50 protein-coding genes and 1 tRNA gene (1 of these 51 cut by a window edge) are annotated in these 56032 nt (G+C 70.0%); 24 read left to right on the plus strand and 27 right to left on the minus strand.

All coding sequences use genetic code 11. The features are described 5' to 3' along the window. Positions 1-265 precede the first annotated feature (265 nt). The gene (locus tag GA0111570_RS14525) at positions 266-952 is read left to right on the plus strand and encodes a TetR/AcrR family transcriptional regulator (protein ID WP_217634198.1); all 687 of its coding nucleotides are present in this window, start codon (positions 266-268) and stop codon (positions 950-952) included. A 163-nt stretch (positions 953-1115) separates the two neighbouring features. Here GA0111570_RS14525 and GA0111570_RS14530 read toward each other — a convergent pair whose 3' ends face one another. The 3 genes from GA0111570_RS14530 to GA0111570_RS14540 are packed head-to-tail and all read right to left on the minus strand — an operon-like array spanning position 1116 to position 4011. Next, positions 1116-2018 carry a branched-chain amino acid ABC transporter permease gene (locus GA0111570_RS14530; protein ID WP_092612905.1) on the minus strand — a complete coding sequence of 301 codons (903 nt, stop codon included), beginning with the start codon at positions 2016-2018 and terminating at the stop codon, positions 1116-1118. Then, positions 2015-2821: an ABC transporter ATP-binding protein gene (locus GA0111570_RS14535; RefSeq protein ID WP_092613204.1), complete on the minus strand. Its 807-nt coding sequence runs from the start codon at positions 2819-2821 to the stop codon at positions 2015-2017. Before GA0111570_RS14535 ends, GA0111570_RS14530 begins: the two co-directional genes overlap by 4 nt. Beyond that, a complete protein-coding gene (locus GA0111570_RS14540) occupies positions 2818-4011 on the minus strand; it encodes a serine hydrolase domain-containing protein (protein WP_092612907.1) in 1194 nt (397 codons plus the stop codon). The genes GA0111570_RS14535 and GA0111570_RS14540 overlap by 4 nt, the downstream gene beginning before the upstream one ends. Positions 4012-4281: 270 nt before the next feature. Between GA0111570_RS14540 and GA0111570_RS17440 the strand changes: the two genes are divergently transcribed. The 3 genes from GA0111570_RS17440 (at position 4282) to GA0111570_RS14555 (ending at position 7581) form a co-directional block, all read left to right on the plus strand. Beyond that, a complete protein-coding gene (locus GA0111570_RS17440) occupies positions 4282-5466 on the plus strand; it encodes a branched-chain amino acid ABC transporter permease (RefSeq protein WP_139283271.1) in 1185 nt (394 codons plus the stop codon). Positions 5467-5554: 88 nt separating this feature from the next. Beyond that, the gene (locus GA0111570_RS14550) at positions 5555-6814 is read left to right on the plus strand and encodes an ABC transporter substrate-binding protein (protein ID WP_092612913.1); all 1260 of its coding nucleotides are present in this window, start codon (positions 5555-5557) and stop codon (positions 6812-6814) included. After that, complete coding sequence (locus GA0111570_RS14555) at positions 6814-7581, plus strand: ABC transporter ATP-binding protein (RefSeq protein WP_092612916.1); 768 nt, start codon at positions 6814-6816, stop codon at positions 7579-7581. Before GA0111570_RS14550 ends, GA0111570_RS14555 begins: the two co-directional genes overlap by 1 nt. A 208-nt stretch (positions 7582-7789) precedes the next feature. Here GA0111570_RS14555 and GA0111570_RS14560 read toward each other — a convergent pair whose 3' ends face one another. From GA0111570_RS14560 to GA0111570_RS18295, 3 genes are read right to left on the minus strand one after another with little or no spacing between them, the layout of a single operon-like run. Beyond that, a complete protein-coding gene (locus tag GA0111570_RS14560) occupies positions 7790-8575 on the minus strand; it encodes an SDR family NAD(P)-dependent oxidoreductase (RefSeq protein ID WP_217634199.1) in 786 nt (261 codons plus the stop codon). A 2-nt stretch (positions 8576-8577) separates the two neighbouring features. Next, a complete protein-coding gene (locus GA0111570_RS14565; RefSeq protein WP_092612921.1) occupies positions 8578-9762 on the minus strand; it encodes a cytochrome P450 in 1185 nt (394 codons plus the stop codon). A 53-nt stretch (positions 9763-9815) separates the two neighbouring features. Continuing rightward, the gene (locus tag GA0111570_RS18295) at positions 9816-12188 is read right to left on the minus strand and encodes a cytochrome P450 (RefSeq protein WP_092612924.1); all 2373 of its coding nucleotides are present in this window, start codon (positions 12186-12188) and stop codon (positions 9816-9818) included. A 267-nt stretch (positions 12189-12455) separates the two neighbouring features. Here GA0111570_RS18295 and tcuA point away from each other — a divergent pair, with 267 nt between their 5' ends. Continuing rightward, positions 12456-13889, plus strand: a complete 1434-nt coding sequence (gene tcuA / locus GA0111570_RS14575) for an FAD-dependent tricarballylate dehydrogenase TcuA (protein WP_092612927.1) — start codon at positions 12456-12458, stop codon at positions 13887-13889. Further along, entirely contained in the window at positions 13876-15084 is a 1209-nt protein-coding gene (gene tcuB / locus GA0111570_RS14580) for a tricarballylate utilization 4Fe-4S protein TcuB (protein WP_092612930.1), read from the plus strand. The genes tcuA and tcuB overlap by 14 nt, the downstream gene beginning before the upstream one ends. A 79-nt stretch (positions 15085-15163) precedes the next feature. On the opposite strand, the gene GA0111570_RS14585 is transcribed toward tcuB, so the two are convergent. The 5 genes from GA0111570_RS14585 to galE all read right to left on the minus strand — a co-directional run bounded on the left by GA0111570_RS14585 (position 15164) and on the right by galE (position 20515). After that, on the minus strand, positions 15164-15979 hold the full coding sequence (locus GA0111570_RS14585) for an N-acyl homoserine lactonase family protein (RefSeq protein ID WP_092612932.1): 816 nt from the start codon (positions 15977-15979) through the stop codon (positions 15164-15166). Further along, entirely contained in the window at positions 15976-16899 is a 924-nt protein-coding gene (locus GA0111570_RS14590; protein WP_092612935.1) for an NAD(P)-dependent oxidoreductase, read from the minus strand. Before GA0111570_RS14590 ends, GA0111570_RS14585 begins: the two co-directional genes overlap by 4 nt. A 1-nt stretch (position 16900) precedes the next feature. Further along, positions 16901-18364: an aldehyde dehydrogenase gene (locus GA0111570_RS14595; protein WP_217634200.1), complete on the minus strand. Its 1464-nt coding sequence runs from the start codon at positions 18362-18364 to the stop codon at positions 16901-16903. A 149-nt stretch (positions 18365-18513) separates the two neighbouring features. Further along, positions 18514-19230: a GntR family transcriptional regulator gene (locus tag GA0111570_RS14600; protein WP_217634201.1), complete on the minus strand. Its 717-nt coding sequence runs from the start codon at positions 19228-19230 to the stop codon at positions 18514-18516. 154 nt (positions 19231-19384) lie between these two features. Beyond that, complete coding sequence (galE, locus tag GA0111570_RS14605; protein ID WP_245703231.1) at positions 19385-20515, minus strand: UDP-glucose 4-epimerase GalE; 1131 nt, start codon at positions 20513-20515, stop codon at positions 19385-19387. A gap of 200 nt (positions 20516-20715) precedes the next feature. On the opposite strand from galE, the gene GA0111570_RS14610 reads away from it, so the two are divergent. The 3 genes from GA0111570_RS14610 to GA0111570_RS14620 all read left to right on the plus strand — a co-directional run bounded on the left by GA0111570_RS14610 (position 20716) and on the right by GA0111570_RS14620 (position 21984). Further along, positions 20716-20961, plus strand: a complete 246-nt coding sequence (locus GA0111570_RS14610; protein ID WP_092612943.1) for a type II toxin-antitoxin system Phd/YefM family antitoxin — start codon at positions 20716-20718, stop codon at positions 20959-20961. Further along, positions 20958-21215 (plus strand): Txe/YoeB family addiction module toxin, encoded by a 258-nt coding sequence (locus GA0111570_RS14615; protein WP_092612946.1) that lies wholly within the window; start codon positions 20958-20960, stop codon positions 21213-21215. Before GA0111570_RS14610 ends, GA0111570_RS14615 begins: the two co-directional genes overlap by 4 nt. Positions 21216-21309: 94 nt before the next feature. After that, complete coding sequence (locus tag GA0111570_RS14620) at positions 21310-21984, plus strand: alpha-ketoglutarate-dependent dioxygenase AlkB family protein (protein WP_092612949.1); 675 nt, start codon at positions 21310-21312, stop codon at positions 21982-21984. A 90-nt stretch (positions 21985-22074) separates the two neighbouring features. Here the strand turns inward: GA0111570_RS14620 and GA0111570_RS14625 are convergent, their stop codons facing one another. The 6 genes from GA0111570_RS14625 to GA0111570_RS14650 all read right to left on the minus strand — a co-directional run bounded on the left by GA0111570_RS14625 (position 22075) and on the right by GA0111570_RS14650 (position 29390). Further along, on the minus strand, positions 22075-23559 hold the full coding sequence (locus GA0111570_RS14625) for an FGGY-family carbohydrate kinase (protein ID WP_092612952.1): 1485 nt from the start codon (positions 23557-23559) through the stop codon (positions 22075-22077). A gap of 70 nt (positions 23560-23629) precedes the next feature. Further along, positions 23630-24841 (minus strand): ROK family transcriptional regulator, encoded by a 1212-nt coding sequence (locus GA0111570_RS14630; RefSeq protein WP_092612955.1) that lies wholly within the window; start codon positions 24839-24841, stop codon positions 23630-23632. 61 nt (positions 24842-24902) lie between these two features. Beyond that, a complete protein-coding gene (locus GA0111570_RS14635) occupies positions 24903-25865 on the minus strand; it encodes an ABC transporter permease (RefSeq protein ID WP_092612958.1) in 963 nt (320 codons plus the stop codon). A 5-nt stretch (positions 25866-25870) separates the two neighbouring features. Next, a complete protein-coding gene (locus GA0111570_RS14640) occupies positions 25871-27379 on the minus strand; it encodes a sugar ABC transporter ATP-binding protein (protein WP_092612961.1) in 1509 nt (502 codons plus the stop codon). A gap of 59 nt (positions 27380-27438) precedes the next feature. Further along, on the minus strand, positions 27439-28506 hold the full coding sequence (locus GA0111570_RS14645) for a sugar ABC transporter substrate-binding protein (protein WP_092612964.1): 1068 nt from the start codon (positions 28504-28506) through the stop codon (positions 27439-27441). A 119-nt stretch (positions 28507-28625) separates the two neighbouring features. After that, complete coding sequence (locus GA0111570_RS14650; protein ID WP_092612967.1) at positions 28626-29390, minus strand: SDR family oxidoreductase; 765 nt, start codon at positions 29388-29390, stop codon at positions 28626-28628. A 308-nt stretch (positions 29391-29698) separates the two neighbouring features. On the opposite strand from GA0111570_RS14650, the gene GA0111570_RS14655 reads away from it, so the two are divergent. After that, positions 29699-30019: an FAD-dependent monooxygenase gene (locus tag GA0111570_RS14655; protein ID WP_217634202.1), complete on the plus strand. Its 321-nt coding sequence runs from the start codon at positions 29699-29701 to the stop codon at positions 30017-30019. 28 nt (positions 30020-30047) lie between these two features. On the opposite strand, the gene GA0111570_RS14660 is transcribed toward GA0111570_RS14655, so the two are convergent. Next, a complete protein-coding gene (locus tag GA0111570_RS14660) occupies positions 30048-31358 on the minus strand; it encodes a DNA polymerase IV (protein ID WP_092612971.1) in 1311 nt (436 codons plus the stop codon). A 64-nt stretch (positions 31359-31422) separates the two neighbouring features. On the opposite strand from GA0111570_RS14660, the gene GA0111570_RS14665 reads away from it, so the two are divergent. Together GA0111570_RS14665 and GA0111570_RS14670 are read left to right on the plus strand one after the other, a co-directional pair. After that, positions 31423-32073: an MOSC domain-containing protein gene (locus GA0111570_RS14665; protein ID WP_175557523.1), complete on the plus strand. Its 651-nt coding sequence runs from the start codon at positions 31423-31425 to the stop codon at positions 32071-32073. Between the two features lie 123 nt (positions 32074-32196). Then, a complete protein-coding gene (locus tag GA0111570_RS14670) occupies positions 32197-33066 on the plus strand; it encodes a Cof-type HAD-IIB family hydrolase (RefSeq protein ID WP_139283272.1) in 870 nt (289 codons plus the stop codon). Positions 33067-33105: 39 nt separating this feature from the next. Here the strand turns inward: GA0111570_RS14670 and GA0111570_RS14675 are convergent, their stop codons facing one another. Next, on the minus strand, positions 33106-34191 hold the full coding sequence (locus tag GA0111570_RS14675; protein WP_092613216.1) for a mannosyltransferase family protein: 1086 nt from the start codon (positions 34189-34191) through the stop codon (positions 33106-33108). Positions 34192-34222: 31 nt separating this feature from the next. After that, positions 34223-36532, minus strand: coding sequence for a transglycosylase domain-containing protein (locus GA0111570_RS14680; protein ID WP_092612977.1), 2310 nt, complete (start codon positions 36530-36532; stop codon positions 34223-34225). A gap of 319 nt (positions 36533-36851) precedes the next feature. Here GA0111570_RS14680 and GA0111570_RS14685 point away from each other — a divergent pair. The 3 genes from GA0111570_RS14685 to GA0111570_RS14695 all read left to right on the plus strand — a co-directional run bounded on the left by GA0111570_RS14685 (position 36852) and on the right by GA0111570_RS14695 (position 39466). Continuing rightward, positions 36852-36924 (plus strand) — tRNA-Ala (locus GA0111570_RS14685). Between the two features lie 409 nt (positions 36925-37333). Then, positions 37334-38224, plus strand: coding sequence for a glycoside hydrolase family 25 domain-containing protein (locus GA0111570_RS14690; protein WP_092612980.1), 891 nt, complete (start codon positions 37334-37336; stop codon positions 38222-38224). 102 nt (positions 38225-38326) lie between these two features. Continuing rightward, positions 38327-39466 carry a site-2 protease family protein gene (locus GA0111570_RS14695; RefSeq protein WP_139283273.1) on the plus strand — a complete coding sequence of 380 codons (1140 nt, stop codon included), beginning with the start codon at positions 38327-38329 and terminating at the stop codon, positions 39464-39466. 3 nt (positions 39467-39469) lie between these two features. On the opposite strand, the gene GA0111570_RS14700 is transcribed toward GA0111570_RS14695, so the two are convergent. Next, positions 39470-40135 carry a M23 family metallopeptidase gene (locus tag GA0111570_RS14700; RefSeq protein ID WP_092612986.1) on the minus strand — a complete coding sequence of 222 codons (666 nt, stop codon included), beginning with the start codon at positions 40133-40135 and terminating at the stop codon, positions 39470-39472. 319 nt (positions 40136-40454) lie between these two features. Here GA0111570_RS14700 and GA0111570_RS14705 point away from each other — a divergent pair, with 319 nt between their 5' ends. Then, a complete protein-coding gene (locus GA0111570_RS14705) occupies positions 40455-41324 on the plus strand; it encodes an SGNH/GDSL hydrolase family protein (RefSeq protein ID WP_092612989.1) in 870 nt (289 codons plus the stop codon). A gap of 149 nt (positions 41325-41473) precedes the next feature. Here the strand turns inward: GA0111570_RS14705 and GA0111570_RS14710 are convergent, their stop codons facing one another. Genes GA0111570_RS14710 through GA0111570_RS14720 form a run of 3 tightly spaced genes read right to left on the minus strand, consistent with a single transcriptional unit; the run spans position 41474 to position 45459 of the window. Then, positions 41474-43153, minus strand: coding sequence for a fumarate hydratase (locus tag GA0111570_RS14710; protein ID WP_092612992.1), 1680 nt, complete (start codon positions 43151-43153; stop codon positions 41474-41476). Between the two features lie 35 nt (positions 43154-43188). Beyond that, entirely contained in the window at positions 43189-44466 is a 1278-nt protein-coding gene (locus GA0111570_RS14715; RefSeq protein WP_092612995.1) for an AI-2E family transporter, read from the minus strand. Between the two features lie 42 nt (positions 44467-44508). Then, on the minus strand, positions 44509-45459 hold the full coding sequence (locus tag GA0111570_RS14720; RefSeq protein ID WP_092612998.1) for a LysR family transcriptional regulator: 951 nt from the start codon (positions 45457-45459) through the stop codon (positions 44509-44511). Positions 45460-45547: 88 nt separating this feature from the next. Between GA0111570_RS14720 and GA0111570_RS14725 the strand changes: the two genes are divergently transcribed. The 4 genes from GA0111570_RS14725 (at position 45548) to GA0111570_RS14740 (ending at position 48604) form a co-directional block, all read left to right on the plus strand. Next, positions 45548-46132, plus strand: coding sequence for a hypothetical protein (locus GA0111570_RS14725; RefSeq protein ID WP_139283274.1), 585 nt, complete (start codon positions 45548-45550; stop codon positions 46130-46132). Positions 46133-46207: 75 nt separating this feature from the next. Then, positions 46208-47200, plus strand: a complete 993-nt coding sequence (locus tag GA0111570_RS14730) for an LCP family protein (RefSeq protein WP_092613004.1) — start codon at positions 46208-46210, stop codon at positions 47198-47200. Between the two features lie 47 nt (positions 47201-47247). Continuing rightward, positions 47248-48252, plus strand: coding sequence for a thioredoxin-disulfide reductase (trxB, locus tag GA0111570_RS14735; protein WP_425438629.1), 1005 nt, complete (start codon positions 47248-47250; stop codon positions 48250-48252). A gap of 4 nt (positions 48253-48256) precedes the next feature. After that, positions 48257-48604, plus strand: coding sequence for a thioredoxin family protein (locus tag GA0111570_RS14740; RefSeq protein ID WP_175557524.1), 348 nt, complete (start codon positions 48257-48259; stop codon positions 48602-48604). A 13-nt stretch (positions 48605-48617) separates the two neighbouring features. Here the strand turns inward: GA0111570_RS14740 and cysE are convergent, their stop codons facing one another. Then, positions 48618-49439: a serine O-acetyltransferase gene (gene cysE, locus GA0111570_RS14745; protein WP_092613013.1), complete on the minus strand. Its 822-nt coding sequence runs from the start codon at positions 49437-49439 to the stop codon at positions 48618-48620. A 128-nt stretch (positions 49440-49567) separates the two neighbouring features. Between cysE and GA0111570_RS14750 the strand changes: the two genes are divergently transcribed. The 4 genes from GA0111570_RS14750 (at position 49568) to GA0111570_RS14765 (ending at position 53635) form a co-directional block, all read left to right on the plus strand. Beyond that, positions 49568-50503: an NADP-dependent oxidoreductase gene (locus GA0111570_RS14750; RefSeq protein ID WP_217634203.1), complete on the plus strand. Its 936-nt coding sequence runs from the start codon at positions 49568-49570 to the stop codon at positions 50501-50503. 34 nt (positions 50504-50537) lie between these two features. Continuing rightward, on the plus strand, positions 50538-51332 hold the full coding sequence (locus GA0111570_RS14755; protein WP_092613016.1) for a universal stress protein: 795 nt from the start codon (positions 50538-50540) through the stop codon (positions 51330-51332). 141 nt (positions 51333-51473) lie between these two features. Further along, the gene (locus tag GA0111570_RS14760) at positions 51474-52715 is read left to right on the plus strand and encodes a hypothetical protein (RefSeq protein ID WP_092613019.1); all 1242 of its coding nucleotides are present in this window, start codon (positions 51474-51476) and stop codon (positions 52713-52715) included. Between the two features lie 143 nt (positions 52716-52858). Next, positions 52859-53635: a DUF5134 domain-containing protein gene (locus tag GA0111570_RS14765; RefSeq protein WP_175557525.1), complete on the plus strand. Its 777-nt coding sequence runs from the start codon at positions 52859-52861 to the stop codon at positions 53633-53635. A 59-nt stretch (positions 53636-53694) separates the two neighbouring features. Here the strand turns inward: GA0111570_RS14765 and GA0111570_RS14770 are convergent, their stop codons facing one another. Together GA0111570_RS14770 and GA0111570_RS14775 are read right to left on the minus strand one after the other, a co-directional pair. Next, entirely contained in the window at positions 53695-54609 is a 915-nt protein-coding gene (locus GA0111570_RS14770; protein WP_175557526.1) for a 2-dehydropantoate 2-reductase, read from the minus strand. A 9-nt stretch (positions 54610-54618) separates the two neighbouring features. Next, on the minus strand, positions 54619-56032 hold the 3' portion of the coding sequence (locus GA0111570_RS14775) for a solute carrier family 23 protein (protein WP_092613222.1). Its footprint extends 515 nt past the window's final position; only the last 1414 of its 1929 coding nucleotides appear in the window; its start codon lies off the right edge, out of view — the gene reads right to left on this strand; the stop codon is at positions 54619-54621.

Here is a 56032-nt window from a genome sequence, read left to right on the forward strand (position 1 = left end):
AAGGTGGACATCTGGTGCCTCCTGGTGACGCCGCGCCGCACAGGACACAAGGAAAACACACCTGTATCCGGGGTGAGCCTACCCGACCACCGGCAACACCCAAGCTCCGCCTTCCCCGGCCGGCCGACGGTGGCAGCGCCCGGTGGGAGGCCCACGGTGGCTGCGCCCGATGGGCCGCCGTGGCCGACGGTGACCTCAGGGATAACACGGGTTGATACGTAGTATTCTCCCGTGCGATAGCCGCCATTTCCCGTTGAGGAGCCCGATGACCGACATGTCCATCACCCCCCGCCGCGCGGAGACGCGCCAGCGGCTCATGGACGGCGCCATGGAGGTCTTTGCCGAGCGCGGTGTCCTGGCGGCCAGCGTGGAGGAGATCTGCGACAGGGCGGGTTTCACCCGTGGCGCGTTCTACTCCAACTTCGGCTCCAAGAACGACCTGGTGCTGGCCATGCTCGAGCATGACCGGGACCTGTCCAGGGCGGCGGTCGGCCAAGTGGCCGGCTCCACCCTGGTCCAGGACGTCACCGCCCACCCGGAGAACCTCGCCACCTACATCGGCCAGGCCGTCCGCGGCATCCTGCCGCACAGCCGGACCGGCCGGGAGTGGATCATGTCGGTCACCGAGGTCCGGCTCTACGCCGCCCGCGAGCCGGAGATCCGCGCGGCCTACCTGGCCTACCGCCGGGCGTCGCTGGCCGACCTGCTGGCGGGCCTGGTCGCGATCGTGGAGTCGGGTGGCTGGGAGTTCGCCATGCCGCTGGACTCGGTGGCCGAGGTCGTCGACACGATGTACGGCAGCTCCATCCTGCAGGCCCTGCTCCTGGATCCGGACGGCACCGACGAGGAGCGTACGCACGAGGCGCTCCGTCCCTTCGTCGACCTGCTGGCCGCGATCGTCCGGCCGGCGGCTGCGCCCCAGCCCAAGGAGCTGGAAGCCGACGTAGCCTGAGCCCGACGTGGCCTGAGCCCGACGTGGCCTGAGCCCTTGGGTCAATAACCGAACCGGCTGGGGCATGGCGGCCATGGCGATTCAGTGCGGCGCCTCGAACCTCAGCCGGACGGTCGCCACTTCGAGGGCCAGGCGGTCCTGTTCGCATTACTCCGAGGGGGCTTCAGAAGCGGGCGACGGCCTTCTGGCCGAAGAGTCCCTGCGGGCGCAGCAGCAGCACGATCACGAGCACCAGGAACGGCGTCACGGTCGCGAACCGGATCCCGAGTTCCGGCAGCATGGCGGGCTGCAGCAGCGCCGTGAACTGCTGGACCAGCCCGATCAGGAACCCGCCCACGATGGCTCCGGACGGTGAGGCCATCCCGCCCAGCACGATCGCCGGCAGCGTGGCGAACACGATCGAGGTCAGGCCGAGGGTCACGCCCGAGGCCCCGGTCGCCATCAGGGTGCCGGCGACGGCCCCCAGTCCTCCCGCCACGGCCCACACGCCGTACGTCACGCGCCGGGGGTTGATCCCGACCGAGACAGCCGCCTCCGGGTCGGCGGCTGAGGCGCGCATGGCCAGGCCGCCGGTGGAGAACCGCAGATAGGCGAAGCAGGCCGCGATCAGGACCAGGCTGATGCCCAGGGCCCACACGTCCCCCAGCCCCATCACGACCGGGCCGAGCCGGACGGTGCGTACGCCCCACGGGTCTCCCATGTTCTGGGCGTTCACGCCCCAGACCGCGCCAACGAGGGCCTCGATCACGTACAGGATGCCGATCGTGACCATCAGCATCGCGAAGCTGTCCCGCCCCACGAAGCGGCGCACCACGGTGCGGAAGAGCAGCACGGACAGCCCGGCGCACAGCACGATCGAGACGAGCGCGGACAGCAGGAAGGGCAGTCCCAGGCGGGCGGTCAGGTGGTAGGTGAGGTACGCGCCGACCAGCACGAACCCACCCTGGGTGAAGTTCATCATCCTGGACGCGGCGAACACGATCACGAACCCGAGCGCGACCAGGGCATAGGTACTGCCCAGGGCCAGGCCGGACACGGCTGTCTGGGCGACGTCGATGGCGGTCATGCGGCCTCCCTCCCGAGGTAGGCCTCGATCACCCGCGGGTCCGTACGGACCTCGTCGGGACTTCCCTGCGTGATCAGCTCGCCGAAGTTGAGCATGGCGATCCGGTCGGCCAGGGCGAGGACGAACGGGATGTCGTGCTCGACCACGAGGACGGTGATCCCGGTGTCGCGGTGCAGGTCCTTGATGTACCTGCCGAACGCCTCGGTCTCCTCGCTGTTCATCCCGGCGGCGGGCTCGTCCATCAGCAGCACCTTCGGATCCATCGCGACGGCCCGCGCCAGCTCCACCCGCTTGCAGATGCCCAGGGGCAGCTCGCCGACCGGACGGTCCGCGACGCCCTCCAGCCCCAGCGAGGCGAGGATGGTGTCGGCCTTCTCCCGGTAGCGGGCCTCCTCACGACGGGTCCGCCACGGCAGCAGCCCCGCGCCGAGCATGGTGGTGCGCATCGCCCGGTGGTAGCCGAGCAGCAGGTTGTCCCGCACGCTGAGCGAGTCGAAGAGCGCGAGGTTCTGGTACGTCCGCGCCACCCCCATCGCCACGATCCGGGACGGCACGTGGCCGGTCAGGACGCGGCCGTGGCTGCTGATCCGGCCACCGGTCAGGGGCTGCTGGCCGGTGATGCAGTTGAACAGGGTCGTCTTGCCGGCACCGTTGGGGCCGATCACCGCCAGCACCTCGCCGGTCCGTACGGACAGGGAGACGTCCTTGAGGATCTGCAGGCCGCCGATCCGTACGCTGACCCCGTCGATGTGCAGCGCCGGTTCGGCCTCGGGTCCTGCCTCGGTCCCGGCACGGACCGTCATGCCATCACCGGGACCCGCTCGCGCCGGACCACGGAGCTCACCGCCAGGTCGGAGAGGCGCTGGAAGCGCTCGATGTTCTGGCTCTCCTCCATGATGCCGGCGGTGAGGCAGACCAGGGTGAGCTCCCGCTCCGGGTCGACCCAGTACAGCGACGAGCCCGCGCCGTAGTTGCCGAACGTCCCCGGCGACGTCAGGGTGCCGAGGATCGAGGGGTGCAGGCCCTCGCCGCGGAGGAAGAACCCGAGGCCGAGGTTCGCCGGCATGGGCTTCCAGCCCCGTCGCTGGGTCATCGGGATCCACCAGTTGTTGAGCTGGTCGCCGGTGTGGTTGCGCAGGGCCCGGTCCAGGACCGCCGTCGACACGATGCGGGTGCCGTCCAGGGCGCCGCCGCAGCGCAGCATCTCGGCGAACCGTGCGACGTCGTGGGCGGTGGTGACGGATCCGACCCAGGGGAGCTCGGCGTCCTCGTCGACGACGCCGTTGAGCGACTCGATGTCGGCACCGGTGAGCCAGCCGGCCTGGCTGAACTTCGCGCGCAGCGGCACGATCCGGTCCGCCCAGGCCCGCGGCGCACCGATCGCCGAGTCCTGCATGCCGAGGGGTCCGAAGACCTGCTCCCGAACGAGGTCGCGGTAGTGGGCGGCCCCCCGCACCCGGCGGACCATCTCGCCCAGCAGGGCGTGGTTGGCGGCCGGCGAGTAGTCGATCGTCTCGCCCGGTTCGGCGATGGGCCCGGCCGCGCAGATGGCTGCGACCACCGAGCGGAGGTCGCCGAGCCGGTCCTGCCCGACCGGCTCGGGCGTGGCGGGCAGTCCGGAACGATGGGTGAGGAGGTCCATCACCGAGAGCTTGGTGCGGTACTTGTCCAAGAACTTGTCGGTCCCCCGGAACTCCGGGATCACGTCGACGACGGGCGTGGTGAAGGCCAGCAGGCCCTCCTCCACGGCCTTGAGGACCAGTACCACCGTGAACGCCTTCGTCAGGGACAGCACCCGGAAGACGTCGTCGGTCCGGGCGACCCTGCCCCGGTCCCGCTCCGTCCAGCCGAGTGCCTCCTCCAGCACCACCTCCCCGCGATGCACCAGCGAGACGACCGCACCGTCGTAGCGGTCGGCCTCGATGTCCCTGCGCATGCTCCCGAGCAGGCGTCCGATCGCGTCGCGATCGATCGTGTTGTCGCCGTGGCCCATCCCAGCTCCTCACATCAGCTCTGTCGGATCATCATTGAATCCAATCTGGCACCGACCGTAGGCGGTCACCCGCCGGCACCGCTCGGACCTGGTTCCATCCATTGGAACGCATCGCTCGCGAGATTTCCTGGCCCGCTGGAAGCTGGCGGCATCGTACGGGGACCTGTCCCCGGACGACCCTCAGCACATTGCATTTCCATTGCATGCGATCAGCCGCCCGTGGGCCACTACGGGGCAGGACGGACAGTTGGGCCCGAAGGGGAGACCGAGATGACCCTGACCAGGACTGCGGAGCGGGACGGTACGACCGGCCCCACGCCCGGGACGGACGGTTCGACGGGGCAGGCAGCCGCGTCGACGACGACCGCGCCACCGGCGCCGTCCCGTACGCCACGCCGCTGGGCGGCCGTCGCCCTCGTGGTGGTCGCGCTGGTCGCCGTGGCGGTCACGCCGCTGCTGGTGCCCGACGAGAAGCTCCGGATCTACTCCATGGCCGGCGTGTACGCCATCGTGGCCATCGGCCTGACGCTCCAGACCGGCCGGACCGGCCAGTTCACCATGGCGATGCCGGCTCTGATGGGCTTCGGCGCGTACGCCACCGCCTGGTTCGGCGGGACACTCGGCCTGCCCCTGCCCGTCTACGTCCTACTGGCCCTGATCGCCGGACTCGCCCTGGGCGCTGTCTCCGGCCTGCTGTCCCTGCGCCTGGGCGGCGATGCGCTGGCCATCACCACGCTGGGCCTGCTGATGCTGGGCCAGTACATCTTCTACGAGGCGAAGGGCTTCACCGGCGGCGAGAACGGCGTCAGTGCCCGTGGCGTCTCCACGGCCATCGGTCCTGTCGACCTCGCCGACCTGGGCGGCCTGACCCGACCGCAGTCGATGTTCTGGCTGGTCTGGGGCACCGTCCTGGTGGTTGCCTGGCTCGGTGTCTGGGCGGAGAAGCATCGTCCCGGGCGCGCCATGCAGGCGATCCACGACTCGGAGCACGCCGCCGAGGCGGTCGGGATCGACGTGCGCAGCCACAAGGTCCAGGTCGGCGCGCTCGGCGGCGCCGCGGCCGCGCTCGGCGGGGTCCTGTACGCGCTGCTGCAGCAGTTCGTCGCCCCGACCGCCTGGGACATCCCGCTCGCCATGCTGCTCTTCTCGATGATCGTGATCGGCGGCCTGGGGCGCGTCTCCGGAGCCGTGCTGGGTGCGTTCGTGATCTGGATGCTCCAGCAGTTCATCGTGGACCAGGCCCAGTCCCCCCTGCTCAGCGCCATCATCAAGTCCACCGACTCCGGGCCGGGCCTGATCAGCGTGGGTGCCTTCAACCTGCTGATGAGCGGGCTGACGATCATCGTGGTCCTGCTGGTGCTGCCCAAGGGCCTGATGAGCCTGGTCGACCGCCTCGTCGCCGTCGCCTCCTCCCGTCTCCGCCGCCGCCCCCCGCGGCAGGCGGCGGATTCCTGACCACTTCCCCTGTCATCACTCGTGCACAGCCACCAATCGTGTCTCGCCACCAATCGTGCCTCGTCGCACCCCACCACCAGGAGATCCCATGAACGTACGCCACCGATCACTGCGGGCCGCCCTCGGCGCCGGAGTCATCGCCGCCACCCTGCTCACCGCGGCCTGCGGACGGGGTGACACGTCCTCGGCGGCGGCCTCCGGCAGCATCCCGAACGGGCCCGGCTTCGACGGGCAGACCATCACGCTGGGGGTCCTCGGCGTCACGTCGGGAGCCCTCGCCGAGCCGGCCGGCACGATCCTCGAGGGCCAGCAGGCCTACTACAACGCCCTGAACGACCGCGGCGGCATCGACGGCAAGTACAAGGTCAAGTTGGTCATCCGCGACACCGCGTACGACCCCGCCAAGGTCATCCAGGAGTACAACTCCACCAAGGACCAGGTCGCGGCGTACACCCAGGTCTTCGGTACGGCGATGGAGTACGCGATCCTGCCGGACCTGAAGTCCGACCAGGTGCTGACGGCCCCGTCCAGCGCGGAGGGTCCCTTCCTCAAGGAGAAGGGGATCGTGCTCACCACCGCCCCCGCGGAGGTCGACACGATCAACGGCCTGGAGTGGGCCCTGAAGCAGAAGGGCAAGGACAGCACGGTCTGCTACGCCGCCATGGAGGGGGCGCTGGGCAAGTCCACCGGCAAGGCCCTCGACTGGGCGATCGACAAGCTCGGGGCCACCAAGGGCGTCTCCGTCACCCTGCCGGTGACCGGTGACTACACCCCCCAGGTCCAGCAGCTCAGCGGCGCCAAGTGCGACATCGTGATGACCAAGGGCTCCGGTGTCGTGCTGACCAACCTGCTCGGGAAGGCCTCGCAGATCGGTTTCACCCCGCAGTGGATGGCACCGGCCAGCGACTGGATCCCGTCCATGAAGGACTCCCCGCTCAAGGACTACCTCGCCAAGCACCTCGTCCTGGTCAAGGACTCGACGGTCTACGGGGACCAGGCCGCGGCTGGAATGAAGGACCTGGTGGCCGCCCACGACAAGTACAGCCCGAAGGTCACGCCCGTCTGGCTCTACACCAACGGGTACTCCACCGCGATGGCGATGGACCAGGTGCTCACCCAGGCGGTGAAGAACGAGGACCTGAGCCATGCCGGCATCGTGGACGCCAGCAACCAGCTGTCCCAGCTGGACTTCCAGGGCATCCAGGGCAGCATGCCGTGGGGTACGCCCGACAAGCGCAAGCCGTCGAGCACCTACTACATCATCGGCATCGATCCCGCCTCCACCACCGGCATGGCCGTCAAGGAGTCCGGCCTCAAGGCCGACATCGCGATGGAGTACCCGCTCTGATGTCCGCCGGGACCGCTACGACCCCGAACCCGGCGATCCTCGAGGTCTTCGGCCTGTCCGCGAGGTACGGCGACCACGCCCCGGTGGTCCGCGACATCGACCTGGAGGTCCGCCACGGTGAGGTGGTCACGATCCTGGGCGCCAACGGTGCCGGGAAGACCACCGTCGTCCGTGCCATCACCGGGCTGCTCGACGAGCACCGGGGCCGGATCGTGGCCGGCGGGATCCTCTTCCGCGGCCAGGCGATCACGAACGCGACGGCGGCGACGAGGGTGCGGATGGGCCTGGCCCAGGCGATGGAGGGCAGGCGTGTCTTCGCACCGCTGACCGTCGAGGAGAACCTCCACGCCGGCGCCATCACCCGCAGGAGCCGCGCCGAGGTCCGCGAGGGGGTCCACCAGGTGATGGACATGTTCCCCGAGCTGCAGCGCCGACGCCGGGCCAAGGCCGGCTACCTCTCCGGTGGCGAACAGCAGATGCTGGCGATCGGTCGGGCGATGATGGCCCGGCCCGCACTGCTGGTACTCGACGAACCCTCCCTCGGACTGGCGCCGAAGCTGGTCGAACGGGTGATGGACGTGATCGCCCGGATCCGCGACGAGGGCAACACCGTCCTGCTGATCGAGCAGAACGTCGCCAAGGCCCTCGACGTCTCGGACCGGGCGTACGTGCTGGAGGTCGGCTCGCTGGCCGTGACCGGTGCGTCCGCCGACCTCCGGGACGACGCCCGGGTCCAGGCCGCCTATCTGGGAGCCTCGGCGGCCTAGCCGGGGACCGGGAGGACCGGCCGGACGGCGGTCGACAACAGCGGTGGGTGGGACCTCAGGTCCCACCCACCGCTTCGTGGTGCCCGTACCGGCCGACGCCGACGCGAAAGACCCCCGGGGTGGCAGGAGGTGCGAGAACTCCTGCCGCCCCGGGGGCGGCTCGTCGATCGGGCCGGGCGGGCCTGGTGGGCACGCCCGGCCACGGTCGTCAGACCTTCATCGCGTCCAGCGCGTCGAAGATCGGCTTGTTCCCGTTGTGCGAGGTGAACCCGCCGTCGACGGGGATCTCCACCCCGGTGACGTACGCGGACGCCGGCGACAGCAGGAACATCGCCACCGAGGCGATCTCGTCGGTGGTCCCGGCACGCCCCTGCGGGGTCTGGGAGAGGTGCGCATTGAGGAAGGTCGGATCGGCATCGGCGTTGATCGGCGTACGGATGTAGCCGGGGTGGATCATGTTCACCCTGATCCCACGGGGGGCCAGTTCCACGGCCGCCGACTTGCTGAGGCCGCGCAGGGCCCACTTGGCCGCGCCGTACGCGACGTTGTGGTGGGCGATCATCGAGGCCACCGAGCCGACGTTGATGATCGAGGCGTCGTCGGACATGTGGTCCATCACGGCCTGGATGCCGAGCATCGCGCCGGTCACGTTGACCGCGAAGCTGCGGTCCCAGGTCTCGACGTCGAGCTGGCCGAGACGACCCGGGACGGCGATGCCCGCGTTGTTGACCAGCCCGTCGATCACCCGGCCGCCCTCGGTGGCCAGCGCCACGGTGGCGGCCCAGGACTCGGGGGAGGTGACGTCGAGATGCGTGGCGAGCGCCTGCCCGGCCGCACCGGCCAGCGAGTCGGCCACGGCCTGCGCGGCCGCCACGTTGATGTCGGCGATGATGACCCGGGCACCGGCCCCGACCAGGTGGCGCACCTCGGTCTCGCCCTGTCCCCGGGCGCCGCCGGTGACGATGAACGTACGTCCCGTGAACCAGTCGATCATGGTCATTCTCCTGTCAGTGAGACGCGAAGCCGGGTGGCCTCGCGAACGAAGGGACCCGCGTGCTCCTGGAAGGGCTCGATCAGGCGGGCGTGCGGGTAGCGGTCGAGGATCGCGTTGAGCAGTTCGCTCATCTCCAGGCGGGCGAGGTGCTGGCCGAGGCAGGAGTACTGCCCCTGGCCGTAGACCAGCGGGCCCGGGTGCACCGGCCGCGCGACGTCGAAGGTGAGCGGGTCCTCGAACACCCGCTCGTCGTGGTGGGCGGCCTCGACGTTGACGAAGACGATGTCGTCGTACGAGAGGTCCTCCCCGAAGAGCTCGATGTCCTCCGCGGCGTACCGCATGTGCGTACGGAACCGCGGCCACATCCGGGTGACCTCCTCGATCGCGTTCCTCACCAGGTCCCGGTCGGCCAGCACGCGGCGCCAGTCGTCGGGGCGTTCGAGCAGGCGGCCGATCACCTCGGCGCCCTGGTGGACGGTGTTGTCCACGCTCGCCTCGAGGATGTTGACGCCGGTGTCGTAGAGCTCCTGGCGGGTGAAGTAGCCGCTCATCTCCTGCTCGACCAGGAAGGAGGTGAAGTCCTCGCCCAGGTGCCCGCGGCGGTCCTCGATCTGCCGGATGACGAACTCGAAGGCCTCGTGGTGGGCGTCCTCCAGCTCCTGGATCCGGCTGGAGTCCTGGCTGAGGATCGGGCCGAGCAGGCTGTCGGACAGCCGGGCGATGGTGCCGGCGTGCTCCATCGGCGCCCCGAACATCACGCAGTACACCGCCGGCGGGAGCCGCCAGCACACCTCGTTCAGCAGGTCGACGTCGGACGGATCGGCCACCTCGTCGAGCAAGCGGTGGACGATCGTGTGCACCTCCTCGGCGAGCTTGCGGACCACGCGCGGGGCGAGGACCTTGGCCGTCGGCGTCCGCAGGTGCGTACGCTGCTCGCCCTCCTGCGTGTTCAGCATCCGTTCCATGTAGGACCGGGCGAAGCCCGGGCCCAGGCCCAGCTTGTCGGCCCGGGTCAGGAAGAGCTTGGCCCGGAGCAGCTGCGGATGGCGCAGGGCCTCGAGGCTGTCCTCGTAGCCGAGGACCTCCCAGCCGCGGGGGCTGCGGACCATGCGGCCCTCGCCCCGTGCGGCCAGGAGTTCGTCGAGGGTGGCGGTGTCGGCGAAGCGGAGGTCGGCGACTGCGACCATGGTGACTCCTTCGTCAGTGTCTTCAGGACGGTGGGGGACGTGGCGGTACGGGCTCAGAGGGCCAGTCGCAGGCTCGGGCAGCCGGCCTCGGCGCGGGAGACGCAGATCATCATGGCGTCCTGGGCGGCGCGCTCGCGCGGGCTCAGCAGCGAGTCCCGATGGTCGGCGCGTCCCTCCAGGATCGGCGTCTCGCAGGTGCCGCAGGTTCCCTCCCGGCAGGAGGAGAACACGTTGATGCCGAACTCCTCGGCGACCTGGAGGATCGTCCTGTCCGCGGGGACCTCGGCGGTGTGGCCGCTGTCGGCGAACTCCACCGTGAAGGCCTCGTCGGGGCCGGTGCCCTGGTGCTCGACCGGCCGGAACCGCTCCAGGTGCAGGGCCGACTCGGGCCACTCCACCATCGAGCCTTCGATGGCCTGCAGCAGGGGCTCGGGGCCGCAGGCGTACACCAGCACGTCGTCCTGGGGACGGCCGAGCACGCTGGCGAGGTCCAGCAGGCCGGCCTCGTCCTGCGGCGCCACGACCACCCGGTGGCCGTACCGGGCCAGCTCGTCCAGGTAGGCCATCGACGCCCGGTTGCGGCCGCCGTAGAGCAGGTGCCAGTCGGCGCCCCGGCTGTGGGCCGCCCGGATCATCGGCAGCAGAGGGGTGATCCCGATGCCCCCGGCGATGAAGAGGTAGTGCTTCGCCTCCAGGAACGGGAAGTTGTTCCGCGGCCGGCTGATCGGCAGATGGTCCCCCACCCGGAGGGTGTCGTGCAGGTGGGTGGAGCCGCCGCGCGAGTCGGCCTCGCGCAGCACGCCGAGGCGCCAGCGGCGCCGGTCCGCCGGGTCCGAGCACAGGGAGTACTGGCGGCCGATGCCGTCCCCGACGATGTCGCCGATCTCGACGTCGACGTGTGCCCCGGGTGACCAGGCCGGCAGTTCGGCGCCGTCGGGCGCCTCCAGCTCCAGCGAGATGACCCCCTCGGACTCCTCGCGGCGGGCGACGACGACCAGGTCGAGCGGCGTACGCTCCTGGTCCGCCGGCGCCGCGGCGCCCCCGGGCCCGGTCGCCGAGTCAGGCCGCAGCTGCGCCTGGGGGGCCGCCGCGCTGGGGGCCTCGGCGACCGCGGCGCGGGCATCGGTGGTGTCCCAGAGGACCGGCAGCGTACGGCGGATGGGCAGCAGTGCGAGCGGGACGAAGTCGAGCGGGATGTCGGCCGCCGGCCGCAGGGAGGGCAGGCGCTCGTAGAGGACCTTCAGTCCCGTGGTGCCCTGCACCCGGGCCAGCGGCTGGCCCAGGCAGGTGTGGCGTCCCTTGGTGAACGCCAGGTGGTCCCCGAGCGGCTCGCGGTGGATGTCGAAGTCGAAGGGGTGGTCGTAGTAGGTCTCGTCGGTGTTGGCGCTGGACAGTGCCAGCCAGACGGCGTCGCCCTTGCGGATCTCGACGTCGCCGAGCCGGACGTCCTGCCTGGCCCAGCGGGTGGAGGTGCCCGAGGGCCGACGCCGGACGGTCTCGTCGAACACTTGGGCCCACAGCCGGGGATCGGCCTTGGCCTGGGCCAGGGCCTCCGGGTTGGCGTCGAGGAAGAGCACAGCGTTGGCCATCGCCTGGGCCGTCGTGTCCGTGGCGGCGCCGGCGAACTCACCGATGTGGACGGCGATCTGCTCGATGGACAGCAGGGGGGTCCCATCGGCCGCGCAGGCCGAGGCCATCACCGAGATGAGGTCCGTCCCGGGCTCGGCCCGGCGCTCGCGCACGATGTCGCGCAGGTGCAGCTGGGCCGCCACGTACCGGCCCCAGACCTCGGAGCGCTGCGGTTCCTTCATCGGCTCCAGGGCCGAGCCGAGGATCATGAACAGGTCATCGCGCAGCTGGCGCATCATGTCCTCGTCCTCGGCCGGCAGCCGGGTCAGGGCCATGAAGGTCTGGGTGGTCAGCTCGAGGCAGTAGGACTGCATCAGGTTGCTCTCGCCCAGGTGCTCGATCCGGTCGATGATGCGGTGCGCCCGCGCCTCGATCTCCGGCTGCAGGGCATCCATCCGGTCCTTGGTGAAGCCGCGCTGCGCCACACTGCGGGCGAGGGTGTGCCGGGGCGGATCGGAACCGATCAGGATCGATGCGATGAGTTCCTGCGGGAAGACGTCGTGGAATTGGGCGGGGACTTCGATCGACTCCCCCTTGTGCCCGTTGTGGAAGACCTGCCAGTCGCTCAGCACCTCCTCGACGTCGGCCTTGCGGGTGACGACCCACGAGTTGAGGTACGGGTACCAGAAGATCGGGGCCTCGTCCCGGACGGCCTTGAAGGCCAGGGCCGGGTCCCGGAAGTAGTCATCGCCCAGGGCATCGAAGCCATGGGCCACGGGACAGCGCCCGGGCGCCGCCGAACCCTGGCCGACCGCCCCCTCACGAACCACGGTGTCCGTTTCGTACGGTGCGTTCATCACGCTCCCCCTGCCTTGTCTGATCCGGTGCTGACTTTTCTGCATACAACCAGTGGCGACACCACCGCGCCAAGGAGAGCGTTCAGAGATGCGGAACTTCCCGAGTCATGCTCGGCGATCCCCGAAATAGAGCCAATCTCGCGGAGTTCCAGAGACTGGAACAAACACTACAGATTGTTGTCGGCGGGACGCGCCGGCCGTACGCTCCAGACATTGCATACATGTGCGTCCGGCCCTGTCGCCGGATCGCCCGGACGAGGGGAAAGCATGCGCCACTCCAGAGACGGTGCCGCTGCCGCGGTCCTGGACCAGGACTGGGACGTCGTGGTGGTCGGTGGCGGCAACGCCGCGCTGGTCAGCGCGATGAGTGCCCACGACCACGGGGCCCGCGTCCTGGTCCTCGAACGATCGGACGTCACCTTCCGCGGCGGCAACTCGCGCCACACCCGCAACATCCGCTGTGTCCACGAGGCCGGCACGCCGTACAACACCGGCGCCTACACGTTCGACGAGATGTGGAAGGACCTGTGCGGTATCGGCACCGGGCCCTCCGACGAGGAGCTCGCTGACCTGACCCTGCGCGAGTCCATCTCGGTGCCGGCCTGGATGACGGCGCACGGCGCGCAGTTCCAGCCCCCGCTGGCCGGCGTGCTGCACCTGGGACGGACCAACACGTTCTTCCTCGGCGGCGGCAAGGCGCTGGTCAACCACTACTACCGCACGCTGCGCTCGCTGGGCATTCCGGTGCTCTACCAGGCCAAGGTCACCGAGTTCGAGTTCGACGGGGACCGCTGCACCGCGCTGCTCGTCGAGCACGCCGGGGCGACGCACCGGCTGCGGACCAAGGCGGTGGTGACCGCTTCCGGCGGCTTCGAGGCGAACATCCCCTGGCTCGCGAAGTACTGGGGCGACGCGGCGTACAACTACCTGATCCGCGGCCCCGAGCACAACGACGGCCTGGTGCTCGGGAAGTTGTTGGAGGCCGGCGCCCGCAGCGCCGGGGAGGAGAAGGGCTTCCACTCGGTCGCCTGCGACGCCCGTTCGCCGAAGTTCGACGGCGGGATCGCCACCCGCCTGGACTGCATCCCGTTCGGGGTGGTGCTGAACAACCGGCACGAGCGGTTCTACGACGAGGGCGAGGACATCTGGCCCAAGCGCTACGCCATCTGGGGCCGCAACATCGCCTACCAGCCCGACCAGATCGCGTACGCGTACTGGGACTCCAAGGTGCAGGGCATGTTCCTCCCGCCGATGTACGGCGTCTTCTCCGGCGACTCCATCGGCGCGGTGGCCACCCAGCTGGGGCAGGACCCCGAGGCGGCCGAGGCCACCATCGCCGCGTACAACGCCGGCGTGGCGCGCGATGCGTCCGGGCGGTTCGACCCGGCCGGCAAGGACGGGGTGTCGACCTCGGGGCTGGCGATCGACAAGACCAACTGGGCGCAGGCGATCGACACCGGCCCCTTCTACGGCATCCCGATGCGACCCGGCATCACCTTCACCTACATGGGGGTCCAGGTGGACCGGGAGGCCCGCGTCCGCCGCGAGGACGGCTCGCGCTTCGCGAACGTCTTCGCCGCCGGGGAAATCATGTCCGGAAACATCCTGTCGAGCGGCTACATGGCCGGCTTCGGCATGACGATCGGCACCGTCTGGGGACGGATCGCCGGAAGGGAGGCGGCCATCCATGTCCGCGACTGAGACCACCCCGATCATGCTGGGCATCCCCACCCCCGGGGCCCGCCCGGCGTCCGACCTCTTCCAGGAGGCCGAACGCCAGCTCAACGTCTGCAACTCGTGCCGCTACTGCGCGGGGTACTGCCCCGTGTGGCCCTCGCTGGAGAAGACGACGGTGCTGTCCATGGCGCAGATGGCCCACCTGGGCAACCTGTGCCACGACTGCCGCGACTGCTTCACCGCCTGCATGTACACCGCACCCCACGAGTTCGACCTGAACCCGCCGCGGATCTTCGCCGAGATCCGCGAGGACACCTACGACCGCTACATCCCCGGTCGCCGGGCACTGCGCCGGCTGCCGGGCTGGAGCGGGACGATCATCGGCTTCGTGCTGGCGGCGGTGATCATCGTGCTGCTCAGCCTGGGCACCGACGGTGGCGCGCTGTTCGTCTCGGGTCCGCAGTCGGGGTCCCCGTACGAACTGGTCGGCCACACCGCGATGATCGCCCTGGCCATGGTGCCGACGATCGCCAGCATGCTGGTCCTGCTCGTCGCCGCCCTGCGCTACTGGTCCGACACCAACAGCGGCTCGTTCCGCGGCCTGTTCGACCTGGCCGCCTGGGGCCCGACACTGTCCCAGACCGCCCGGATGAAGCACCAGACCGGCGGCGCCGAGGGCTGCTCGTACGAGGAGAACGAGCCGAGCTCGCGCCGACGCTATGCGCACCACTTGGTGATGTACGGCTTCCTGCTCACCTTCGCCGCGACGGTATCGGCCTGGGCGATGGCGACGTTCCTGGGCCTGGAGCCCCCGTACCCGCTGTTCTCGGTGCCCAAGATCACCGGCATCCTGGGCGGCGTGATGGCCTCGATCGGTTGCCTCGGGATGCTGTGGCTCAAGCCGCGCTCGGACCGCAGCCAGACCACCGACACCATGCGCAGGGCCGACTACGGACTGATCTGGGCGACCCTGTTGCTGATGGTCTCGGGCCTGGCGGCCCACCTGACCAACGGCATGATCGCGTACGGTCCCGTGCTGGTGTTCCACCTGGCCACGGTGGTCGCCTGCTTCGCGATCACCCCGTACACCAAGTTCGTGCACTGGATCTTCCGGATGCTCGCGGTGCAGAAGGACAACGTGGAGCGCCACGCCGTCGCCCGGGCGGCGGCGGCCAAGGAGAAGGCCACGGCCAAGGAGAAGGCCACCGCGGTGGTCTGAGGCCCTCTGACCGCTGACCAGACAGACATCGGCCCCACGCTCCGAAGGGAGCGTGGGGCCGATTCGTGGTCGGGATGGTTCAGGCCAGGCGGACCGCGATGCCCTCCAGGCCCTCGACCGCGGGGAACCTCTCCATCACCAGCGGGTCGTGCCCGGGCACGACCAGGTCCTCCGAGGACGCCGCGGCGTTGATCCAGTCGAAGCCGTCGTACATGTCGCGGAGGCAATCGACGATCGAGTACGGCCGGTCGGCGCGGATGTTGTCGTAGAAGTGGCTGGCGTCGGACGTCAGCACCAGCGTGCCGGCCGCGGTGGCGGCCGCCACGACCTGGAGGCCCTGGGTGTGGCCCCCGGTCAGGTGGACCGCCACCCCGGGCCGGATCTCGGCGTCGCCCCGGTGGACCTCGACCCGGCCGCGGTCGGCCAGGGCTGCGACCAGTGCCTGGTCATCGGCCTCGACCAGGTGCGGGTTCTCCCCGCGCCGGCCGTACGGGCCGGACCAGTAGGCGAGTTCGGTGTCCTGCACGTGGACCCGGGCGGCGGGGAAGGCCCCGGTGTAGCCCGTGTGGTCATAGTGCAGGTGGGTGAGGACCAGGTCGCCCACCCGCTCCGGATGCACGCCGAGGGCGCGCAGGGTGTCGGTCGGGGTGGCGATCCAGTCCCGGTTCCCGCGCTTCCGGGCGGTCTCCTCGGTGAAGCCGGCATCCACGACGATGGCGTCGTCGCCGGACTTCAGCAGCCAGAGGTAGTACGCGATCGGGTACGGCTCGCGGGCGACGTCGTGGCCGCGGTAGAAGTGCTCCTCCCGCGACGACTTCTGGCGACGGGCGAACTGGATCGCGTACGCCTCCCAGAGCCGGGTGTCCCCGGCGGCGGGCGTCGAGGGGCTGGTCATGCCAGCTCCCGTCCGGTCCACTGCTCCCACAGGGAGGCGATCGACGCGTAGTCCTGGCGGGCGAGGCCGCCGGCCAGCGCGAGCTCGTACACGGTGTGGGCGCCCTGGATGGCGAACAGCGGGACGCCCGCCTGCTGGGCGAACTCCAGCGCGAGGGTGGAGTCCTTCCGCGCCGCATCGGTGGGCATGCCGCCCTGGTAGTCGCCCTGGGCCACTCGTTCGGCGACGCGGTGGGTGAGCGGGCGGATCAGGCCGGCCTCCGGGTCACCGAGCAGGTCGACGAGCTCCTCCAGCGAGATGCCGGCGCTGGCGCCGAGGGCGGCGACCTCCGAGAGCACGACCATGACGGCATGGGCGACGGCGTTGTTGATCACCTTGGCCGCCATGCCGGCGCCCAGCCGGCCGTACGTCTTGATCGAGGGGGTCATCGCCTCGAGCACCGGGAGCGCGTCGGCCAGGTCGGCCTCGTCGCCGGAGGTGAGCAGCGTGGTGGTGCCCTTCTCCATCCCGGCGACCCCGGACAGGATCGCCGCGTCGATGACCCGGATGCCCCGGGCGTTCAGGATCCGGGCGAGCTGCTCCATGTCGGAGGGGTTGACCGTCGAGGTCTCGATCACCAGCGAGCCGGGCGCCATCGTCTCGGCCAGTTCGGCCGCGACGGCGAGCGAGATCTTCGGGCTCGGCAGCGAGAGCACGACGACCGGGGCCGCCGCCACCTCGGGGAGGCCGGCACAGGCCGTGGCGCCGACCTTGGCGGCGACGGCGGTGCGGCGGGCCTCGTCCCGGTCGTACGCCAGCAGGGTGCCGTACGTCGCGAGCCGGGAGGCGACGGCCGCCCCCATGTTGCCGAGGCCGACCAGGCCGACCGTACGGGTCGTCACGGCGGCGTCGTGGGTGAGGTGGTGCCGGGTGGTGGTCATGTCAGTTCTCCTCCAGGGGGAAGGGGTCCGCCAGCGTCGGGGCCAGGTCGATCATCACGTTCTTGGTGCGCAGGTACTCGTCGAGGGCTTCCTCCCCGCGCTCGCGCCCGTGGCCGGACTTCTTGGTCCCCCCGAAGGGTGCCTGGGCGCCGGAGACCCGGTAGGTGTTCACCCAGGTGGTGCCCGCGTCGAGCCGGGCGGCGACCCGGTGGGCGCGGGAGAGGTCCCGGGTCCAGATCCCGGAGGCGAGGCCGAACTCGGAGTCGTTGGCCAGCGCGACGGCGTCCTCTTCGGTCTCGAAGGGGATGATCGACAGCACGGGACCGAAGATCTCCCGCCGGGCGAGGTCTGCGTGGTTGTCGACGTCGGCGAAGACCGTGGGGCGGACGAACAGGCCGCGCTGCAGGGCCGGGTCATCGCCGACGGGTCCGCCCTGCACCATCCGGGCGCCGGCGTCCACGCCGGCCGCGATGGCGGCCTCGATCCGGGCCTGCTGCGGCTCGTTGGCGACCGGGCCCATCTGGGTGCCGGGGGCGAAGGGATCGCCGAGGCGGATCCTGCCGGCCCGGGCGCCGACCCGCTCGACCATGGTGTCGTAGACCGACCGCTGGACCAGCAGCCGCGATCCGGCGATGCAGGTCTGGCCGCCGGCGCTGAAGATGCCGGCCAGGGCACCGATGACCGCCCGGTCGAGGTCGGCGTCCTCGAAGACGATGTTGGGCGACTTGCCGCCCAGTTCGAGGGTCACCGGCACGAGGGTCTCCGCCGCGGCGCGCATGATGGCCTGGCCGGTGGGGACCGAGCCGGTGAAGCTGATCCGGTCCAGGCCGCGGTGGCCGGTCAGGGCCGCACCGCAGGTGACTCCGCCGGTCACGATGTTGACCACGCCGTCGGGGAACCCCGCCTCCTGGACCATGTCGGCCAGTTCGAGGGTGGTCATCGAGGCGTGCTCGGAGGGCTTGATCACCACCGTGCACCCTGCGGCCAGCGCGGGGGCCAGCTTGTTGGCCAGCAACTGCATCGGGGAGTTCCAGGCGGTGATCAGGGCCGCGACGCCGACCGGTTCGCGCCGGGTGTAGTCGAAGAGGTCCGGGTTGTCCATCGGGATGGTGCGGCCGTACAGCTTGTCGGCGTAGCCGGCGAAGAACCGGAGCTGCCTGGCGGCGAAGCGCGCCTGGTTGCGGGTCTCGGAGACGAGCTTGCCGTTGTCGGTGGACTCCAGGTCGCCGAGGTGCCCGGCCCGGCGCTCGTAGATCGCGGCGAGGCGCAGCATGAGCTCGGCGCGGGCCTGCCCGGGCGTACGGCTCCAGACGGTGTCGAACGCCGTGCGAGCCGCGGCCACCGCGGCATCCACGTCGGTGGCACTGGCATCGGGAAGGGTTCCGACCTGCTCGCCGGTGTACGGGTTCATGATCGGCAGGGTGCGTCCGCCCTCGGCGGGGACGCGCTCCCCTCCGATGAGCATGCAGTAATCGGTCATCCTCGTTCAGGCCTCCAGGCTCACATGCATCAACAGTTCTTTGCATGCAAACAAACAGGCATCGGTGGGCAGCGACAACCGGATCGGACCACATAGCTGAACGTCGCCCGTCACCGCCCCCGCGGGCGCCCGACTCAGCCCCCGAGCATCTGCCTCAGCCGGACCTCGCGGGCGTGGCGCATGTGGTTCATGGCGCGCTCCTCGGCCAGGTCCTCGTTGCCGGTGGCGATGGCCTCGATGATCGCGTAGTGCTCCCCGACCACCTCGGCGGACCGTCCCGGGACGTCGAACGTGGTCTGGCCGAACCGGCGGACGGCGTTCTCGACCTGGACGAGGAACCGCTCGAGGTAGGCGTTGCCGCTCGCCTCGCGGATGGCCCGATGGAACTCGCTGTTGATGGCGGCCGGGTTGTCCCCCGCCTCCACCGCCTGCTTGAAGCGGCCGTGGAGGGCCAGCAACCGGTCGACCAGACCGGCCGGCCGACGCGCCGCGGCGGTCCGGGCCGCGAGACCCTCGAGGCTGGCCCGGACCGAGTAGACGGCGAGCACCTCCTCCAGGCTCATCCCCGCCACCACGGACCCCCGATTGGCCGACCGGTTGGTCAACCCTTCGTCGGACAGGCGCCGGAGCGCCTCGCGTACGGGCGTGCGGCTCACCGACAGCACCTCGGCGATCTCGCCCTCACGCAGCCAGGTGCCGGGAGGCAACAGGCCGGAGAGGACGCCCTCCCGCAGGACGTCGGTCACCGCATCCGTCATGGAGCCGTACTCGGGGGTGACCAGCAGCCGTCGCAGGGCGACCTGGGTACGTCGTTCCTGCAGCAGGTGGACGTTCGGCTCGGGGACGGTCACCGATCTCCTTCCGGCCCGCTCCCCGCCACCTCGGCGAGGCACGGCTCAGGGCAATGCTGACGAAGGGGCCGGCGCGCCGGCCCATTGCACACAATATGCCGCCGGCCCGACGTGGGCGACCGTCACCGCACCACGACTCCACACCAGGGTGGACTCAGTCCTTGGGCGCGCCCGCGTAGCCGTACGGGTTCTGCTCCTGCCAGCGCCAGTGGTCGGCGCACATCTCGTCGATGTCGCGGGTCGCGGCCCAACCGAGGTCGGCGAGCGCCGACGACGGGTCGGCGTACGAGACCGCGACGTCCCCGGGACGACGGGGCACGACCTCGTACGGGATCGGGCGACCGCTGGCACGCTCGAAGGCCGCCCGGACCTCGAGCACCGAGTAGCCACGCCCGGTGCCGAGGTTCCAGCGGTGCAGGCCACCGTGCTGGGCGAGGTACTCGATCGCTGCGACGTGGCCGTCGCTGAGGTCCATCACGTGGATGTAGTCGCGTACGCCAGTCCCGTCAGGGGTCGGGTAGTCGTCGCCGAAGACCATCAGCTTCTCGCGGCGGCCGACGGCGACCTGCGCGACGAACGGCATCAGGTTGTTCGGGATGCCGTTCGGGTCCTCGCCGATCCGGCCGGACGGGTGGGCGCCGACCGGGTTGAAGTAGCGCAGCAGGGCGACGTTCCAGCGCTCGTCGGAGTCGGCCACGTCGGAGAGGATGTCCTCGACCTGCTCCTTGGTGCGCCCGTACGGGTTGACCGCGTCCAGCGGCAGCTTCTCCCCGAGCGGCATCTCGTCGACCTCGCCGTAGACGGTGGCCGAGGAGGAGAACACGATGGTGCGGCAGTCGACCGCCTCCATGGCGCGCAGCAGCGTGATCGTTCCCGCGACGTTGTTCTCGTAGTAGGTCAGCGGGATCTGCGCGGACTCACCGACCGCCTTCATCCCGGCGAAGTGGACGACGCCGTCGGGGCGGACCTCGTCCAGCAGCAGGTCCATCGCGCCGCGGTCGCGGATGTCGGCCCGCACGAACGGCACCTCGCGTCCGCTCAGCTCTGCGACGCGCCGCAGCGCGACCGGGCTGGAGTTGGAGAGGTTGTCGACGACGGTGACGTCGTGACCCGCTTGCTGGAGCAGCAGCACGGTGTGGGAACCGATGAAACCGGCGCCACCGGTGACGAGGATCTTCATGCCCTCACCGTAGCGGGTGGGGATCCCCCAGCCGCTGCTGCTCCGGACGGGCGTCGGCCCCTGCTCCTCCTTGCGTTCCTCCTGGTTCAGACGGGTGCGCGCCATGTCCGGGTTCCTCTCGACGAAGGGTTCGGCTCGGAGTTTCCCGCAGCCGAGTGCCACGTCTGGGCACAGGCGGAGAACACTTGGCAGTGACGCTTCTGGCTCACGCGAGATCGTCGACCACCACTGAGGAGTCGGCAGGGCCAACATCGCCAGCGCGTGGCAGACTTGTACGAAGAGTCGTACCAGTAAAGGGGATAGACATGGCTGTCACCGCGAGCGACGCCCGCAAGAACCTGTTCCCACTGATCAAGCAGGTCAACGAGGACCGAACACCGATCGAGATCACCTCCCGCAACGGCGATGCCGTCCTGATGTCGCGGGCCGACTACGACGCGCTCGAGGAGACCGCGCACCTGTTGCGCGTACCGGCCAACGCACGCCATCTGCTCGAGAGCCTGGAGCAAGCACGGTCCGGCCAGCGCACCGAGCACGAATTGCTTCCATGAGGCTGGTCTTCACTCCCAACGGTTGGGCCGACTACACCTACTGGCTGGCCGCGGACCGCGCCACGCTGAAGCGGATCAATCGCCTCATCGACGACGCGCTTCGCGATCCGGTGAGCGGCATCGGTAGACCCGAGCCGCTGCGCCACATGCTCGCTGGGGCATGGTCCCGCCGCATCAGCGAGGAACACCGGCTCGCCTACCTGGTCGACGGCGACGACCTCGTCATCCTTCAGGCACGCTTCCACTACGACTGATGCACGCCGTCTGCGAGGTCCACACAGAGCCCGTCGAGGAGTGACCGTATGACGATCCCCACCGCCGGGTCGGACCCGCGACCCGCGACCTCCCATGAGTGACGTGCTGTTCGGCGCGGAGCCGATCGACCGGCCGCGGCGCGAACTCGCGCCGGGCGCGGTCTGGGTGCCGGGCTGGCTCACCTTCGAACAGCAGGCCTGGATCGTCGCCCGCTTCCACGATTGGCTCGCCGGCCCGGTCCCGATCCGTGCGGCGAAGGTCCGTGGGCATGAGATGAGCGTGCAGACCGTCTGCCTGGGTTGGCACTGGCGTCCGTACGCCTACAGCCGCGAGGCCGTCGACGTGAACGGGAACCGGGTGCTCCCCTTCCCCGACTGGATGGTCCGGCTCGGCCGTCGGGCGCTGGTCGAGGCGTACGAGGACCCTCGTGCCGCCGACGAGTACACCCCGGACACCGCGCTGGTGAACCTCTACGACGACTCCGCGCGGATGGGGATGCACCAGGACAAGGACGAGGTCTCCCGCGCCCCGGTCGTCTCGTTGTCGATCGGCGACACCTGCACCTTCCGCTTCGGCAACACCGAGGACCGGGGCCGGCCGTACGAGGACATCGCGCTGGCCTCGGGGGACCTGTTCGTCTTCGGCGGCCCGTCCCGCCTCGCCTACCACGGTGTGACCAAGGTCCATTCCGGTACGGCACCGTACGGCTGTGGCGTGGAGGCGGGACGCATCAACATCACCCTGCGCGAGACCGGGTTACGGGGTTGAGCCCGGGGACCAGTGATCCGGAGGCCTCGGAGACCAGGACCGGCGCGACGGGACCCACCAGCGCAGCACCTTCCGGGCCGGCCGCGCCAGTCAGGCTCCCTGCTGCCGCGCCGCCAGGTGGTGCGCGATCGAGGCCGTGGCCGGGTAGAGCTCCCGGTACAGGGCATACAGCTCCTCGTAGCCCTCGGCGTTCTCGGGTCGCGGGGTGAGGACCTTCGCCGGGGGGTTCCACTCGGCGGCCGTGATGGTGGTCCGCAGGCAGGCGGCGAGCCACGCGATCCCGTAGCTGGCACCGATCGTCTCGCGTGGGATCACCTGGGGACGCCCGGCGATGTCACTGACGATCTGGGTCCACACGTCCCCGCGAGTGCCTCCGCCGACCGCCACGATCCGTTCGATCCGGCCACCTGCCGCCTCGATCGCCTCGATGTTGTGCCGGACGGCCAGGCCGGTGGCCTCCAGGGCGGCGCGGTACAGGTCGCCACGGGTGTGGTCGATGGTCAGGCCGGCGATGATGCCGCGCGCGCTCGGGTCCATCAGCGGGGTCCGCTCGCCGGCGAAGTACGGCAGCATCAGCAGCCCGTGGGCGCCCGGGCCGGCCGCATCGGCCTCGGCGACCAGGTCACCGAAGTCGGGTGAGCCGAACAGCTCGCGCAGCCAGCCGGTGATCGCGCCCGAGGTTGCCATGCCCCCGGCGACGTTGCGGGTGCCGGGCAGGGCGCCGATGGTGCCCCACAGGGAGGGACTGCGGACCGGCTCGGTCACCGTGTTCACGAAGAACATCGTGGTGCCGTACATCAGCATGAGGTCACCCGGATTGTGCGCGTCCACCGAGAGTGCCTCCGACCAGGCGTCGATCGTCCCGGTGGTGACCGGGATGCCTGCCGGCAGACCGGTGGCGGTCGATGCGTCCGGGGTGACCGTGCCCGCGACGTCCCCGGCCCACGACAGCGGCGGCAGTTCGATGCCGGGAGCGATCTGCTCCGCCCACGCCGGGTACCAGGCCCGTGCCTCGATGTCGTACATCGGGGTGCACTGCGACGCCGACTGGTGGTCGAGGACGTACGCCCCGGTCAGGTTCCAGGCCAGGTAGCTCGCCGGCATGAACAGCCGGACGGCGCGGGCGTAGACGGCCGGCTCGTTCCTGGCGACCCAGGCGATCTTGGGGCCCGCGGCCTGGGTGGTCAGCGTCGAGCCGCACCGCTCGAGAATGGCATCGTCACCGCCCAACCGGTCCCTCCACTCCTCGATCTCGACCACTGCGCGGGAGTCGACCCCGTAGAGGATGGCGGGCCGCACCGGGACCGAGTCGGCGTCCGCCAGCGCGACGCAGGGTCCCATGCCACTGACCCCGACGGCCTCGACCTCGACGTCCGGGCGGGCGGCGAGGAGTTCGCGGCTGAGCGAGCAGAACTCCTCCCACCAGACCTCCGCGCCCATCTCGACGTGGCCGGGGTGGGGCCGGGACACCTCGTGGGTGCGTACCGCCGTCGCCAGCACCGAGCCGTCGAGCCCTGCCAGGACACCCTTGCTGCTCGACGTTCCGACGTCGACTCCCATGACTGCTGCGAGCATTTTGCCTTCACCTTCCGATGGATCAATGGAGCGGGCCCGATCCGACGGGCCGCCAGGAGCGGGACCGGACCTACCGGGTCCCGAGGGGGATATCGGCGTCCAGCGGTGCGGAGGCACTGGGCGCCTCCACCTGCCGGGTGCGGGGGGGCAGCGCGGCCCCGAGGTTCTGCCGGAAGTCGGCCACCAGGTAGAGGGCGGCACCGACGGCGATGGGATGGCGGGTGAAGCGGCTGGGCACCAGGAAGGTGCTCGAGTCGCTGGCCAGGAAGTTGAGCCGGTCGACCTTGGCCCGCAGGTCGGCGAGGTGGTCCCTGCCATGCGACCCGACGTCGCCGCCCAGGATGATCGTGCAGCCGAACATCACCCGGATGTTGTGGATGCCGATCGCCAGGTCAGAGGTGTAGTGGTCCCAGACCCCTGCCAGTTCGGGGTCCCCGGCGGACAGTTCCTGGAAGAAGCGCCCGACCGACCCGTCAGTGTGCCGGGAGAGCACCTCGGCGTTGCAGTAGGGGTCCAGGCAGCCGTGCCGCCCGCAGTAGCACAGCAGCCCGTCGTCGTGGATCCGCATGTGCCCGAGCTCGCCGGCGATCTCCCCGTCGCCGCGGTACATGCCACCGTTGATGAGCACCGAGCCTCCGACGCTCTTCGAGAGGCTCAGGTAGACGGCATTGTCGCCCGCCTCCTTGGACCAGAACTCGGCCAGGCCGGCGGCCTCGGAGTCGTGTACCAGTCGGATCTCGTACGGCAGGTGCCGGGCGAAGTCGGCGGCACTGAGCCCCACGTTGTCGATCACCCGGCCGTACGTGACCTTGCCCGTCGTCTCGCTGATCAGGCCCGGGACCGCGATCCCTACGCCGAAGATGCGGCTGCGGTCGATGCCGGCCTGCTCTATCAGCACCTCCACCTCGCCGGCGACGAAGGCGTAGTAGGACTCCGTGTTCTCGAAGCGTCGGGCGGTCCGGCGCTCCGCCAGGACCCGACGGTCGAGGTTCACCAGCAGGAACCTGGCCCGGTCCCGGGTGACGTCGACGCCCACGGCGTAGCGTCCGTCGGCCACGCACGCATAGGTGATCGGGTTGCGGCCGCCCTGGGAACCGGACGACTGCTTGGGCCCCGGCTCCAGCAGGCCGGCCTCCAGGAAGTGGTTGAGGTACTTGGAGACGGTGGGCAGGCTCATCCCCAGCGCATCGGCGATGTCCTTCTTGGTGGCGAAACCCTGTTCACGCACGTAGTCGTACACTGCCCGCCGTGTGCGGTTCCTGATGCCTGGCGTCCCCGTCATGGGTTCAGCCTCTCCCTTCCCGGCCCCTCCAAGGGCCCGGTCTCGCAAGAATTCGGGGTGATCAGGTCCTGGCCTGGTAGAGATTGCGCAGGGCGTCGATCAGGACGGCCACGAAGATCATCAGGCCACCGGCCAGGGTGATCACGGTGGAGGCGATGCCGAGCACCGCCAGGCCGACCTGGATGACGGTGAGCAGGAGCGTGCCCGCAAGGACGCCGATCATGCTGCCCTTGCCGCCGGTGAGGCTGATGCCACCGATGACCGCGGCTGCGATCACCTGCATCTCGTAGCTGGTGCCGAACGAGGAGGTCACCGCACCCATGTAGCCCGACAGCAGCCAGCCGGCGAAGCCGGAGAGCAGGCCGGAGACCACGTAGGCCCAGATCTTCACACGCTGCACGTTGATGCCGGCGATGTAGGCACCTCGGTAGTTGCCGCCGACCGCGAACAGCGCACGGCCGAAGCGGGTGCGCTTCCAGATCACGTGGAAGACGACGAAGGCGAGGATCAGCACCAACGGCAGGGCCGGGAAGCCGCCGATCTTGCCTTGGCTGATGAACTTGTAGGAGTCCGGCAACTGGGAGATGGTCTTGCCGGCGGTGATGGCGAGCAGTGCGCCCTGCAGCACCATGTTCATCGCCAGGGTGGCAATCAGCGCGTTGGCCCTCAGCTTGGTCACGATCAGGCCGTTGAGCAGGCCGATGAAGGAGGCCACGACCAGGATCAGCAGGATCGACAGGATGACCGGGAGGCCGTGCTTCATCGCCATGACGCCGAGCAGGGACGAGAAGCCCGCCGTCCCGACCGTCGACAGGTTGATGTCTCCCAGCAGGATGATCATCGAGATGGCGATCGCCAGCAGACCGAGGACGGTCGCCTGGACGAGGATATTCGACAGGATGCCGAAGGAGTAGAAGGACGGCTTGAACAGGCCCATGATCACGATGGCGAGGACCAGAAGGATCCACACCGCCTGTTCCATGGAGAAATCGAGGATCTTCCTCGCGGTGGATGTGCCCTGCATGGCTATCAGACCCCTTCCTTCGCGCGATCTCGGATCGCAGTCAGTTGCTCGATGGTGATGCCCTCGTTGTCCAGCACCGTGACGATCCGCCCCTCGTCGAAGAAGACGAGTCGATCGGCCACGCGAAGGAGCTCTTCGTAGTCGTTGGTGAGATAGATGGCGCTCATGCCCCCGCGGGTGAGCTCGAGGACCGTGCCGATGATCTCCTCGCGGCTCTTGATGTCGATGCCCACGGTGGGCTCGTCGAGGATGAGGAGGCGCGGGTCGGTGTTCAGCAGCCGGCTGACGATCACCTTCTGCTGGTTGCCTCCGGAGAGGCTGTTGATGTCGTCGTCGATGGAGTTCGTACGGATCTTCAGGGCGTCGCGGTACTGGTTCGACAGGCTCTTCTGCAGGGCCAGGTCGATGAAGCCGAACGCCCGGCGCAGCTTGCCGGCCTGGCTGCTGATGCCGATGTTCTCGTTCACGTCGAATGTCGGCATGATCCCCTCGCGGTGCCGGTCGAAGGAGATGTAGGCGATGCCCTGGCGGATCGCCTCGGCGGGGCTGGACAGGTGCAGTTCCTTGCCGTCGGCGACGATGCTGCCGGCGGTGACCTTGCTGATGCCGAACAGCGTGCGACAGAACTCGCGGGCGCCGGAGCCCGGGAAGCCGATGACGCCGAGGATCTCGCCGCGACGGATGTCGATCGAGACGTCCTGCAGGCCCTCACTCGCCAGGCCGTGGACCACGACGTACGTCGCCTCCGGGCCGGGTGCCTCGTCCCGGTGCCGCTGGGAGAGCTCGACGTCCTCACCGGCGACCAGGGTCGCCAGGCGCGCCTCGGTCGCCTCGGCCCGGTTCTCGACCGGGTACATCCGGCCGTCGCGGAGCACCGAGATGGAGTCGGAGAGCTCCAGGACCTCCCCGAGGTAGTGCGAGATGAAGATGAAGGCGGTGCCCATCGCCCGGAGGTCACGGACGAACTCGAAGAGCTCGGCCCGCTCCCGGTTGGTGAGGGCGGTGGTGGGCTCGTCCAGGATGATCAGTTTCGCGCCGCTGTGCATGGCGCGGATGATGTTGAGCTTGCGGGCGTCGATGGAGGAGAGTTCGCTGACCTTGGCCCGCGGGTCGACGTGCAGGCCGTAGGCGCCGAGCTCCTCGGCGGCGATCCGGTTGATCTCCTTCCAGTCGACCAGTCCGTGCCTGGTGGGCAGGAGGCCGGTGAAGATGTTCTCGGCAACGGTGAGGTGGGGGAACGAGTTCTCGTGCTGGGGGACGAGCCGGATGCCGAGTTCCTGGCGGGAGAAGATGTTCAGCGTCCGCAGGTCCTGGCCCTCGAAGAGGACCGCTCCGTCCGAGGGCGGGTAGATGCCCGCGATGATGTTGACCAGGGTGGACTTGCCGGCGCCGTTGCGGCCCAGGAGCGAGTGGATCTGGCCGGCGTGGATCTCCAGGTTCGCGTCGGAGAGCGCACGCGTGGCACCGAAGATCTTCGAGACGTTGTGGACCTGCAGGAGTGGTTGCTGGGTCATTGCTGTTTCCTTTCGGGCGGTACCGGCCCGCGCCCGAGGCGCGGGCCGGCACCGGAAGGTCACTTGCCCGCGTTGCCCCAGATGAGGGGGTTGCCTGCCGAGGACGCGTCCACGACCACCGGGTCGAGCAGGACGGTCGGCCCGTTGTCACCGGAGGTCAGGGTGACCTCCTTGTTGAGGTACTGGCCCTTCGGCGTGAACGTGCCCGAGGTCGGAACGGGGTTGCCGCTCATCGGGTAGGCCTTCAGGAGCTCGGTCGCGATGCCGCCCACACCGAGCACGTCGATGACGACCTCGGCGTCGACGTAGCCGTCCTTGACCTGCTGGAGGACATCACCCAGGCCGTCGTGGGAGATGACCATCACGTGGCCGGCGGTTCCGACCTTCTGCCACATGTTGTTCGTCTTGAGCGACTCGATCACGCCCAGGGTGGCGGTGTCGGTGGGGGTGTTGACCAGGTCGATGCTCTTGCCGCTGGCCTTGGTGTCGGCGATCACGTTGTTCAGTGCGCTGGTGGCCTTGTCCGCCTGCGGGGCGCCGAGCACGGAGACCAGCTGGATGTTCGGGTACTTCTTGATCACGGCCTCGAAGCCCTCGGCGCGCTCCTTGAAGACCTGGGAGACGACCTCGCCGTACATGTCGACGACGACACCCTTCGGCTGGCCGTACTTCTTGGTGAGCAGCTCGACGGCCTTCTCGCCGGCCATCTCGCCGGACTTCTTCGAGTCGAACAGGACGGACACGTCGACCTGGGCGTTGTTCGCCTTGTTGTCGATCACCGCGACCGGGATCTTCGCGTCCTTGGCGCGCGCGAGGACGTCGGAGACGCTGTCACTGTCGTACGGGTTCACCACGATGGCGGCCGGCTTCACGTTCTGGACCAGGTTGTTCAGCTGGTCGTTCTGCTTGGCGGCGTCGGCTTCGGCAACAACGACCTTGCCCGTGTAGCCGAGCATCTTGGCCGCATCGGTCACGCCCTGGCCCATCGCGATGTGGACCTGCTCGGTGGAGTTCTTCGTGGAGTACCAGATCTCACCGGCGGTGCCGGCCGATCCCGCGCCCGAGCCACAGGCGGTCAGGGTCATTGCTGCTGCGACCAGGGCGGCAGCGAGGCCAATCTTCTTCATTGAAGGTGCCTTCTCTCAGTTCAGTTGGATGACGTGCAGTGGATGTGGATGGACCGGATCCGGCCGGACGTGCGCCCTGCCGGGGAGGGCCGACGTCATCGGGACGTCGGCGGGGGTGGTCAGACGGTGACGAAACATCCGTCGATGATCACGTCGGCACCCGAGGTGTAGGTCGAGGCGTCGGACAGCAGGTAGATGACGGCGCCGGCCAGTTCCTCGGGCGTCCCCATCCGCTTGAACGGGATCATCTCGGTCCAGATCTGCCGCCAGTCCTCGCGGACCGTGCCGGTCATCTCCGTCTGGATGTACCCGGGGCTGATCGAGTTGACCCGGATCCCGAGGGGGGCCCATTCCACCGCGAGCGACTTGCTCAGGTGCACCACGGCGGCCTTCGAGGCGTTGTACGAGGCCTGGCCCTGGGGGATGTTGACGATGGTGCCCGACATCGATCCGGTGTTGACGATGTTGCCGGTCCGGCCCTGGGCGACGAGGTAGCGCGCGAAGGCCTGGGCGACGAAGAACACGCCGTTCAGGTTGACGTCGACCACCTTGGTGAAGTCCGACGGCGAGCACTCGAGGGCAGGCTTGTGCAGGACGATGCCCGCATTGTTGAAGAGCAGGTCCAGGCCGCCCATCTCGACGGCGGCCTTCTCGATGGTGCGTCCCACCTCTTCGGGGTCGGTGACATTGCAGGTCATCGCGAGGGCTCGCACCCCGTGCTCCGCGGCGATCTGTGCAGCGACGTCCGTGGCATCGGCCAGGTCGACGATGACGATGTCGGACCCCTGCTCGGCGAGCGCGTGCGCCACCACCTTGCCGATGCCCTGACGACCGCCGGTCACGACGGTGACCTTGCCCTCGAGCGAGAAGCGACTGGAGACCATAGCTGTTACTCCCAACCTACGCACCCTTGCGTCCTGGAACCGGTCACTTCGTCGTGGCCTCGAAGTTCTGGAAAGGCGTTTAATAAAAAGGGTAAAGAAACTGCAGGGGCGTGTCAACCGGGGTGGCAGGTAGGTCGGTCGGCGGCTCCGGAACCCTCCGGCGGTCCGCGGAGCACTGGCGCGCGCCAGGGGCACGGACGGTTGCTTCGCACAACTCGTGCGGGCGCCACTGATGGCCCATACGGTGGGGAAACAACGTTCGCGGGTGCGGATCGCCTGCGCACACGCATCCACGACCTGGAGGCACGATGCAGTACTTCCTGAACGGCTACCGCCCGGGCAACCCACGGATCCCGGATCCCGCCGAGGGCAGGTCAGAGGACCAGGGCCCGCTCCTCGACGAGGTCGACGTCCTCATCGTCGGCACCGGCCCCGCCGGCCTGCTCCTGGCAGCCCAGCTGTCCAACTTCCCGGACATCAACACTCGTATCGTCGAGAAGGCGGAGAGCCCGCTGGAGATCGGCCGCGCCGACGGGGTCAATATGCGGACCGTGGAGACCTTCGAAGCCTTCGGCCTGGCCGACAGGATGATGGCCGAGGCGTACTGGGGCACCGGGCCGCCGGCCTGACCGGAGGCCGGACTGCACGCCTGACCGTTCACACCAGGTGCAGCGCCGGATCGTCCAGGGCGTACGTCCGTACGGGCCCCGGTCCGGTCAGTGCTGTCTCGAAGCGTACGGTCACCCGGCCCAGCCCGGAGCCCCAGATCCACCCCGGCCCCATCTCGTCGTGCACCACGTCGGCACCGGGCAGCCACTGCGGTGGTCGCCGTTCGATGGTCTCGGTCGCGGTGCCCTCCGGCACGCCCGGAGCGACCTCCTCGTGGTCCTCGCGCGCCTCGAACAGCCGGTCCTGGGCCACGGTGGCCAGCCCGGACACCCCGACGCCGAGCAGGCGGACGCCCTGGTCGAGCTGCAGGCCGGCGAGCAGGTCGGTCGCCTCGGCGGTGATCACCTCGGCGCTGTCGGTGGCCCCCTCAAGGGTCCGTGACCGGGTCCAGGTGGTGAAGTCGTGCAGCCGCACCTTGAGCGTCACCGTCCGCGCGAACACCCCCATCGTCCGCATCCGCTGCGCCACCAGCCGGGCGTCCCGGCCGATCCGTGCCACCATCTCCGGGCGCCCGACCAGGTCGGTCTCGAAGGTGTCCTCCACCGAGATCGACTTGCGGTCCCGGTCGGGTGAGACCTGCCGGTCGTCGCGGGCGAAGGCGAGCGCGTGCAGGGTCGTGCCGTGCGCCCGGCCGAGCTCGCGCACCAGTTCGTTCTCCGACAGCGCCTGCAGGTCGGCGATCGTCGCCACCCCGAGCCGGGCGAGGCGGTCGAACGTGGCCGGCCCGACGCCGGGGATCACCCGGACCGACATCGGCGCGAGGATCTCCACCTCGGTGCCGGGGACGACCAGGTGGATCCCGTCGGGCTTGTCCAGGTCGGAGGCGACCTTGGCGATGAACTTGGAGGTGCCCAGACCGATCGAGCAGGTCAGTCCCCCGGTCCGCTGCGCCACCTCGTCCTTGACCGTACGGGCCAGCGCGACCACGCCGGCAGCGGACAGGTCAGCCGTCTCACGGGCCGCGGCCAGGTCGACGAACGCCTCGTCCAGCGACAGCGGCTCGACCAGGGGCGACAGGTCCTCCAGGATCGCCATCACGATCCGGCTCGCCTCCCGGTAGGCGCCGAACCGCCCGGCCAGGAAGGCCGCGTTCGGGCACAGCCGGCGCGCCTCGTGCATCGGCATCGCCGAGTGCACCCCGTAGGTGCGGGCCTCGTACGACGCGGTGGCGACGACGCCACGCTGGCCCACGCCCCCGACGACGACCGGCCTGCCGCGCAGGGACGGCTTGTCGCGCTGCTCCACCGAGGCGAAGAACGCGTCCAGGTCCAGGTGCATGATCGATGCCTGCCGCCGCACCCGACCTCCCCTCCCGCGCCCGTCCCGACCGCCGGGACCATCCCACCGTCCCTATCATGGCCGCATGATCCGGCTCGAGCACGTCTGCGTCGCCCACCAGGTCCTGCCGATCGAGGGCAGGGTCGGGCGCACCGGGATCGACAAGCGGCCGGTCGACGGCCCGGTCGAGGTCGGCCCGCTGCAGCTGGCCGGGGACGCGATCTGCGACACCGCCAACCACGGCGGCCGGTTCCGGGCCGTCTACGTGGTCTCCGACGAGGACGCCGCGGTCGTCGGGGCCGAACTCGGGCGTACGCCACCGGCCGGCTGGCTGGGCGAGAACCTGCGCGTCTCCGGCACCTCGCTCAGCCAGGTGCTGATCGGGGAGCGCTGGCGGATCGGGTCGGTCGAGATCGCGTTCACCGAGCCCCGGATCCCCTGTCGTACGTTCGCCGCCTGGGTGGCCCGCGAGCACGGCCCGGAGGCTGCCGCGGGCTGGGTGAAGCGGTTCACCGAACTGGGTCGTCCGGGCGGGATGGCCGAGGTGCTGGTCCCTGGCACGGTCCGGGCCGGCCAGCCGGTCGAGGTGGCGCACCGGCCCGCGCACGGGCTGACGCTCGGGGAGGCCTTCGCCGGGATGCCGGCGGACAAGGCGGCGGCGCTGCTGGCGGCGTACGCCCCGGAGGACATCCAGCCCGACATGCTGCGCCGCGCCCGGGCGGCGGCCACCCGGTGACGGCGCACGCCCGCCGGGAGAGCCCCCGCACCGACTGGAATACTGTTCACCACCAAGGCCTCGGGCTGCGCAGACTGCTGCAGGACCCCCTTCGGGACCACGGCCATCCAAGGAGAACACCGCGTGACTGACCGCCCCACCCCGACCGACACCGCCGGCCAGCAACCCTTCGACCTGCCCGCCGACCTGGACGTACGGCTCGTCGTCGCGGACATGGACGGCACCCTGCTCGACGGCGCCGGCCGGATCCCCGACGGGCTGTGGCCGCTGCTGGACAGGATGCGGCAGCGGGGCATCGCGTTCGCCCCGGCCAGCGGCCGCCAGTACGCGACCCTGCGGCGGATGTTCGACCGGGCGAGCGACGGGATGGTCTTCATCGCCGAGAACGGCTCCCTCGTGGTCCGCGACGGCGTCGAGGTGAGCTCGACGCCCGTGGAACGGTCGTTCGCCGACGAGGCGATCCGGCTGGCCCGGGGCGTCGCGGACAGTGGACGCGACGTCGGCACGGTGCTCTGCGGCAAGCGATCGGCGTACGTCGAGCGCTCCGATGCGGCCTTCCTCGCCGAGGCGGAGCGGTACTACGCCGAACTGGCAGTGGTCGACGACCTGATGGAGCCCGACGACGAGGTGCTCAAGATTGCCGTCTTCGACTTCGAGGAGGCCAGCGACGTCGCCGCCGCGATGGCGCCGCTGCGCGCCACCCACCAGGTCGTCGTGTCAGGCCACCACTGGGTCGACCTGATGGCGAGCGGGGTCGACAAGGGGCACGCGGTCCGCCAACTCCAGCAGGCGATGGGCATCGGGCCCGCCAACACGATGGTCTTCGGTGACTACCTGAACGACCTGCAGATGCTGGACGCCGCCGACCACTCGTACGCCATGGCGAACGCCCACCCCGAGGTACTGGCCCGGGCCCGGTACGTCGCCCCGTCGAACCAGGACCTGGGAGTGCTCACCGTGCTGTCCGCGCTGCTCGGCGGCGACCCGGAGTAGTCGACCGCGCCGACTGGCGTACGCCCCCGTCCAGCACCCTCAGCTGGCCCACTGGCCGGTGCCGAACTTCCAGGCCCACCACACCATCGTGACGACCGAGCCGAGCGCGTACCCGCCGACCAGGAGGCGCCGGGTGAGGCGGCCCGACCGGGTGGCCGCAGGATGGGCGGCGACCTCGCCGAGGATCGACCAGGTCGGGAACCACAGCAGCACTGCGCGGTTGACCGACATCAGCCAGGGCGAGAGCGAGAACGCCAGCACCTGCACCCCGACCCAGCCGGCCTCCCCCCAGCGCCGGCGGCGCAGCATCCAGCCGGTGGTCAGCAGGCCGACGACGAAGGACACCAGTTCGAAGCGGAACATCATCCCCCAGCCGTGCTGGTCGGCGTAGCCGCCGGGGCGTACGGCGTCCAGGGTCGCCCGGACCGCGTCCCACGGCAGCGTGAACGTCCGCTGCCAGCCGGCCTCCTGCGCCGAGTACCAGGCGGTCCAGGACCCGGTCAGGGTCCACAGGTAGACGGCGTAGCCCCCGATCACGGCGACCGGGAGGAGCAGCCAGGCCCCACGGACGAGCGCGGCCCGGACCCGTACGCCGAGGGCCCGGTCGCGCACCGGCGGCCAGGACAGGGCCAGCAGGGCGAGCGCGCCGACCAGGAACAGGCCGGAGACGCGCAGGGTGGAGGCCAGGGCGGCGAGCACCGCAGCCTGGGCCCACCGGTCGGCCCGGGCGCGCTCCCAGGCCCAGAACGCCGCCGCGCAGAACAGCGCCTCGGTGTAGCCGACGGCGGTGAAGATGGCGGTCGGCGCGAACAGCCAGGCGACCGCGGCCCCGGTCCCGGCGAGCCGGGCCAGCGCCCAGGCGGCCAGGGCAGAGCCGACCAGGGCCAGCAGCACCCCTGACCACACCGGCGCGAGACCGAGGACGGCCCCGGCCCGCATCAGCACCGGCAGTCCGGGGAAGAAGGCCATCTCCTGCGGATCGGGGGCATATCCCTGCGTCGCGATGGTGGCGAAGTGCTTGACGTCCCAGTTGCCCAACACGTCCGCCAGCCGCCACCCGTGCGACGCCGCGACGACCAGGGCGGTGGCCAGTAGGAGCAGGCGGCTCAGCGCCCAGGCCACCATGAGGGTGGTGGCCCGGGCGCTGGTCGGTCGGCTAGCCACCAGCGACGGGGACCGGGGTCTTCGTTGCCGTCTTGCCGGAGTTGCCCGTGACCCTGTTGGGCCCAGTGGTCGCGGCCTGGGTCGGCTGGGTGGTGGCGGGGGCCTGGGTCGGCTGGGTGGTGGCGGGGGCCTGGGTCGGCTGGTCGGTCGCCGGGGCCTGGGTCGGCGCCTGCGTGGTCGGCGCCTGCGTGGTCGGTGCCTGGGTCGGTGCCTGGGTCGTCGGCGCCTGCGTGGCGGGGGCCTGGGTCGGCGCCTGCGTGGCCTGGATGGCCGGGCCCTGCGTGGTGGGGGCCTGCGGTACCGACGTGCCGACGCGCTTGCTCTTCAGGTTCGCCGGCTGGTCGAACTTCAGCACCGGTTGGCCCTTCGTGGCGACCTGCATGTAGTCCAGCCAGGTCATGGCCGGGTAGCCGGCACCGAAGAAGGTCGGGGTGCCCGGCTGGCGGTACGGATCGAGGTCGGAGTGGCCGTCGTCGCCGGCGACGTACATGACGGCGGTGGAGACCTGCTTGGTGTAGGCGACGAACCAGGCGGAGGCGATGGTGGTGCCGACGCCGGCGGTTCCGGTCTTGCCGGCGACCGGACGGCCCAGGGCCGAGGCCCGGGCTCCGGTGCCCTGGTTCACCACGGACTCCAGCGCGTACGTGGTGTCGGCGGCGACGGGCTGGTCGATCGTCTGCTCGCCCTTGGCCGGGGCCTGGTACAGCACGTTGCCGTCGCTGTCCTTGACCTCGCGGATGACGTGCACCTTGTTGCGCTTGCCGCCGTTGGCGAGGGTGGCGTACGAGTTGGCCATGTCGACCGGGCTCACCTCGGCGATGCCGAGCACGACACGGTTGTACGGGTCCCAGCCGCCGGCGGTGGGGGCGCCGGCGTCATTGGCGGCTTGCATGACCTTCTTCGGGCCGTTCTCCATCTGCGAAACCATGTCGACGAACGCGGTGTTGATGGATTCGGCGGTCGCCTTGAGCAGCGTGACCGGCCCGTACTGCATGCTGAACTCGTTGCGGATCGTCTCCGTCTCACCGGCGGGGGTGAAGGTGTTGCCGCGGAAGATGGAGTTCAACGAGAAGCCGTCCCGCAGTCCGGCGATGACGCCGAAGGCCTTGAACGTGGAGCCCGTCATCCGGGACGTGGTGGCCCAGTTGCGGGAGTTCTTCACGAAGTTGTCACCGCCGTACACGGCGATCAACTCACCGCTCGCCGTGTCGACCGAGGCGATCGCCGCGTGGACGTTGCCACCCGCGGCGCCGCGCGACTTCGCGGAGGCTTCCGCCTGCTTCTGGTAGGTCTGCGAGGCCTTCACCGCGGCCGCCTGGGCAGCGGCGTCGAAGGTGGTGGTGACCCGTAGGCCACCGCCGTTGATCTGGGCGTCGGTGAAGCCGAGGGAGGTGAGCTCCTGCTCGGCCATGTTCACCAGGAAGCCCTTCGGGCCCTCGTAGCGGGGGTTGATCGGGATCTTCGGCAGGGCCGGCATCTTGCCCTTGTACTGGTCGTACTGGGCCTGGGTGATCGACTTCTCCTGCAGCATGCCGGACAGCACGTACTCGTAGCGCGCCTGCAGCCGGCCCATGTTGGACTCGTCGACACTCGGGTCCATGATGCTCGGGTTCTGCACGACCGAGGCGAGGATCGCCGACTCCGGCACGGTCAGGTCCTTGGCGTCCTTGCCGTACCAGGTCTGCGCGGCGGCCTGGACGCCGTACGATCCGCGGCCGAAGTAGACCGTGTTGAGGTAGTTGGTGAGGATCTGGTCCTTGGACTGCTGGTTGCTCAGCTTCAGCGCCAGGACGACCTCGTTGATCTTGCGCTTCAGGGTGCGCTGCGGTGTCAGGTACATCAGCTTGATGTACTGCTGGGTGATCGTCGAGCCACCCTGGACATCGCCACCGCCGAGGATGGCGAACAGGGCACGGGTCATGCCCATCGGGGAGATGCCCGGATTGGTGTAGAACGTCCGGTCCTCCGCCGCCACCACGGCATCCTTCATCCCCTGCGGCATCTGGTCGGGCGGCAGGGTCGTACGGTTCTGGATCGCCAGGTCGGCGAGCTGGGTCGTACCGTCCCCGTAGTAGATGTTGGTGGTGTTCGTCTGGAAGTCCGCGTTCGGGTCGGGGACGCTCGTGGTGGCATACATCCCGGCGAACGCGACGCCACCTACCAGGACGACCGCGAGCACCACGGCGACCAGGCCGGCGATGATCTTCTGCCAGAGCGCGAGCGCGCGCCACCTCCGCGCGAGCGGTGACCCACTCTTCGTGCCGTGGGCAGGTCGCCCGGGGCGCCTGGTCGTGTCAGCCATACGTGTCCTCGACTGTCAGCTGCCCGAGCCTGGCCATCGTGGCAGCACCCTCGGGCAGGACGGATCTGTCCTCTGTGGTCACGTCCCGGGCGGACACCGACCGTACGCCCCGGGCGAGCCGCTGCGTACGTTCCGGGCCCCACCCGCAGACCACACAACGACCAGAATAGGTCCGCACCCCTATATCATCCGAACCGCCGATCCATGACCGGCGTCACCCTTCGGCCCGGAGCACCCCGAACTGGGGTGCGGTGGGCCGCCGACTTGGGCGGCGCGGCCCGGTCCACTATGATGGTCGTTCGTGCGTACGTCGCACATCGGGGCATTAACTCAATTGGTAGAGTGCCACCTTTGCAAGGTGGAAGTTAGGGGTTCGAGTCCCCTATGCTCCACTTCTTCAGGGGGCTGTTGCGCCTGCCCCTACGCTGGGGAGTCCTCTGCTGTGCCAGCCCTCGTCGCATCGCATCTGGTTGGAACGTTTCTCGTCCCCCGCGCGTCGAGTCCACGCCCCAGCGCTTCGACCTCTTTGGTGGTCGCCCTCGCGGAGGCCCAACTCTCCGGCGCTGCGTACATCCGGATCTGAGCCGTCCCGTCAGGCCGGCTCTGCGCTCTCCGCCGCCGTACCGGACGCACGTGTGACGTGCGATGGCAGGACACCTGCTGAAGGTTCTGAGGAGCAGCAAGCAGCGGTACGAACCGATCCCGGAGCCGAGGCCTTGCCCACAGCTGCCTAGGGGGACTAGGTTGCCGCTCGCACGTACGCGCACGCGTACGTCCAGGTTTCGTTCGAAGGCCGAGCCCATGTCCCTGTCCTCCACCCGATCGCTCGTCGTTGCCCTGGTGGCGGTCGTCGCCAGCCTCGCGACAGGTCTCGCGCCGGCCTACGCCGCGCCGAAGAACGGGGGCGGCGGCACCGGTACGACCAGCACAGCGGTCGGCAACGACGTGTCCTACCCCAACTGCACCGGTGGGCTGCCGAACGGCCAGGCCTTCGGCATCGTCGGGGTCAACGACGGCCTCGCGAACAACACCAACCCCTGCCTGGGCACCGAACTGGACTGGGCTGCCACTTCCACCAGCGCGACCACGCAGCCGAAGGTCGCCCTCTACGTCAACACCGGCAATCCCAGCGGCGTGTCGGGTATCGCATGGTGGCCGAACTCGAACACCTTCTACGACCTGAAAGGGTCCGAGAGCAACACCCTGGTCGACGGGGCCGTCCGGGTAGACGTCCCCGTGCCCTCGTACGGCGCCTGTTCCGCCACCAACGATGCGGGCTGTGCGTACGTCTACGGCTGGGCCAAGGCCTATGACGACCTGAATTACCGCGGCGTCCCGGACGCGAACAAGAGCGGGATGTGGTGGCTGGACGTCGAGACCGCCAACAGCTGGGAGTCCGGTTCGACGGCGGCTTTGGCGGCCAACCAGGCCGACCTCGAAGCCATGGCCGCCTACTTCAAGAGCGCCGGAGCACAGGTGGGCATCTACTCCACCAGCTACCAGTGGGGCGTGATCACCGGCGGCAAGACACCCTCGACCAGCTCCCTGGCCGGGCTGCCGAACTGGATCCCCGGGGCCCGCACGCTGAAGGGCGCCCAGAGCAACTGCGCGCTGTCGCCCTTCACCCCGGACAGCAAGGTCACGCTCACCCAGTACACCAGCTCCTTCGACTACGACTACTCCTGCGTCTAGTTGACCTCGGCCGCCAGGTCGGTGACAGACTTCCGATCGGCGGTCGTCGGGCCGACCTACGCTGGAGGCACCGTACGGTTCCACCAGCAGGAGGCTGCGACGATGGGCGGAGAGATACGAGTCGGCCGGATCGCCGGGATCGACATCAAGCTGCACTGGAGCCTGCTGGTCATCTTCGCGCTGATCACCTGGAGTCTGGCCACCGGCGGATTCTCCGGGGTCCAGAGCTCCGGCACTACCGCTGAGTGGGTGGCGGCGCTGATTGCGTCCGTCCTGTTCTTCGGTGCCCTGCTGGCGCACGAGATCGGCCATGCCCTGGTCGCCCGGCGCAAGGGCCTGGAGATCCAGGACATCACGCTGTGGGTCTTCGGTGGCGTGTCGCGGCTGAAGGGCGAGGCCCACACCGCGGCCGACGAGTTCCGGATCGCCGTGGTCGGACCCGTGGTCAGCTTCGGGGCGGCTGCCATCTTCGCCGGGCTGGCGTTCGTGCTGGGTGCGCTCGGCGCACCGGCGCTGGCGGTCGCCGTGCCGACCTGGCTGGCGCTGATCAACGTGGTCCTGGCCGTCTTCAACATGCTGCCCGCCTTCCCGCTCGACGGCGGGCGCGTGCTGCGCGCGTGGCTGTGGAAGCGCCGCGGTGACCGGACCGCGGCGACCAGGACAGCCGCTGCCGTGGGGCGCGCCTTCGGCTTCGTCCTGATCGGTGTGGGCGTCTTCTGGTTCATGACGGGGAACACGATCAATGGGCTGTGGTTCGTGGTCCTGGGCTGGTTCCTGTTCGGCGCGGCCCGGGCCGAGGAGTCGCAGTCCCAGCTGTCGCGGGCGCTGCATGACGTCCGCGTACGCCACGTGATGACCCCGCAGCCGGCCGTGCTCCCCGCCTCGATGGGGGTGACGGACTACATCGACCATGCGATGGCATCCCGGTTCACCTCCTTCCCCGTGGTCGACCCCACCGGGAGGGTGGTCGGGCTGGTGACGATGCGCCGGGTCCGCGCGGCCATGGCCCGGGGTGAGGAGGGCTCCACGCTGGCGCACGTCGCGCTGCCGATCGAACAGGTGCCGGTGCTCTCCCCCGAGGACAGTGCGACCAGCCTGCTGGAGAAGCTGCAGGGCGCCCCCGACGGGCGCGCGCTGGTGTTCGACCGCGGTGCCCTGGTCGGGATCGTCTGCCCGACCGACCTGCAACGGATGCTGGAGCTCACCACGCTGCGCTCCGACACCGGAGGGCGGCGTACGTAGCCCTCAGACCACCACGATCTCCGATTCCCGCGGCATCTCGGGAGTCCCGGTGGACGGGGACCGGAAGGCGATCGGCAGGCCCCGGGTACGTTCCCAGTCGGTGGAGTCGGTGACCTGGACGTGTACGTGCGGTTGGGTGCTGTTGCCCGAGTTCCCGCAGGTGCCGACCTGGTCGCCGACGCGTACACGGTCACCGGGGCGGACCTGCACCGAACCGGCGCGCAAGTGGGCCAGCAGCACGTACGGGCCGTCCGGCGCCACGGCGATGACGACGTGGTTGCCGGCCAGGCCGGCCGGTCCCCCACGGGCCCGCCCGGCCTGCGTGAGCAGGTACGGGACCAGGGCGAACGGGGATCGACGGGCCTCGTGGTCGGGCTCGCCGTCGTGGACCGCGACGACCACCCCCTCGACCGGCGCAAGGATCGGCGCGCCGAAGCCGACGAAGCCCTCCGGCGGTTCGGTGGCCAGGACCGAGCGCCAGCTCCGTGGCGCCGAGCGTCCGTTCGGACCGACCAGGATGAAGTCGATGGCGTAGGTGGTCCCCATCAAGTGGGTGCCGTGGCTGGGGACTCGGCGCGCGGGACTGTTCCGGGCCAGCCAGGTGCCGCGGAACGGGTAGTCGATGAGCAGCGGTTCCTGGGCGCCGGTGGGGCCCGTCGACTCCTGCATGGCTTCACCGTAGGGCGGGTCCGGGTCGCCGACCGCTCGCGAGCCCTCGATACGCCTTTCTACCAGGGAAGCTAGAACCTTCTATGGGAAGCAATCGGCGGCGTCACTGCTGTGCGAGTCCACAGAAAGATCACTTCGGATCCATCAATATGCCTAGCGCCACGTCCCGTGGCGTGCGAATCTGGCCGTGTCCGGATTCCGCCCAGCACCTGCGACTGGCGTATGACCTGGCGCGCATCTCACCTACACGAAATGACGCAAGCCCCACCGGGTTTGCACCTGTCCGACCTCCGGTATCCCTTCCAAAGGACGTGTTTCGATGAAGCGAGCCCTCTCCACCCTCCTCGCCACCACGGCGCTCGTGGCCTCCGTGTTCGGAGCCGCGGGTTCCGCACAGGCTGCCCCCCCTATCCCCGCCCCTGTCGACTACCTCGCCCTCGGCGACTCCTACCCGGCCGGCGTAGGCGTCGGCATGACCGACTCCTACCCGGCACTGCTCGGCGCCAAGTACTCCCAGCTGGAGGTGACTAACAAGGCGGCCAGCGGCGCCACCACGGCGGGGGTAGTTTTGCAGATCGGGCAAGCCAATCCCACCCCGGACGCCATCACCATAACCGTGGGCGCCAACGATGTCGGCTGGACCACGGTGCTCGGGGCCTGCCTGACCAGTCCAACGGGCTGCAACCTCGCGAACTCGACGCTGGGCGTCGCGCTGGCGGCCGTTCCGGGGGGCATCGTGACCGACGTGGCCGCTGCCCAGGCCACCAACCCCAAGGCCAAGATCTTCGTCACCGGCTACCCCGAGCTGTTCGGTAGTATCGCACCGGGCACGACATGCGATCTCGGTTGGACCATCAACCCAGACACTGGCTTGCCGGTTGAGGTTCAGGCGAACACGATTCAGGGCGCGAGCGTGAACGCCCTGGTCGACGCGCTCAACCTCGCCATTCAGGGTGGGGTGACCGCTGCCCAGGCCCAGGGGGCCAAGGTCACGTATGTCGACGCCTCCCCGGCCTTCACCGGCCACCGCCTGTGTGACACCTCCACCGCCTGGCTGTTCGACTTCAACACCGCGGTGGCCGTCGGCAATCCGGCCGCCGCGTTCCACCCGACCGTGGACGGCCAGCAGGCGTACGCCACCACCATCAACAAGGCGGGCTTCCGGGGCGCCGTAAAGTCCGCGCACTGACACCCGCTCCGGCACCCGCCGGCTGACAAACCGCTGACGACCCGCCCATCGGACCCACGTCCGCAACTCCTGCCACAGCACGGAGCCACGCCATCCTCGATGGCGTGGCTCCGTGCTGTTCAGGAATTGTCGACTGCTACCCGCGACCGCTACTTCGCGCCCTCGCGCACCGGGATGCGCAGCGCGACCGGCTTGCTCACCGAGGCGAAGAAGTCGTTGCCCTTGTCGTCGACGATGATGAAGGCCGGGAAGTCCTCGACCTCGATGCGCCAGATCGCCTCCATGCCGAGCTCGGGGTACTCCAGCACCTCGACCTTCTTGATGCAGTCCTGGGCCAGCCGGGCGGCGGGGCCGCCGATCGAGCCGAGGTAGAAGCCGCCGTGCTTGGCGCAGGCGTCGGTCACGGCCTTCGAGCGGTTGCCCTTGGCCAGCATGATCATCGAGCCGCCGGCGGCCTGGAACTGGTCGACGTACGAGTCCATCCGGCCAGCCGTGGTCGGGCCGAAGGAACCGGAGGCCATCCCCTCGGGGGTCTTGGCCGGGCCGGCGTAGTAGACCGGGTGGTCCTTCAGGTACTGCGGCATCTCCTCGCCGGCGTCCAGGCGCTCCCGGATCTTGGCGTGCGCGATGTCGCGGGCGACGACCAGGGTGCCGGTCAGCGACAGGCGGGTCTTGACCGGGTACTGGCTGAGCTCGGCGAGCACCTCACGCATCGGGCGGTTCAGGTCGACCTGGACGGCCTCGTCGTGGCTGCCGACGTGCTCGTGGGTGACGTCGGGCAGGTACTTCGCGGGCTCGAACTCCAACTGCTCGATGAAGACGCCCTCGGGCGTGATCTTCCCCTTGCACTGGCGGTCGGCCGAGCAGGACACCGCGATCGCGACCGGCAGCGAGGCGCCGTGGCGGGGCAGCCGCACCACGCGTACGTCGTGGCAGAAGTACTTGCCCCCGAACTGCGCGCCGATGCCGAAGTCCTGGGTCAGCTTGAGGACCTTCTGCTCCATGTCCAGGTCACGGAAGCCGTGGCCGGTGGCCGAGCCCTCGGTGGGCAGCGTGTCGAGGTACTTCGCGGAGGCGTACTTCGCGGCCTTCAGCGCCGCCTCGGCGGAGGTGCCGCCGATCACCACGGCGAGGTGGTAGGGCGGGCACGCCGCGGTGCCGAGCGTGCGCAGCTTCTCGTCCAGGAACTTCATCATGGCTTCCTCGTTGAGGATCGCCTTCGTCTCCTGGTACAGGTACGACTTGTTGGCCGAGCCGCCGCCCTTGGCCATGAACAGGAACTCGTACTCGGTCTCGTGGCCCGGGTGGGTGTCGGCGGCGATGTCGATCTGCGCCGGCAGGTTGGTGCCGGTGTTCTTCTCGTTCCACATCGTCAGCGGCGCGTTCTGCGAGTAGCGCAGGTTGAGCCGGGTGTACGCGTTGTACACGCCGCGGGAGATCGGCACCTCGTCCTGCACCGAGCTCAGCACGTGCTGGCCGCGGTGGGCCGACACGATCGCCGTACCGGTGTCCTGGCACATCGGCAGGATGCCGCCGGAGGCGATGTTGGCGTTCTTCAGCAGGTCCAGCGCGACGAACTTGTCGTTGTTGGACGCCTCGGGGTCCTCCAGGATCCGGTCCAGCTGGGCCAGGTGCGCCGGCCGCAGGAAGTGCGCGATGTCATGCATCGCGGTCTCGGTGAGCAGGGTGATGGCGTCGGGGTCGACCTCGAGGAAGGTCCGCCCGCCGGGTCCCTCCACTGTCCGTACGCCCTCGGTGGTGAGCAGACGGTACGGGGTCTCGTCCGGCCCGACGGCCGGCAACATGTCCTCATAGAAGAACTCGGTCACGGAACACTCCTTCGTGCAAAGTCACGGTGTTGGGGTCATTTTTCCACGTCGCCGCCGGGACCGGGCGACGTGCCGTCCCCGGTGGTCGCGCCCGGCCCGGACGACAGCGGTGGCGCGGTGGGGCGTACGTCCGAGCCCGGCGACCAGGGCATCCAGCGCGGCAGCGAGGGCACGTGGTGCAGCGGCCACTGTGGGCGTACGGGGGGCTCCTCGATGTCCCGGGAGCGCAGGAAGATGTTCAGCCACTGCAGGCGGGGGCTGGAGTCGATCAGCAGCGACTTGGCGAAGAGGGTGAGCGGCACCGCGAGGATCGAGCCGATCGGCCCGAGCACGACCGTCCAGAAGAGCAGGGAGACGAAGGTGACGGTGGTGTTGAGCCCGACCGCGTCGCCGGTGAACTTGGGCTGGATGATCGACTGGATCACGAAGTTGAGCACCGAGTAGGCGATCACCACGATCAGCGCGTCCACCGGACCGCCATCGAGGAGCGCCACCAGGGCCGGCGGGACCAGGCCGATCACGAAGCCGATGTTGGGGATGTAGTTGGTGACCCAGGCGAACAGTCCCCAGACCAGCGGCAACGGCACCCCCAGCCCCATCAGGACGATGGTGTCGAGCACCGCGACGATCACCCCGAAGAGCGTGTTGACCACCCAGTACCGGCGGACCCGGTAGCCGAAGTCCGCCAGGCAGGCCGCGAGCTGGGGCTGGTCGGTCCGCAGCGATCCGAGGCGCCCGTCCATGGCGGTCGAGTCGACCAGCAGGAAGGCCACCGCCATGGCCAGCACGAAGATGATGGTGCCCACCGACGAGACGCCGTCCAGCACGCTCTGCAGCACCCCGATGATGCGGTTGAAGTCGAGCTGGCTGAGCAGCAGGTCGGCATTGGAGGTGTCGACCCCGCGCCCGTCCAACCACACCAGCGCATCGGTGTAGAGGGTGTTGAACCTGCCCGCGTAGCGCGGCAGGATCTGTACCAGCTGGGCGATCGAGGCCCCGAAGCCGTACAGGATGCCGAAGATGATCGCGTAGAGCACCACCAGCATCAGCACGCTGGTGAGCCAGGCCGGTACGTGCCAGCGGGTCAGGCGCTGCCGCATCGGGCTGAGGGTGACCACCAGGGTCATCGCGAAGAACGTCGGGCCGAAGATCGAGGCGGTGTACCGCAGCCCCATCGCGACGACGACGAGGCCCGCCATGACGAAGATCAGCGTGATCCCCAGGGGCAGCGGGCCCTTCTCGGGGAGCAGTGCCGCGGGTGCGGGTGCGTCCGCCCCGGTCCGCCCTCCCCCGACAGGTTGGCTGTCGCCCATCAGACCCCCTCCCGACGCCGGCCGAGCCTACGTCGGCCCAGTCTAGGAGTCCTGGGTGACACTCTGGGGCAGCAGGAGGCTGCCGCCCACGTCGACGATGGCCTGCATCGTCTCCATCACGCCGGGCACGGCGCCCAGGGCCTTGGTGGTGACCACCGAGACGCGCCGGTAGCGCTTCTGGGACAACGGCTTCAACACGAGGTCGGTGTCGCGCCTGGTGACGGTCAGCATCAGGTCAGGCAGCAGGGCCACGCCAAGCCCGGCGGCGGCCAGGCCCTGGAGGGCGATGTAGTCGTCGGTCTCGTACGTGATGTCCGGGCGGAACCCGGCGACGGAACAGACGTCGACCAGGTTGCCCTGGCAGGAGGGGCAACCAGAGATCCAGCGCGCGCCGGACAGGTCGGCGACGTTCACCTCGGCGTCGGCGGCCAGCGGGTGTGACCTGGGCATCGCCAGCCAGATGTGCTCCTCCATCGCGATCTGCCAGATCTCGTCCGGGTCGTGCTGGAGGTCGGGGCGACGCATGGTCATCCCCTCGGAGTGGTACTCGTAGACCAGGGCGATCTCGCAGTCGCCCTTGCGGAGCAGCTCGAGGGACTGCTCGGTCTCGGCCTCGCCCAGCCGGAAGCTGATGCCGGGGTGCTCCTGGGCCATCCGCGCCAGGGCCTTGGGCAGCAGGGCGGCGGCGCCGGAGGCGAAGGCGCTGATCCGGATCTCCCCGCCCCGCAGCCCGGCGATCGCGGCGATCTCCGACTCGGCGCGCTGGAGGGCGGGCAGCACCTGCGCGGCATGCCGCAGCAGCACGCGCCCGGCGGACGTCAGCGTGACGCCGCGGGACTGCTTGGTGACCAGTGGGGTGGCGAGGTCACGCTCGAGTCGCTGCATCTGCTGCGTGATGGCGGGCTGGGACAGGCCGAGCTCGCGCGCGGCGCCGGAAAGGGTGCCGTGCCGGTCGATGGCCGCCATGAGCCGCAGGTGCTTGACCTCAATCATGGGGCGATTCTACGTGATACATCTTTCGTTTTCCATAAGTAGGAGTGATTCTTCGGGGTGGGGTGCCCCGGTGGGCTACCGTCGGGTCATGCGCATCGCAGTGGCCGTCCTCGCCATCCTCCTGCCCGTGCTCACGGCCTGCTCCGCGCCCGGGCCAGGTACCGGACCCGCGGCCACCCCGAGCGCCTCTGCCACGGCCAGCGAGGCCCCCGCCACGCCCGAGCCCGACCTGACCAGCGCCCCCACCACCCCGCCGGTCGGCCAGCTCCTCACCCTGGACAAGGCCGCCGACTACCCGGACGGACTGTCGATCCAGGTCGACAACGTCGTGGCCACCACCGCGGCGGACGGCGTGGACGGCGCGCAGGGAACCAGCGGCCAGGTCGTGCTGGCCGACGTCGTGGTGACCAACCACTCCAGGTCCGACTTCGACGCCACCACCGTGGTGGTCCAGGGCTACTACCGGGGCAACGTGGGGGCGGTCATGCTGACCGATGCGAACGGCACCCTCGGGACGGGGTTCAGCGAGGCTGTTCCGCGCGGTGAGCAGCACAAGGCCCGAGTCGGCTTCGCGGTCCCCGCGGCGGACGCCGGCGACGTCACGATCGTGGTTGATCCGCACGACGGCACCCACGACCCGGTCCGTTTCCAGGGCCCCGCACTTGGTGACTGACCCCGGGAAAGGGAGACTGGTGGTCGGCGGCGGCCACCAGGGCGCACGTCAACCGGCAGGGAGCGACGAGGAACGATGGCACAGACTCCGAAGCGAGCGGACCAGGCCGACCGGGACAGGCCGTCCACCGGCCGCGTCCTGATGATGTCCCTGGGTGGGGTACTGGCGGTGGTCCTGGTCGTCGTCGGCGCGATCGGCATCTACCTGAACGCCATCCGCAACAGCTTTGACGACAACGTGCAGCGCGTCGACGGACTGGTCACCGCGACACCCAAGGCGAAGGGCGAGAGCCTGAACTACCTGGTGATGGGGTCCGACAGCCGCGACCCGAAGAACGACCGCGGCCGCAGCGACGCCCTGATGCTGGTGCACGTCTCGGGTGACCGCAAGGCGGTGTACATCATCTCCTACCCCCGTGACATGTGGGTGCCCATCCCCGACCACGGCACCGCCAAGATCAACGCGGCGTACGCCTATGGCGGGATCCCGCTGACGGTGCGCACGATGGAGCAGGTCAACCAGGTGCCGATCGACCACGTCGCCGTGACCGACTTCCAGGGTTTCCAGGACATCACCACCACCCTCGGCGGGGTCACCGTCAACAACCCAAACCACTCCAGCTCCGACGGCTTCACCTTCCCGCAGGGCCAGATCACCATCCAGGGGCCGCAGGCCCTGGCGTACGTCCGGGAGCGCTACGACCTGCCCCGGGGCGACTTCGACCGGGCCGAGCGGCAGCGGACGGTCGTCCAGGCCATCATGCGCAAGGCGGTCAGCACCGAGGTGCTGACCAATCCCGGCCAGTTCACCAACTTCGTCGGCACGTTCTCCCGCTACCTGACGGTCGACGCGAGCCTGACCGACCAGGAGCTGCTGTCCACCGCCATGTCGATGCGCGGGATCACCGAAAACGACATCTACCTGATGCAGGCCCCGGTCTCCGGCACCGGGACCTCGGCCGACGGGCAGTCCATCGACATCGTCGACCAGGCCAAGCTGGCCGAGTTGCAGGCGGCGCTGAAGAACGACACGGTCGACCAGTACCGGGCCAAGTACCCGGAGGGCTGAGCATGGTCCGGTGACGTCCCATCGGTCCGCCCGCCGACGCGGCCACGATGGGCCTCCGGAATAATGGCAGCGGCAGAACGGTTGTCCCGACGACCGACCCCCGAGCAAGGAACACCATGAGCGACGTACGCAACCTGATCATCATCGGCAGCGGCCCGGCGGGCTACACCGCCGCCGTGTACGCGGCACGGGCGCAGCTGAACCCGCTCGTGATCGAGGGCGCCGTCGATGCGGGGGGTGCGCTGATGACGACCACCGAGGTCGAGAACTTCCCCGGCTTCCCCGAGGGGATCCAGGGTCCGGAGCTGATGGACAACATGCGTGCCCAGGCCGAGCGCTTCGGCACCGAGTTCGTCACCGAGGACGTCGTCGAGGTCGACCTGACCGGTGAGGTCAAGGTCGTCCGGGACTCCGCCGACAACGAGTACCGCGCCCGCGCGGTGATCCTGGCGACCGGCTCGGGCTACCGCAAGCTCGGGCTGGAGGACGAGCAGCGCCTCTCCGGGCACGGCGTCTCGTGGTGTGCGACCTGTGACGGCTTCTTCTTCCGGGACCGCCCGATCGCCGTGGTCGGCGGTGGCGACTCCGCCGTCGAGGAGGCCACCTTCCTTTCCCGCTTCGGCAGCTCCGTGGTGATGATCCACCGCCGCGACGGCCTGCGCGCCTCCAAGATCATGCAGGAGCGGGCCTTCGCCGACCCGAAGATCTCCTTCGCCTGGAACAGCGAGGTGATCGGGATCCAGGGCGACCAGAAGGTCGAGAAGGTCACCCTGCGCGACACCGTGACCGGCGAGTCGCGCGAGCTGCCCGTCGAGGGGCTGTTCATCGCCATCGGGCACGACCCGCGCTCGGAGCTGTTCCGCGGACAGGTCGACATGGACGAGGCCGGCTACGTGCGCGTCGGGCAGGACACCACCGCGACCAACCTCGACGGCGTCTTCGCCTGCGGCGACCTGGTCGACCACACCTATCGGCAGGCGATCACCGCCGCCGGGACGGGGTGTGCCGCCGCCCTCGATGCCGAGCGCTGGCTGATCGGCCAGGGGCTCTGATCGCGTGGAATCGCTTCCCCTCGAGGTGGTGACCGACGCCACCTTCACCGACCGCGTGCTCGATGCCGACGTGCCCGTGGTGGTGCTCTACTGGGCCACCTGGTGCGCCCCCTGCCGCCAGCTCCTGCCCATCATGGAGGAGCTGGCCGGGTGGTACCGGGACCGGGTGCGGATCGTCCGGATCGACACCGATGCCGCCACGGCGACCCCGCAGGCCCAGGGCGTGCACGGGGTGCCGACGGTGCAGTTGTTCCGGTCCGGCGCAGAGGTCGCACGGTTCCAGGGCGCACGGACCAAGATCGAGCTCACCGAGGCGATCGACGGTCTGCTCGCCGGCGAGCTCAGCGCCTAGTACCGGCGAGGGATCAGGCCGGGCCGGCGCCCCAGGCGTTCTGTCGTTCGCGCCGCTCGGACTCGATCAGCTCCTGCTCCAGGTCCAGCGCCGGGTGGGCGTTGGCCGGGTAGCTGACCGGACGGGCCGGGACACCGGCGACAGTGGTGAAGGCTGGCACGTCGGACAGCACCACGCTGCCGGCGCCGATCTTGGCACCCTCGCCCACCTTGATGTTGCCGAGCACCTTCGCGCCCGCGCCGATCATCACGCCGCGGCCGATCTTCGGGTGCCGGTCGCCGCCGATCTTGCCGGTACCGCCGAGGGTGACCTCGTGCAGCATCGAGAAGTCGTCACCGATCACCGCGGTCTCGCCGATCACGATGCTGGTCGCGTGGTCGAACAGGATCCCCTTGCCGATCCGGGCACCGGGGTGGATGTCGACCGCGAACGTCTCGGACGTACGGCTCTGCAGGTAGAGGGCCAGCGCCTGCCGGTCGTGCACCCAGTACCAGTGCGCGATCCGGTAGGCCTGCAGGGCGTGGAAGCCCTTGAAGTAGAGCAGCGGCTGGGCATAGCCCCGGGTGGCGGGATCCCGCGCCAGCACGGCGGAGAGGTCCTCGCGAACAGCGTCACCGATGGCCGGCTCGGCCTGGAGAGCGTGCTTGATCATGTCGAACAGCGTGAGCTCGGTCAGCGTGGTGCTGTTCAGCTTGCTGGCCAGGATGTGGGCCAGCGACGACTCCAGATCCGGGTGGCCGAGCACGACCGAGTGGAGGAAGCTGGCCAGTGCCGGCTCCTCGGCCGCGTCGCGCGCGACCTCTTCGCGAATGCGTTCCCAGATGTGGTCGGTCATCGCCGATGTCCTCTCGCTATGCCCGGCGCGGTCTGAGGCCGACGTCGAGATACATCCTGCCTTATGGATACCATCACGGAATCTGATTATCAAGGCACGTCCCGTCTGCCGGTCCTAGGCTTGCTCCCATGACCCGTACGATGCACGCAGCCACCTACAGCACCTTCGGCGGCCCCGGGGTGCTGTCCCTCACCGAGCAGCCGCTGCCCAAGGTGGCGCCCGGCGAGGTACTGGTGCGGGTCCGCTCGGCGGCGGTCAACCCGGTCGACTGGAAGATCATGGCCGGCGGCCTGGACGGCATGCTGGAGTCCACTTTCCCGATCATCCCCGGCTGGGACATGGCCGGCGTCGTCGAGGCGGTCGGCATCGACGTCCCGGAGTACGCCCCCGGTGACGAGGTGATCGGCTATGTCCGCAAGGACTTCGTGCACGGCGGCACGTACGCCGAGTTCGTCAGTGCCCCGGTCCGCACCCTGGCCCGCAAGCCGTCGGGAATGGACTGGGACGCGGCCGCCGGCCTGCCGCTGGCCGGGCTGACCGCCTACCAGGTGCTGAACCGGCTGGGCACCGGGCCGGGCATGACCGTCCTGGTGCACGGCGGCGCCGGGGGTGTCGGCCAGGCCGGCATCCAGTTGGCCCGGCACGCCGGCGCCCGGGTGATCGCCACCGCCTCGGAGCACAACCACGACCTGCTGCGCTCGCTGGGGGCCGAACCGGTGTCGTACGGCGACGGCCTGGCCGATCGGGTCCGGGCCCTGGCCCCGGCGGGGGTGGACGTCGTCGCGGACTTCGTGGGCGGCGTCCTCGACGTCACCACCGCGGTGCTGGCCGAGGACGGCCGCCACGCCTCGGTGGCGGACCGCAACGTGGTGCAGGCCGGGGGGCAGTGGATGTGGGTGCGGCCCGACGCCGACGACCTGGACCACCTCGCCGAACTCGTCGACGCCGGCGACCTGGTCGTCAACGTCGCGCGGACGTTCGACCTGGCGGACGCGGCAGCAGCGGTGGCGGCCAGCATCGAGGGCCACACGGCCGGAAAGATCACCATCGAGGTCAGCAGCTGACCCACGTGGGGCCCGGCCGCCCTAGGATGGGCCCATGAGCGAGAGCAGCGCTGCCAGCCCCGTCGTCGTCGGGTACGACTCCTCCGACATCGCCGACAGGGCGGTGTCCTGGGCCTCCGGTGCCGCCGAACGGCTCGGCCTGCCGCTGCGCGTGGTCGCCGCCCGCGAGAACGAGGCTGCGCCGGTCCGCAGCCCCGAGGCGGTGGCGGCGGTGCACGCCGCCAAGCCCGATCTGGAGGTCACCGGCGAGGACCCGATCGGATCCCCTGCCGGCGTGATGGTCCGCGCCGGCGAGGACGCCGCCCTGGTCGTGATGGGCAGCCGCGGTCGCGGCCGGCTGTCCTCCGCCCTGCTCGGCACCGTCTCGATGACCACCGCCCAGCACGCGGGCTGCCCCGTGGTGATCATCCACGGCGACGACGTCGACGACCGGGCCCCGCGCCGGGTCATCGTCGGTGCGGACGGTTCGTCCTCCAGCACCGCGGCCCTCGACTTCGCGCTCTCGCTGGTCGGCGAGGGCAGCACGGTGTCCCTGGTGCTGGCCTGGTCGACGATGCCCGAGGACTCCACCGATCCGGTCCCCGCCGTGGCCCAAGCCATGCTGGAGCAGACCCTCGACGGCCGGAACAAGGAGGGCGTCACGATCGAGCTGGTCGCCCGACCGGGCAGCCCCCGGGACGTCCTCGTGCACCTCAGTGCGGAGGCCGACCTGCTGGTCGTCGGTCGCCGGGGCCGTGAGGGGTTCCGCGGCCTCAACCTCGGCTCGGTCGCCCAGCACGCCCTGCTCAGTGCCAAGTGCCCGGTCGCGGTGGTGACCAGCCGCTCCTGAGCCTGCCCCGTCCTGATCCGCGCCACCGCGCGGGACGAGGCTCGCGAACCGGCTGACCGGCCGGGCTCGTCGTGGCAACCTCTTTTTGTACGGGTCCTCCGCCGGCGCACGGTGCCGACGACCGTGGCGCAGGGGGGTGGGATGGCAATCAACCGTACGTTGCAGCGGGTCGAGACCGCCATCGGTGCCCTTGCCGGACGGGTGCTGGACCCCTCCGACGCCCACCCGGTGCTGCTCGAGCTGGCCGAGGTCCTCGGCCGCCGTCCCTATGCCGTGATCGGTCCACGGGCCCGGTTCCGCTGGCTGTTCGACGCGCTGATGGTGGAGGTGGGGATCGACCACTTCCGGGGCACCTGGGAGCTGGGCTACCGGGCGTTCCCGTACGAGCCCGACGTCCGGTGGGGCGAGCACCTGTCGTTCCGGTCCGGCGTCGCGGACGTCGCGCCCCCGTACGAGTGGTCGCTGGAGCTGGCGGATCCGCCGCCCGGGCCGTGGCTCCCGCCGGTCTATCCGCTGCTCGGCTGGGCCCACGTCGCCGACGAGCTCGGCTACCTGGTGGGGATGCTCCCCAGGGACCTGGCGACCGTCCCCCCGACGTGGTTCGACGGTCGCATCGGGCTGTGCAGCAGCCTGGCCGGAATCGACGTGGAGGTGGTGGCCGACCGGCGCGGGTTGACCGTGCACGCCCCCGGCACGGCGCTGCACCTGGCTGCGGAGGCCGCCCAGCGGGCCGGGACGGTGATCGGACGGGCCTGGGCCACCGCGTACGCGGGCCGGGCCCCCGGTGAGTTGGCGATCAGCACGACCTCGCCGGCGCGTCCCTTCACCCTGCTCGCCGCCCCGGCCGGCACCGACCCGGTCGACGAGAACCTGCAGCCGGCTTCCTTCACCGACCTGGCCGACCTGGACGTCCCCGGCCGGGCCGCCGCCCCCGGACGGCTGCCACCCGCGGCGGAGCCCGAGGAGGCCTTCCTGGCCGCGTACGCCACGCCGGAGGAGGGGGCCGACCTGGTCCGCGAGGCGGTCGGCGGCGGCGTCCCCGCCTTCCTGGAGCAGCACGCGCTGGCCGCCGGCCGGCCCCCGGCCGGGCTCGAACTCCGGGCGGAGGCGGGCTGGCGTGTCCGGGTGCGCAGTGGCGCCCTGCGCCTGGTGCTGGTGGAGGGCCGGCACCGTACGGCCGACGTGTCCGACCACGCGCACCGGCTACTCGACCTGCTCGAGGAGGCGTACGGCACCCCCTGGGGGTCCGCCGCGGACTCGCACGGACGGCTGGCCCGGACCTGGCAGGTCGGCGGCACCGCCGTCCGGGCCGGCTCCTCCGGTGACACCGTGGTGGTCGAGATCACCTCGTACGAGGACCTGGTGCTCTACCACTTCGGCTGACGTGCCGTTTCGGCTACGTACGGGGGGTATCGGCCGATCCGGGCAGCCCTAGGCTGGCTCCGCAATCGTCGTCCCAGCGTTGGCGTGTCGTTCCCACACGTCGCGACCCGATGACTTCCGTCACCCATCGGGAGGTATCCGCTGTGTTCACGTACGCCGACACGCCTGTCACGTTCATCGGCCTGTTCATCCTCTTCGCCTTCAGCCTCGCCTGGGGCCTCTACGAGCTCACCCGTCGCCAGGACCGCGTCCAGGCCGTGTCCAACACGCTGCACCTGGTCATGTCGGTGGTGATGCTGCTGATGGTCTCGCGGGCCACCTGGCGCCCGCTGGCCAGCACGGTGCCGGCCTGGCTGCTGGTCGGCTTCTTCGCCGCCGCGGTGCTGTGGTTCGTCGCCCTGGCGCTGACCGGCCGCGGCTCCCGCGCCCACTTCGCCGGCCACGCCGCGATGTTCGGCGCGATGACCTGGCACCTAGCCGGGATGGAGGTGAAGATGGCCTCGATGTCGAAGGCGATGCCGTCCGGCCCGATGGGGGGCCACGCCCACGCCAGGTTGCCGATGGCCGCGGCGGCCGGACCGGCCGACCCGATGTGGTGGGTGGCCGTGGTGGGTGCCCCGCTCATGGCCTACCTGCTGGTCGCGGCCGTGCTCGACCTGGTCCGCGTCGTACGGTCCGCGCCCGCCCCGGCAGCGGCCCCGCACGCGGCCCCGCTGCTGGTCGGCGCCGGCGCCCCGCTCGCCGAGGTCCCCGGCGTCCCCCAGGTCCACGCCACCGGCTGCCACGAGCCGCGTACGGTCGCCTCGACCAGCTTCCGCCTGGCCGCCCTGGCGGCGTTCGCGATGAACTTCGGCATGTTCTGGATGTCGACCGGCCTGATGGTCCCGGTCCTGCCCTGGATGACGCACCTCGCGTTCTGATCGGACGAGTGGCTCGGCTGATGCATCCGGCGCTGGAGCGGCGCCCCGGCCGCCAGCCCCTAGGCCCGGGCCTCCCGTTCGCGCAGCGAGAGCACCGCGTACATCAGCTGGTGCCGTGGGGTCGCCACCCGGAGCTCGCGGCCCAGCCGGACCATCGCCCCGGCCTGGCCGTCCAGCTCCGAGGGCCGACCCTCCAGCAGGTCGCGCTGCAGCGAGGTCGTCACGTCCGCAGGCTGCTCGTCGACGAAGGCGAGCGTACGATCCACCGCGTCCGGCGGCAGCGCCACTCCCCTGGCCCGGGCGAGGGCGTCCACCTCGGCGATGCAGGCCGCCAGCTCCTCGCGCAGCCCGGTGCGCAGCTCCCCGATCGCCCGGCCGCTCAGGGCCCCGAGCAGGCCGGACGGGATGATGAACATCGCCTTGGCCCACAGGTCGACCCAGATGTCCGCCGGCTCGGGGGCCGGGATGCCGACGCCCTCGAACGCGGCCCGGCAGGCCTCCAGCACCGGCGTCTCCACGTTGTCCCAGCCGGCGAAGGTGACCGTCCCCGGCCCGCCGTGGTGGCTGATCCGGCCCGGCGCATCCCGCTGGGTGAAGATCCGGACCACGCAGGGGGCGACGTGTTCGCGCCCGACCACGGCGGCGATCCGGTCGGGGGCGTCCACCCCGTTCTGCATCGTCAGCACGATCGTGCCGGGCCCCACCAGCGGGGGGAGCTGGTCGGCGATGTCGTCGAGCTGGTCGGCCTTCACCGTGACCAGGACCACGTCGACGTGGCCGACCGTACGGGCGTCGTCGGTGGCCATCACCCGTTCCAGCCGGGCCCGGAACCCGCCGCTGACGGTGAGCCCGCCGGTGAGCAGGCTGCGCAACGTACGCTCCCGCACCACGAAGTTGACCTCGTGGCCGCCCGCGGCCAGCAGGCCGCCGAAGAAACCGCCGAGACCCCCGGCGCCGATGACTGCGAACCGCACGATGTCCTCCTAGGTGAGTTGTTCGAACTTCCGCGCCCAGGCCGACCGGATCGGGTTGGCGTCGGCGACCAGCGCGTCGAAGCGGGCATCGGCGATGTCGCCGACCGCGGCCACCGCGGTGACCAGCTCCCGGGCCGGCGAGCTGGCGACCCGGTGCCAGCCGTCGCGGATGAGCTGGTCGCGGCCGGCCAGGTTGGCCAGGCTGACCACCAGGGGCAGTCCGTGCTTGTCCTGGTAGGCCGCGCTGACCGCCGCGATCTCCGTACGATCCCGATCGTCGAGCCGGTCCAGGGCGATCGAGCCGGTCTCCTGGAGGGCCTTGATGTCCTCGGGCGCCGCGTCGGGGTCAGCGAGCACCAGTTCGCTGATGTCGTAGTAGCTGGAGACCAGGGCGCGCTGCTCCTGCGGGTCGGCGGACAGCACGACCTGCTGGAAGGCGTCGCGCAACTCCTCGGTGCTGGCGAAGGGGCGGTCCTCCCAGGCCCGTTCGACCGGCCAGGGGAGCGGGAAGAGCGTGCCGAAGGTGCCGACGAACTCGTCGCGCGACATCGCGTTCACCTCGTCGAGACGGACGGGCCTGCCGTACTGGACCGCGACGTCGGGACCGCGTCGGCGGCCGACGTGGAAGAACAGCAGGTTGAGCACGATCGCGACGATCGCACCGATCGTCACCCCGGACCCGAAGATGATCGCCAGCCACGGCGGCACCGCCTGGGCGATGCCCGGCTGCAGGGTGACGAGCATGGCCAGGCCGACCGAGGTCGAGACGATCACCGCGTTGCGGTTGTCGTGCATGTCGACCTTGCCGAGCGTCTGGATGCCGACCACCGCGACGTTGGCGAACATCGCCAGCGAGGCCCCGCCGAGGACAGGGGCCGGGATCGCCGCGACGATCGCGCCGGCCTTGGGCAGCAGCCCGAGCACGATCATCAGCACGCCGGCGGCGGTGACGACCCAGCGGGACTTGACCCGGGTGAGCCGGACCAGGCCGACGTTCTGGGCGAAGCAGGTGTACGGGAAGGAGTTGAGCACCCCGCCGAGGGTCGTCGACAGTCCGTCGGCGCGCAGGGCCGCCGAGATGTGGTGCGGGGTGATCCGCTTGCCGACGATCTCGCCGGTGGCGAAGACGTCGCCGGTCGTCTCGACGGCGGTGATCGCCATCACGATGACCATCGAGATGATGGCGGTCAGGGAGAACGCCGGCCAGCCGAAGAAGAACGGGGTGGTGAAGCCGATCGGGGCGGCGGTCCCGACGCCGGAGAAGTCGGTGTGCCCCAGCAGCGCCGCGACACCGGTGCCGAGCACCAGGCCGATCAGCACCGCGATGGTGGCCATGAAGCCCTTGAAGATCCGCTGGGCCAGCACGATCACGGCCAGGGTGCCGAACGCGTAGAGCAGGCCGGGGACCATCAGGGTCGGCTCG

Source organism: Raineyella antarctica (genome assembly GCF_900092135.1).
In the GTDB taxonomy this organism is placed as follows: Bacteria; Actinomycetota; Actinomycetes; order Propionibacteriales; family Propionibacteriaceae; genus Raineyella; species Raineyella antarctica.

What these genes read in the sequence shown, in the direction of transcription:
- GA0111570_RS14525 (WP_217634198.1), top strand. Translation starts at nt 266, where the DNA reads ATGACCGACATGTCCATCACCCCCCGCCGCGCGGAGACGCGCCAGCGG.
- GA0111570_RS14530 (WP_092612905.1), bottom strand. Translation starts at nt 2,018, where the DNA reads ATGACCGCCATCGACGTCGCCCAGACAGCCGTGTCCGGCCTGGCCCTG.
- GA0111570_RS14535 (WP_092613204.1), bottom strand. Translation starts at nt 2,821, where the DNA reads ATGACGGTCCGTGCCGGGACCGAGGCAGGACCCGAGGCCGAACCGGCG.
- GA0111570_RS14540 (WP_092612907.1), bottom strand. Translation starts at nt 4,011, where the DNA reads ATGGGCCACGGCGACAACACGATCGATCGCGACGCGATCGGACGCCTG.
- GA0111570_RS17440 (WP_139283271.1), top strand. Translation starts at nt 4,282, where the DNA reads ATGACCCTGACCAGGACTGCGGAGCGGGACGGTACGACCGGCCCCACG.
- GA0111570_RS14550 (WP_092612913.1), top strand. Translation starts at nt 5,555, where the DNA reads ATGAACGTACGCCACCGATCACTGCGGGCCGCCCTCGGCGCCGGAGTC.
- GA0111570_RS14555 (WP_092612916.1), top strand. Translation starts at nt 6,814, where the DNA reads ATGTCCGCCGGGACCGCTACGACCCCGAACCCGGCGATCCTCGAGGTC.
- GA0111570_RS14560 (WP_217634199.1), bottom strand. Translation starts at nt 8,575, where the DNA reads ATGATCGACTGGTTCACGGGACGTACGTTCATCGTCACCGGCGGCGCC.
- GA0111570_RS14565 (WP_092612921.1), bottom strand. Translation starts at nt 9,762, where the DNA reads ATGGTCGCAGTCGCCGACCTCCGCTTCGCCGACACCGCCACCCTCGAC.
- GA0111570_RS18295 (WP_092612924.1), bottom strand. Translation starts at nt 12,188, where the DNA reads ATGAACGCACCGTACGAAACGGACACCGTGGTTCGTGAGGGGGCGGTC.
- tcuA (WP_092612927.1), top strand. Translation starts at nt 12,456, where the DNA reads ATGCGCCACTCCAGAGACGGTGCCGCTGCCGCGGTCCTGGACCAGGAC.
- tcuB (WP_092612930.1), top strand. Translation starts at nt 13,876, where the DNA reads ATGTCCGCGACTGAGACCACCCCGATCATGCTGGGCATCCCCACCCCC.
- GA0111570_RS14585 (WP_092612932.1), bottom strand. Translation starts at nt 15,979, where the DNA reads ATGACCAGCCCCTCGACGCCCGCCGCCGGGGACACCCGGCTCTGGGAG.
- GA0111570_RS14590 (WP_092612935.1), bottom strand. Translation starts at nt 16,899, where the DNA reads ATGACCACCACCCGGCACCACCTCACCCACGACGCCGCCGTGACGACC.
- GA0111570_RS14595 (WP_217634200.1), bottom strand. Translation starts at nt 18,364, where the DNA reads ATGCTCATCGGAGGGGAGCGCGTCCCCGCCGAGGGCGGACGCACCCTG.
- galE (WP_245703231.1), bottom strand. Translation starts at nt 20,515, where the DNA reads ATGGCGCGCACCCGTCTGAACCAGGAGGAACGCAAGGAGGAGCAGGGG.
- GA0111570_RS14610 (WP_092612943.1), top strand. Translation starts at nt 20,716, where the DNA reads ATGGCTGTCACCGCGAGCGACGCCCGCAAGAACCTGTTCCCACTGATC.
- GA0111570_RS14615 (WP_092612946.1), top strand. Translation starts at nt 20,958, where the DNA reads ATGAGGCTGGTCTTCACTCCCAACGGTTGGGCCGACTACACCTACTGG.
- GA0111570_RS14620 (WP_092612949.1), top strand. Translation starts at nt 21,310, where the DNA reads ATGAGTGACGTGCTGTTCGGCGCGGAGCCGATCGACCGGCCGCGGCGC.
- GA0111570_RS14625 (WP_092612952.1), bottom strand. Translation starts at nt 23,559, where the DNA reads ATGCTCGCAGCAGTCATGGGAGTCGACGTCGGAACGTCGAGCAGCAAG.
- GA0111570_RS14630 (WP_092612955.1), bottom strand. Translation starts at nt 24,841, where the DNA reads ATGACGGGGACGCCAGGCATCAGGAACCGCACACGGCGGGCAGTGTAC.
- GA0111570_RS14635 (WP_092612958.1), bottom strand. Translation starts at nt 25,865, where the DNA reads ATGCAGGGCACATCCACCGCGAGGAAGATCCTCGATTTCTCCATGGAA.
- GA0111570_RS14640 (WP_092612961.1), bottom strand. Translation starts at nt 27,379, where the DNA reads ATGACCCAGCAACCACTCCTGCAGGTCCACAACGTCTCGAAGATCTTC.
- GA0111570_RS14645 (WP_092612964.1), bottom strand. Translation starts at nt 28,506, where the DNA reads ATGAAGAAGATTGGCCTCGCTGCCGCCCTGGTCGCAGCAGCAATGACC.
- GA0111570_RS14650 (WP_092612967.1), bottom strand. Translation starts at nt 29,390, where the DNA reads ATGGTCTCCAGTCGCTTCTCGCTCGAGGGCAAGGTCACCGTCGTGACC.
- GA0111570_RS14655 (WP_217634202.1), top strand. Translation starts at nt 29,699, where the DNA reads ATGCAGTACTTCCTGAACGGCTACCGCCCGGGCAACCCACGGATCCCG.
- GA0111570_RS14665 (WP_175557523.1), top strand. Translation starts at nt 31,423, where the DNA reads ATGATCCGGCTCGAGCACGTCTGCGTCGCCCACCAGGTCCTGCCGATC.
- GA0111570_RS14675 (WP_092613216.1), bottom strand. Translation starts at nt 34,191, where the DNA reads ATGGTGGCCTGGGCGCTGAGCCGCCTGCTCCTACTGGCCACCGCCCTG.
- GA0111570_RS14680 (WP_092612977.1), bottom strand. Translation starts at nt 36,532, where the DNA reads ATGGCTGACACGACCAGGCGCCCCGGGCGACCTGCCCACGGCACGAAG.
- GA0111570_RS14690 (WP_092612980.1), top strand. Translation starts at nt 37,334, where the DNA reads ATGTCCCTGTCCTCCACCCGATCGCTCGTCGTTGCCCTGGTGGCGGTC.
- GA0111570_RS14695 (WP_139283273.1), top strand. Translation starts at nt 38,327, where the DNA reads ATGGGCGGAGAGATACGAGTCGGCCGGATCGCCGGGATCGACATCAAG.
- GA0111570_RS14700 (WP_092612986.1), bottom strand. Translation starts at nt 40,135, where the DNA reads ATGCAGGAGTCGACGGGCCCCACCGGCGCCCAGGAACCGCTGCTCATC.
- GA0111570_RS14705 (WP_092612989.1), top strand. Translation starts at nt 40,455, where the DNA reads ATGAAGCGAGCCCTCTCCACCCTCCTCGCCACCACGGCGCTCGTGGCC.
- GA0111570_RS14715 (WP_092612995.1), bottom strand. Translation starts at nt 44,466, where the DNA reads ATGGGCGACAGCCAACCTGTCGGGGGAGGGCGGACCGGGGCGGACGCA.
- GA0111570_RS14720 (WP_092612998.1), bottom strand. Translation starts at nt 45,459, where the DNA reads ATGATTGAGGTCAAGCACCTGCGGCTCATGGCGGCCATCGACCGGCAC.
- GA0111570_RS14725 (WP_139283274.1), top strand. Translation starts at nt 45,548, where the DNA reads ATGCGCATCGCAGTGGCCGTCCTCGCCATCCTCCTGCCCGTGCTCACG.
- GA0111570_RS14730 (WP_092613004.1), top strand. Translation starts at nt 46,208, where the DNA reads ATGGCACAGACTCCGAAGCGAGCGGACCAGGCCGACCGGGACAGGCCG.
- trxB (WP_425438629.1), top strand. Translation starts at nt 47,248, where the DNA reads ATGGGCCTCCGGAATAATGGCAGCGGCAGAACGGTTGTCCCGACGACC.
- cysE (WP_092613013.1), bottom strand. Translation starts at nt 49,439, where the DNA reads ATGACCGACCACATCTGGGAACGCATTCGCGAAGAGGTCGCGCGCGAC.
- GA0111570_RS14750 (WP_217634203.1), top strand. Translation starts at nt 49,568, where the DNA reads ATGACCCGTACGATGCACGCAGCCACCTACAGCACCTTCGGCGGCCCC.
- GA0111570_RS14755 (WP_092613016.1), top strand. Translation starts at nt 50,538, where the DNA reads ATGAGCGAGAGCAGCGCTGCCAGCCCCGTCGTCGTCGGGTACGACTCC.
- GA0111570_RS14760 (WP_092613019.1), top strand. Translation starts at nt 51,474, where the DNA reads ATGGCAATCAACCGTACGTTGCAGCGGGTCGAGACCGCCATCGGTGCC.